Below are 42,547 nucleotides of genomic sequence, written 5' to 3'. Positions count from 1 at the left end.
GATACGCCATACCTGCGGCGGTCTAGCGGCCCTATCCGTCTCCCCGAAGGGCATTCGCAGACCTGGGCTGTCGTCTGGGCCGCAGCGAACCCTCGACAATCGTTGCGCGACGTCGCACATCCACGCGGACCGCAGCATTGCGCTAACGGGGCTGCCGTGGTGATCGGTCGTCAAAAGCACGAACCGGAATGCTCATACGCGGAATGCTACTTGAAAAAGGTCCGGCTACACGCCGTGAGTTCGTGCTTTTGACGACCGTTCGTGCCTGACCAGCGTTGCGCAGAAAGCTGCATCACGCATCCAGGACGAGCGCGTACGTCGGCGTTCCTCTGTCTTTTACTCGGACGATCTTGGCTTGTTGAGCGAGCAGGTGCGCGACACGGCCGACTCGTTGACCGGGATTGATGCGATGGCCAGACGGCACCAAATGGCGGTCGCAGCGGAGTTGGTTAGGGGTTAGCGTTCCGTAGCCGTAAGTTCGTAGCCGTTTGAAGAACCCGAGAAGATTTTGATTCAGGCCGACCTCATTATTGCCGCAGATAACGCATGAACTCAGCGGCGACCGTCTTGTAGGTAAAGCTGAAGTATAAGCGTTGGCATCAATCTTGGTGGAACGCCCTCGTCAAGCATCATTGCAAACATCTCATCGTCATTTGCCGTCGGTCCAAGCCCCTCGATGACCAGATTAGCGCGCGCTTCCGCCAGATCGTCACGCCAAAGTGCAATTTGATCCGGTGTGCCACGTTCAAACGTCATCGAGCGGATCTTCGTTTGCATCTTAATCAGATCGACATCCCCCATTATGGGTCGCCTCCGCACGCTTGAGGGTGTCTTTGAACCTATACGACCGATGCAGATCGAAAAAGGAAAGTGTCAGCGTTTGCGGCGAACCGTGTCGCAAAGCTCATTCTCCGGGTCACACTCCGCACGTCATATGCCCCGCATCATAATTAGCGATAACGCTGATTCCCGCTAATTACATGCTGGCGCAGATTCCGGTGATCGGTTAGCCCGTTTCATGGATTCCGGACGGTCTCGCTCACCGGCCGGTTGGATGAACGTGCGGCGCAGGAGGTCGGCTTGCCCGATGATGACATCGATGATGCGGCTCGCGTCGACCGCGCGGACTTGAACGCGATCGTGGCTGATGCGCTGGTCGTCGTTGATCAGGTCCAGTCGCTCGAACCCTATCTCCCGCAGCTTGCGCCCCACGATCGCGAGCGCGTCGACGACTATGTCCGCCGGGCGTCCGCTGACGCGACCTTGCGCGCCTACAAGTCGGACTGGCGGCTGTTCTGCGCGTGGTGCCAAGAGAGCGGCTATCGCCCGCTTCCCGCGACGCCGGCGACGGTCGCCGCGTTCCTGACGCTGCTTGCCGAGAGCGGGTTCACTCCGAAGGAACTCCGCCGGACGAAGCGGGGGACGGTGCTGCCGCGCAAGGAGCCAGTGGCGCTTGGCCGTGCGACGATCGGCCGGCGACTTGCTGCCATCGTATTCGCGCACCGAGCCGCCGACGTCGAGCCGCCGACCTCGCAGCCAGACGCGGCTCGCCTCGAGCGCGCGATGCGCGGCATCCGCAAGGACAAGCGCGGCGAGATGCCTGGCAAGAAGCGGCCCGCAGACGGCGACGTGCTGCGCGACATGGTACGCGCGATCACGGGTGAGGATTTGCGCAGCTACCGCGACCGCGCACTACTTGCGATCGGGATGGCCGGAGCGTTCCGCCGTTCCGAGCTCGTGGCAATCACCGTTGCGCGTGTGAGCGAGGATAACCGCGGGCTGCTAGTGCGCATCGCGGCATCGAAGACTGACCAGGAGGGCAAGGGTCACACCGTCGCGATCCCCGACGGCCGCAGGCTTGAACCAGTGAGGCATTACCGCGCCTGGCTCGAGCAGGCAGGCATCACCAGCGGGCCGGTATTCCGCAAGCTGACGCCACAGGGCCGGCTAACCGACAAGCCAATGAGCGCCCAAGGCGTGGCGTTGGTAGTCAAAGCGGCTGCGATCGCCGCGGGCTACTCGCCGGAGTTGTTCTCAGGCCACTCTCTCCGCGCCGGGTTCCTTACCGAGGCCGGTCGTCAGAACGCCAATTTGTTCAAAATGAAGGAGCATAGTCGGCATTCATCTTTGGAGATGGTAGCGGAATATGTGCGGGACCATGAGCGGTTCCGCGAGCATGCCGGCGAGGGATTCCTGTAGCTCCGACCTAAATCCAAACATCCAACCCTTCCCGGTAACCCGTCCATATGCCAGTTAAGCTTTATTCGGCAGTCCCCGGCCTGTCGGTTTCAAGAACCGCGACATGGGAAAGCAAACTTGGATAGCCTTGGATACGCGCTGCCGTCGCCGAACGTAGAGTTGGCATTGCGAGAACTGTTATTACCAATATCCGAAATCTGGCAGCGCGATTATCGCGCGCAAGACCCTCCCCTTCCCGCCATGCTACCGTACTAACTTCCAAAAGGCTGGGTGCCTATGATGGCGGATCAACCAATGCGCAGACGGACGTGAAAGAGACATATGTCGAAAGATAGCGAAGTTCGCGAGGGCGAAAAGGTCCCTATCGACATCTTGGTCGCAGTCATCGCCGCGCTGTTTCCTGAACGTGCCAAGACCGGCCGCGTCCGCAAGATCATTCGCCTTGAGGACGACATTCACCCGATGATCGAGGACCTGACATTCGCCGTCGAGGCCTTGGCTCACGGAAGCGCAGACCAGCACGTTGATGGCGCAGTGATACTTAAATTGATGGATGAAGTCGATCGCGTCGACGATGACGAGACCCAAAGCCGCCTTCTTGCTGGCCTCCTTACGTACGCCGAGCGGCGCTGGTCCAGTTTCGTCAACGACTTCTCTAAACTGGCGCTTCAACCTTACAAAGGGCCAGTTTTGTTCTTCCGTTTTCCTCGCCTGCGCACCGATCCCGAATTGCTGAGCATGCTCGTGCGATCGATTGCGCAGGAGCACGACTATGTCAGTTGGCTCCAGGAGCCGTTGTCTGAAATCGCTCCCTCGTCGCTACAGCAGGCCCGACAATTCATTGCGGCATTACAGGAGCGCGCTGACCGAGACAAATCTGACGGGAAAGCTCTCGCAGCCTCGGTGTTTGCCGCGCTCGGCCGTGGTCTGGGCTGGAGCCCGTGGATCGTTCTCCAAACCATTATTCATGCGCGCCCCGATTTTGCTGATCCGCACGCCGCTTTCGGCGTCGACGATAACCAGTCGCGTCATTCGCGCGAGACGATCGATGCCAATACGGATCTAGCCGGCCACATTGAAGGCGAAAGCCGACTGCGTGAGATTGCGGGCATTCTGTTGGAGCTTCTTGTTTCGGATAGTAGCTACAGCATTGACAACCTTTTAGCCCGTCCAGCTGAAACGCAAGCGGCCTATGTGCAGACACTTAGGGATGCGATTGGCGATGACGCACCAATCCGACAAGCGGTTATCGAAACACTCCTTTGGTCGGCCAATAGAAGGGCCGCTGACGTCGCCCAATTTGCGGCCACATCGCTCGCGCAGGCAGAAGACCGAGAGAGCCTCGTTGCTTTAGGAGGCCATCCGGTTCGTCTCGTGCGATTTGCTGCCCGCGCCGTGCGCGCGGCGAAGTTCGGAGACCGTCTCGAGGGTGTATCGCTGCCAACTGCCGGCAGCCTCCTGCGGGGCCTCGCGGCGTTCGAGGGCGGAACCGATTCGAGTGACGAGCATGCTCGGACATGGCTTGGAGACCGCGCCATTGAACGTCTGATCGAAAAGACAATCGCCAACGTCGAAGCGCGTGTCGCGCGAGATTACGAAGATCATGGTGATGAAGGCGAGGATCGGCTTCTATCATCGCTCTTCACTGAACTGGCTCTGCGTTTTGGCGATCTGGATCAGACCCTCGAGGGCTTAGCGCGCGCGGCGTCAGCCCCCCAGCGCGCCTCCGTTACGTTGAGGTATCGCAACATCGATCGCGCCGAGGAGGGTGCCAAGGGGATCAGGGGGGTCGAAAGCTTTTCTGCGGATCTCTGCCTGATCATTGATCCCCTTATTGAAGGGAAGTCCCTCGGTCGGCGCGTCACACTCGTTCAAGCGAAACGGCTCTACCGAAATAAGAAGGCGTTGGTGCAACCAACTTGGGATAATTCCTTCAAACTCAACCGCGACCAACTCATCGCCCTTAAGGAACAGACGCCTTCAAGCGTTTACTTTTTTCATGGCCCTCCGCTTGGCGGTCGGGGGATACCGATCATACCAACCCAGCTAGTTAGCGATCTCGCTGGCGCTCAAGGAGCAGGGAACCAGATCGCGACAACTGTGGTGTCCGTCGCTTCGCGATCGCTTGCCGACTGGCTGACCTATGATGCACTGGCGTTGCGCGTGGGCGATCCGTATCAAGATCTCGTAGAGAAGGTCGAGGGTCGGCCAGGATCGTTGCCGAGACGCCTGCTTCAGTTGCCAACCGTCGAAGTGGACATCGCCTTGACAACCCGAAGCGAGGCACGCTGACTCTCGCCTGGACCTAAAATACAAACGACCGCCGGTGATCGCATGTGAAATGCTGTAGAGCTCGCTTGCTGGACTCTTACACCTTGAGCAAGGAGGCGAGCGGGATGCTGCATTTGGTCGAGCAGGTAGCGCTACTTGCAGTGGACGCAGAAGGCTCGACCTTGACCTCGGGTCAGAGGCCGCACTGCGTGTTTCGTCGCATCTAGCTAGCGGCCCGCCCCAGAGCGAGCGGCTGAAGCGAAAGTACCGCACTAATCACGATGGCGATTTGCAACTACTAGTTTCGCTTGTGAACGGAATTCAGATCATTCCTGACTTCCGGACCGGCGGCGATCGGCGCTATCACGCTCCATGGCTAGACGCACATGGTCGCTTATCACCCGGCCACGGATAGGTTGAGTCGCGTAGAGAGGCGTGAACATATGAGTAAAATGGTCGTCCTCAAGCCGGTCGTATGGAACGACAATGGGTACACTTGGCCCTCGGGTATCCCCGCAGGGAGCGGATACTCGCAGGACCATGGGTACGGACACGAAGAGTGGAATGGTCGATCCGACTGGGTCTGGGACGGTTGGAAAGTTTTCCATACGCAGGCGAAAGGCCGGATGAACGACTATGCTGCCATGGGTCAGCTTGGCATCATCATGACGACTATGAAGAGCGGCAGGTTTTTCGCGGTCGGGGTAGGCTGCAACGTCTACGAGAACAGTGAAGAGGACAACATGGAGATCGCGGCCGCGCTCGACCTACCGGGGTATGCAACTGACCTATGGGCGGTACCCGCGATCGCCGAACGAAAGAACGGCCGCCAAGCGTTCAACCGACACTGGCGCGATCATATGCACGTCAACTGGAGATGCCCGCAGACGCATTTCGCCTGGTTCGGCAGGCCTATTCCAATCATACCGAACGATCTCATTCCTGCCGATCCGCCACGTCAGGCAATCGCGAAGATGCATGGTTCTTACCAAGCGATCCGGCCAGATCAGGCCCTCTCCGTCGTTCGCCGTGCGCTTGCTGCCGACCATTCCGTAGTCGGCTGGCTGTCGACGGACGACTTCGATCCTGTTCGCAACCGAGCAGTACAGGGCGCGCCGCCTCCGATGGGCGGTCGAAGGTCGGCTGGTACGGCAATCGATCCGGTCAGGCGCTATATCGAAGAGTATGAGTTGGTCGTCTCTCCCCGTCACCACGTCCTCCAGAGCGATTTCGAGATGTTCTTGCGTGGCCGACGCGTCAAGTCTGTCCAGCCGAACGTCGATCGGGTCGACCTGCGCTTTAAATCGGCAGAACGAGGCAATGTCCTTGTCGAGATCAAGCCAACTGATCCTTCAACCGTTCGCTTCGCGATCCGTACAGCGATGGGCCAGCTTTTGGATTATCGCCAGCGTGCCTCCGGCAATTACAATGCTCTAATTGTCCTAGACGACGAACCTGGCGAGGAAGATGCAGACTTGGCGCTTTTCAACGGGTTCGCGATCGCTTGGCGCAGCGGAACAGGGTTCGCCTGGAAGTGGCCAAAGTAGATTTGCGTTCTCAAAAGTAACGATGCTCGGTGGGGACGCTGGTGCGCCCATCGCGTCGCTTCGGATCGCAGGGGAGGCAGATCAAGCAAATTTTTGCGGGTCTTGGACTCTGCACCGGGTAACGACAGTTGTCCGTTTCAGATCCTTTCCTGTATCACCAAAATCAGTATTTCCACCGTACCAAAGGGTGCTTGGCACCATCCCCTGACCGGCTTGGATGCCTCGGCGTCCGATTGCCCGTCGTTAAATCGCCAAAACGATGCAGTTCTACGCCGGCATCGAGCGCCGCCGCGAGCGCCCAGCCTTGCTTGTGCCTACCGGCCTCTCCCCAGCCGGCAACGACGGGCCAGCCATCGCGCGCTGCCTCGTTTAGTACTCTGACGCAGTGTTCCTCGTTCACCTCTCGGATTGCAACCGTCTCGTGAAGCGCTGGTCCGACGTCGCTGCACCTCAACGAGTAAAGATTGATTATCCTAAAGCCGTCGAGTTCGAGCCTATTGGCTTCCACCATGATCCGCCTCACCGTCGGGTCGAGGACAATCTCGGTCGCAGTCGACGGGTTGAGTAGCCAGCCCACCAACAACCGTCCGCCACCCCATCTCCACTGTAGGTCAAAGCGATGTTGCTCATCATCGCTGTACCAAGCCTCAGTGCGGTGAAGCGCGCTCCTACGATTCATCTTCGTTATTCGATGTTGAGCGCCTACTCATATCGGATTAAGTTACGTCGATCGGGAGCGGAAACTGGCCATCCGCGTCAGCGTGCAGGCTCGCACGAACACTTGTAGGCCCTAGGCTCTTGAGCGCCTGCAGCGTCTCCGGGCGAGCTATTCGCGTTATAAGCCACCGCCGACGCCATGCCGCGGCAATGTCTACGCTGGCGGCCGCTGCTACCGGCGCGCTGCCAAGGCCGACGAGTGCAGGGCGAGCGCCAGGCGTCAACTCGCAGCCGTAGAATATCCTTGGGGTCGCGTGATGCAAGATCGCATCGCTTTTTAAGCCGAGTGCATCGAGGCCCTCGCGGATCTGACGCAGCCGGGGGCTAGTGCCCTCCCCGAACCGATTATTGACGCGGCGAGAGTCATGCCTAGCAAATGCCATGTTCCGTAGCGCATGCGCCGTTTCGTTGCCGAGATGGAGGGTGCCAAACCCACCCGTCAGGCTCTTGCCAATTGCCCCCCAACGAAGGTCGCACGGCAGGCCTGGATGATCTGCGGCGCGCAGAACCAGCCGATTATACTGACTAGACCCGATCCCATAGAGGCTGGTCGTGGTGACGAGCCGAAGATTTGCTGAGCGGCTGACCGGACGGCCGGCCATCTGCGACGTAATTACGCTGATCTGCCCGCCATAACGTCGCGCATATGCGTCGCGGACATCCTGTGAAGCCAGCAAAAGGGCGACGAGCTTGCCGCCCAGCAATTCGTTGTAAGGATGAACAGCGCCACAAATACTCACGTCGGCCACTTCGCTCGATAGGCCCGCCTTGCGGAACTCGGCCATCACGATGTCGATCGCACGGCAGCCGTCCCGCGACCGAAAAAGACGCTCAAGCGCCTGAACCGGCCAGCGCTTTAAGCGTGCAGCGCGGAAAGTCTGCCTGGCAAACAGCAGTTTTGCCAGGCTCTCGGCACGCTTACGAACGAAGAGAAGATCTTCGGACGCGGCCACCCAATCCGAATCCGGCATCGCTGTCTTCAGCGTTCCGCGATGCGGGCGAATGATTTTGCCATCGCCCAGTTGCGCTTCGTAATGCGCGCGCAATTCGACCTCGCGCGAGAACGCGGCACCGGCGGCGATCTGCTCCATGCGCATCGCGACCGTTTCAGTGGGCGTCTTAATCTCGGTGGCAGATACAAGATCGTCCCAACGCACTTCGCCGATCGAAGCGTCAACACGGGCCAACATCGCCTCGGCGAATTCGGTCGAATCCCACTCGCCGCTGGCAACCCGGTCTTGAGCGGACTCCCGCAACCACCCGATCCAAGTGTCGCGAGCGGTCAAACGCATAACCGGGCTGGCCAGCATAGCGATACCCATAACCGGACGGTTAGGGCGCGCAGCGTTGCGTATGAGGACGAGCATCTGCCGTCCCGGGATCGAGCGGTACTCGTGTGCCCACGTATGCCGGAAATACCGCCAAATATCGATTAGCGGCAAGCCTGTATCGGTGCATCGGACCCCGGCCTCGCAAACCTCGACGACGGGATCGACAACCTTCGCCAATGCAGCTTCGCGCTCGTCGGCGGGCAGGTCGTTGATCTTAGCGAGCACTCTGGCGAGATCGGCACCATCATCGATCAGATCGATAATCGAGGTATTGCCGCTATTCTTACGGAAACGTCGACGTTCAGAGCGCTCAAGGAAAGCCCTCACGGATGGTTCGGCGAGTTGGCGGCGGCGCGCGACCTGCAGGGCCTGGCGTACACGCGCCTTGATGTCGTCAATCGACTGCTCGCCCTTGGCAGCCAAGCCCGGCGGCTGGAATGTTATCGCTCCGGCCTTCGAGGTGACCTGCCATCCTTGCTCCGCAAGATCAGCGACCAATAGAAGGATCGCGCGCAGCTTCAGACTGTCACCATCGTCGATGTAGCTCCGGGCTAGGGCCCTCATCGCGTCGGCAAAGCCAGGCAACGGCGCGCTGCCGAAATCGATCGCTTCGTTCAGTTCCTGGCGCTCTGCAGGCGCAAGAAATGGCGAAAATGCGCGCGTTTGGCCGGGACCATAGAGTTTGTCGTTTGCGGTCACCCAGCCTCCAGAATCAGTTGGGCCGCTCGCGCGGCCCCCGACTCCTATCGCATCATGACGGCAATTTAGCCACCTCGATTAGTCATGCCATTGAGTAGCCCCTAGTTTTCTAGACGCCTTGAGCCATCAAAGCCTGCTGCCGTTCAAACTCGACGGGCGACAGCATCCCGTTCCTGACGTGCTTGCGGATCGGGTTGTAGAACATCTCGATGTAATCGAACACGTCCTGCCGGGCTTCGCCGCGGGTTTTATAGGTCCGACGCCGGATGCGCTCACGCTTGAGCGAGGAGAAGAAGCTCTCGGCCACGGCATTGTCGTGGCAGTTGCCGCGTCGGCTCATCGAGTGCTCAAGATTGTGAGCGCGGATGAAGGCAGCCCAGTCCATGCTCGTGAACTGCGATCCCTGGTCCGAATGGATCAGCACCCGACACTTCGGCTTACGCCGCCAGACCGCCATGTGCAGCGCCTGCAAAACCACATCGGTTGTCTGACGGCTTTGCAACGACCATCCCACCACGCGACGGGAGTAGAGGTCGAGCACGACCGCCAGATAGGCGAAACCTTCCATCGTGCGGATATACGTGATGTCCGTCACCCAGGCGCGATCAGCCTGCGGCACGTCGAACTGCCGATCCAACGTGTTGGCAGCAACGGCCGAAGGCCTTCCTCCTGAACTGCCTGGACGCCGCTTGTAGCCGATCTGCGCCTTGATGCCTGCCAGGTTGGTCAGGCGGGCAACGCGATTAGGACAACAGGTCTCGCCCTGATCGAGCAGATCGTCGTGCAACTTTCGATACCCATAGACCTTGCCGCTGTCGCTCCAGGCCTGCCGGATCAATGCAATCTGCCGAGCATCTTCTTGTGCTCGCCGGCTCAGCGGCGCTTTGCGCCAGGCGTAAAAACCGCTGGGCTGGATCGCCAGGCACCGGCACATCGCGCGGACGCCAAACTGGTTCTGATGCTCGGCAACAAACGCGTATCTCACTTGGCATCCCTGGCGAAATACGCGGTGGCTTTTTTTAAGATGTCGCGCTCCTCGGTCACCCGAGCCAACTCGCGCTTCAACTGGCGGATCTCGGCGTCCTTATTGGCATCGCCCGACACCACCTTCGCGAACTGCTTCTTCCACGCATACAGCGAATGTGGGCTGACGCCGAGGCGCTGCGAAACCTCCGCTACCGGGTAACCCCGCTCCGTGATCTGCACCACCGCGTCACGCTTGAACTCATCGCTGAAATTGGGTTTCCCCATCGTCGCCTCCTGTCCTCAAAATTAGGACCCGAGGCGTCCAGAAATCTAGGGGCTACTCACATTGAGTTGCGCCGACATCTTCATCGTCGCTTGCGACGAGGTGAGAAGCCATCATGCCGAGCGCCTGTTCGAGGCGTCTGGACCAGAGATTCACTTGACTAAATAGATCGCCCCGCGCCCCTTCAACCGCGTCCAGCAACACGTCGCCGTAGCAGAACAGGAGAATTTCTAACGCCGATCGAAACTCCGCAGTCGTGGACGGGGATTGATAGAGATCCTCATAAAAGCGATGCGCGGTGTTTATGTGGAGCGACCGTGCACCGGCATGACGATCCACGCGAAAGAACGGTTGGCCGGGCCTGGTTTCGAATTGAAGGCGATACGGCGACACCCGTAGGCCAAGATCATACTGCTGCTCGCGCTCTTGCATTCCACCTAGCCCGATGACGCCGCCCATGGCGCGTTCGGATAGCAGTCGCTCGCCCGGCCTGGGGCTGAACGCAGTTAGCCGCCTCGCGAGTTTGGCATCCTTGACCTTGCCCCGCAGTTGCTCGACGGCCTTCGGGACACCCGCCTCGCGCAACAAATCCCAAATGAAGGTCGAAACGGTTACCTGTTGCTTCGATGTCGTGACGCCAAAAGCCTCGTCGAGCGTCGCCGAGAACTCGATCTCAACCTTGATATAGCGGTCGTTGTTGATGAAGCTGGTCCAAGGGGTTCGGGTCTGGACGTCGATCAGGCGGCCATTACGGCTGAAGATGATCCCGTGGTAATCTTTGAGGATAGCGAAGCGCTGATTTGCGTTGAGGCCGACCGCGTCGCGTTCCTTGTCAACCGACCCGAAGCTGGGGGGAAGCCAAGCATAACGCAGCGTCATTGCGCCTCGATAGACCTTCGTATCCGGATCACGGACCTCAACGCGGATCGGTTCGAGGGCATTGGCCCGGTCCCTGTCGAGGTCGTGAAGATGAAAGTCCGGCGTGAGAAACAGGGGGTCGATCGGATCGACATATTCATTGTCGACGTACAACGCCGCTTCGCCGCGCAGTTTGTGATAAGTCACGCCGAATTGCCGACGCAGATTCTCACGTAGGCCTTGAGTCGTGGCCCATTCCAGCCGATCAAGCTTGTCAATCAAGATCACGGTGCCCCCCCGCCATCCACGCGGATAGGCAACGGCGATATGGTCGGCGACGAAGGCTGGTAACTCGGCGATGCCAGGCTCTGGCACAACAATCTCGCCGCTCGGATCGGTATACTCGCCTGCCGCAAGATGATCGAGGTCCAGGGTCACGACATGAAGATCGCCTTGGGTGACTGCCGAGTAGACAGTGAAGCGTCGGCCGAGGCTGACGGATGCGCAAGGCAACCCATAACCATAACGACCTAGGCCCGTGCGATCATCCTCCCGGTGCGTTCCGCCCCACATGACCGCCATGCGGATCATGTCTGGCTCCATGCCATGCCCATTGTCAATCACGGCAAGCTGAACAGGCTTCTTGCTCGACGTAGTCCCGTCATAGCCGAAGACGATGTCGACCCGATCAGCGAAGGCTTGGAGCGAATTATCGATCAGTTCGGCGATGGCGTCGCCGTTGCTGCGATAACCTAGATCGCGAATGCCTCTGACAAAAGCCTCGGGCACCATCAGGCCGTACTTCGAACGCTCACGCCGAACCTGGGCATAAGCACGTTGGGCAGCAAGAACGGAACTGATACCGGCACCGCGCATCGATTGCGAATTGGTCATGGATCAGGCTGCCGATCGCCATAGCGCGTTGAAGATGGTCATCTGTCTGTGCAGCGCGAACCGCGACAGGCCGACGGTGTCGGCGGCAATTGAAACGGGGGCATCATCCAAGTAAATGAGGCGGAGCGCCCTGGCGACGGAGGGCGGCGCCCGGCGCAATGCCCATTCCACGTCCACACGGTCCTCGCATTGTTTGATCCCATCAGCTGCGGCGTGACTCTCAAGCAGGTCGAGATCCAGATGCCGATCGCCCTGCTCGCCAACGGTGCAGCGCTCGACAACCTGACGGTCGACGATACGGCCAATGTCCTCGGCTGCGACTTTTGGTACCGGCGGATCAGCCGGCATCTGCCGCGTCCGACGACCCGGAAGTGCATAATCGGCTCGAACGATGCGGATCGCGGCAAAGACCGCGCGCCGAAAGATGGACAAACCGGACCGGACCGCCAGCGCATCTGGCCCGCACGACATCAATTCGGCAAAGGCCTGACCCAGCACCTCTTCATGACGATCTTCGGGAAAGTCGGCGCAGAACCGGTTAGTGATCGCCCGGCAATAGCGCGCCGCTTGGAGTCCGAGACGCTGCTGATGATAGGGGCGCTGCAAAAGCGCGGATTCAATAAGAATATTGAGTGTAACGCCGCTCATGACGGAGTCCTCCTGTTCGCTGCTTGGGCCTTCAAAAAATTCAGCTTGAAGGCCGTTGCAGCGTCCGGGGGACATGACGGCTCATGGCCGCACCTACACTGGTTTCGAGCTGGTACGCTTTACTTGTTACGCCACCTTACCAAGACACCGTGTGCTTGGCCAGATGGTGACACAGGGGCTATCGCCCCTGTGTCGATCTATTCTGCTGCCTGCAGTTCGGCTTCCTCTGCAATGTCGCCGGTCGCATCAGTGGCCTCGGCCGATTCCTCATCGACCGGAGCCATTTTCTGCTGGAGCGAGGTATAGGCGTCGGTCAGGAAGTTGCTCCACGCTCGTTCACGCTGGGTTACATACCAGTTCGCGGTTTCCTCATTCTCCACAGCCAATTCCGCGCGTGCCAGGGCGATTAGCAAGATATCGAGCGCCTGCTTTGCCTGTCCGCCATGCGGCATGCTGAGTAGTGGGCTATACAGCGTCTGGAAGAAGGGATGCCGCCGGTTGATGAGCACGCCGACCTGAGATCCGTTTAGCCAGTTTGGCTTATAAAAGGGTCCGCGCGGCTCGTCATAGAAGTCGATCACATAGGGCCGACGCTTTGCTTCATCCTCCAGGGCCTTCCGGGCGGCATCGATGGAGCTTTTGTCGACCTTCGAACGCTGGGTGACGCTTTCCTCAAGGTCTTCGCGTACCATTGCCTTGAGCCGCTCGGCCACGCGCGGCTTCTGACCAGCCATGACGTCAGCAGCAGCTGCGGCAATTTCCGCTGCGGATGGCTGGACACTCTTTTCGGCCTTGGCGCTCTCCTGCTTGGCACGTTCCTCCTTGCGCATCTTGCGCTGGAAGGTCTGTTCTCGGCCTAATTGGTCATCGATGTTCTCAGAGGCGAACAGTCTCCAGAGGTCCTCCATCGGTCGGACGGTCTGCTTATCGTTGGTAATGCCGAAGACTTCGTCGAGATCGGGATCGAAGCGAACTTCGACGCCCCAGTGATAAGCGTAGGACTGGAGCAAAGGCCAATCCCCAAGTCCTTTGGACTGATCCTTCACCGACTTGGGAAAGACATCGACCGTCTCGATCTCGCGGCCGGCGCGAACAAAGGACATCCCGCGCCGCGTCTTGCGGATTTCAAAACGGCGGTTGGCGTCGCTCGTCGCCTTCTGTCCGTTTGCGGCTGCCTCGGCAAATCCGTAAGGAAAGCGTGCCACGCGGACATATATCGCGCCGGCAGCTTCAAGATCGGGATCGCTGCGATCGAGTTCCGATAGGTCGGCGACCTTCGACAAGCTAGGTATGCCGGTTTCGGGATCACGCGCATATTTGACCGCGATATTGTAGTCCGCGCTCATTTTAGATCCACCCTTCGCCTCGTCGAGATAATAACGGCCGTGGGGGGTCAGGAAGATCGGATCGACAGCAGCGATCTTCGTCTTATCGATGAACAGGTCGACCTTTTCGAGCAGGTAGCGATAGGTGACGCCGAAATCGTCGAGCAGATGCTCCTTCATTAACGCCGGCGTGCGGTAGCTAAGGCGATCGGGCTCGACCCAGACAACGACAGTGCCATGGTCGAACGCGAGCCCAGCCTTATCGAGGTAGCTCTGAACGAATGCTGGCAGCGTCGCATCGACGGGGGCTTCGATCGTATGCAGCCCATGCTGACGAACGCGGCGTACGTCGAGGGTAGCCTTGGTGATCGTCGGCGCTTCGGCGGTCTTGGTATAAACCTCGACAAGCTTGGTCTGATTGATCGATGCGTTAGGCAGACCGAACCCGAATTTGCCGATGAAGGCGGGATCGTCGAAATGCGTGCCGGATCCCCAGGAAAGGGCGTATCGCGCCATCTTGGGGAGCATTCCCGACCCGTTGTCAATGAATGCCATCGCGTGGATCGATTCCGAACGTTGGTGCGCCTTCAACTGCTTGGGCCGCTCGAAGCAAATGTCGATCCGGGTCGCCTTAGCCTCGATCGCGTTATCAACGATCTCGCGGGCGGCCGCGGCGGTGTTGCGGTAACCGCTGCGACGTTGGGACTCGAGCGCTTGTGCTGCGTTGAAAAGCGGAAATGGGAAATCGTCCGGCAGCTTGGCGAGGTACTTTTCCTGGCGTTCGACTTCGGTGAGCAGGCGATCGTCGGCGTTGATATCGATCTTCATAATGTCCTCCTTAAATTACGGCACATGGCCGCTGGTGGCATTCCTACTTAGACCAGCCTGAGCGCGCATTGTGCGGCGGCGGCTAAAAAAAGTCGTTACGGCGAGGTGACTACGGCTTTCGAAACGACGGGAAGATGGCGGCGATGCCAGCCAGGCTGCCAAGCGCGATCATTACGATTGCCGTGCCCGAAGTCAGCTTGCCCGATGCATTAGCGGCGATCATGCCGGGACCGGCTGCTGCTGCTCCAATGAAGAGAGCGCGGAGGGCAGCCATGACCAGTGAGCCGCCAAATACCATTTGCAGCGAAATGTCCTGACGCACCTGCCCATCGGCATCGTCTTCTGCAAACAGGAATAGCCGGAGACCGCTGACACGACGCAAGACCTCCGGCTCCGCGGCAAATACGTAACGCTTCACGTCGTAGCGAGAATCGATCACGCTGCTTTTCGCTGACGCAAATTGAAGCGAGTCATCGTTTGCCTCGGCGACAAGCGCGAGTTCCTTAGGCGGAGGCTTAGCGCCGTGAGGATCAGGCTGATTTTCAAACAACCTTAGGCAGTAGACCTGGCACTCGTATCTTTTACCGGTCCGGAGCACGAATGCGCCTTGGTCGATGCGGCTCGGGGCTGCCCACGTTCCGAACCAGCTTCGACCACTTATCTCGCTGACGTTACGAACTGAAAAGAAGGCGGTCTGCTCGGTAGCAAAGGAGGCGTGATCGCTCAACGTCCGTGCTGTCGTTTCGAATGCGTCGAAGGAACGGCGTTTGTGCGGCCTCGGGTCGAAATCTGCGCTGAACCCATAGAGTTCGTCCGCCGCTGGGGCAGAGTTGGGAAGCCGGATGCGATCGGTTGTGGTCATCGCGGCGCGCAAGGCGGCGTCGGACAGGTTCGCCGCAAACGCATCGGCTGCCAGCGTTAGAATGTAAGACGTTCCGACCTGTTCAGCGCGGATAATCCGAGCAAACCGTACCGGCACGAGTTCGTATGGATTTGCAGCCGTACCGTCGGCGACAAAGCAGATCAGCGCGGATTCATCGGCGAGTTGTGCACCAGGCACACGGCTGCGAACGTCGTCCGCAAGCCAGTTGGCGCTATAGCGGAACTGCATCTGGCCACCATGCGGCAAGGCCAGCATCCGGATGATATCATCCGCGTAGCGCGGTCGTGACGACGAAGAGAGAAAGATGATCACGGGCGCCCCCCTTGCTTGGTCAGGCGCGTCTGCGCTTAGCGGACGAAATTTGGCTCGCCAGGCTTTGGCTCCCACACAAGATGGATCCAGCCCTTAGGGACGTAATGCGAAAGACCCTGACCATCGAAAATTCGGTGTCCGCCGCTCTCACTGACGTTGAGCCTAGCGGGGTTTTCGATCCGCACGGTCGCGCCGGAGTCGAACTGGTACTCACGCCAGGCCTCGCTCGAGATGTCAGTGAATACGAGATCGCTCTCGTTCTTGAATTCCAGCGCCGGGGCAGTAGCCATCATGGTGTTCCGATCTCTTTCTGTTCCGATATCTATAACGTCAACAATGGTGCATTCCAGCCTCATTCTCCTTCTGCCAGGGATGATGTGACCAATTTGCCAAGTTCCCGATCATCAATCGAGAACCGTGATCGTTCGGCCGAGGTTGGGCAGCCGCTGGATGCGGTATCTGCATGGTTGGGGAATACTGGAACCTTCGCGTCGCCTATCGACGCGGCGGTGATAGGCCGCGCCCTGCAGGCGCGGCCTTTCGTATTAGTCAGCGTTACGCCGGTTAGAGCGCGACCAGATCAGCGAGTGGGTTTTCCCATCTGCGTCCTCGAACAGATTGGCGTAGATCGGAGCGATGAAGCTCGGATCGTCGAACTCCAAGCTGAGATAGCGACGGCCCTCATTCGACGTTTCGACCCAGCCGGCGCCGATTTCGGCGCGCCCCACCGTGACCACATGAGTGGCTGCGTTTTCGCCGGTCTGGTTTTCGTCGGGCGTGATTCGGACGTTCTTGGCTTGGACCGAGAGCGTGACGATCTCGCCGATGTAAGAGCCGTCAGCGTTCTTGATGAATGTGCCGATGCTTGCCATTTTGCGTCTCCAGATAATCGAACCCGCGACCATCGCGGCCTCGATGGCGTCGATCAGGCCGGGACGAACGCGCGCGCAGGCGAAGCCCCGCAGCGCCAGCGAAGGACGGCGGAGACGGGATTTTCTTGTTGCGCGAGGAATGGCGCTTTGCGCCAGGGGAAGAAAACCCCAACATAGCCGTTGCGCGTACAAGCGTTCGAGGCGAAGCCGATCTCGGCCAGAACGCCAATCGAAAGAGGCCGTGTGCCGCGGGATCAACCTGGAGATTATGGCCAATAAGTCGGGCTGCAGTGACCAAAAAAAGCGGCGATAGGGAGGCATTTGAACCACCCTAGCGAGTTGCTCGCCCCCCAGTCAGCGCGGCATCAAAGCACAGGATCGACCTTTGCGCTCCTGGCCTAGCCGCCGGTATCGCGAGACCCAGGCCAGTCCCATCTGAACGCACTGCCAGACAAATTTTCGAAAGTTTTAGTTTTCATCGGCAAATTGGCGGGGCAACATGCGTTGGGGCAACATGTTCAATCGGATGAGAAATGGGGGGGGCAATCGATAGCGACGTTGTAATCGAGCGGCTGCACGCATCGCTGACCGTGCATTTCCGTGAATTACGCGCTGCGCGCTCTGACACACCTTACTATCTTCTCGAACATGAGCTCGGTTACCCGGAGCTTTCATCGCTCATGGAATCTGTGCGGGCGTCGCTCGCACGCCACCGCATCGAGGCGGGGTGGTGGGATACGCGTCCGCTGCCCCTCCTCGTCGCCGCAACCGAAATTGGCTATGTCTATCGCGGCACAGGTACTGACTTCTGGCCGATCTTTGCCCAACAACTGCAAGTGGTCTCGCATGGGGATCGCGCGGCCCTATCGACCTTGTTCCGGCGATGGGTAAGCAAGTTGGGCTTGGCTCAGCCGCCTGACAGCCCGTGGAACCTTGCCTTCTGCCATATTGCCTGGCCGGTACTTCATGCGATCCTCCCGATCGAACTGCATCGGCCGCTGGCGCGGGCCTTGCGCGACGTCCGCGGACATCTCGATCTCAGCGCGAGCGATGCCGCCCTACTCGCGCCGATCCGCAACCGCGCGCAATTGGCGGGGGGTGTGCGACTGATCGGATGGCTTGAAGACCACTATACAGCCGCGGCGGTCATTCGGCAATTTCTCCAGCCTAGCGGTGAGCATGGCATCGCCAGTTCCGCGCTTCAGCGCATCGCGGCCGATCTCGCGCGCGACGAAACCGCCAAGGCGGCGCTGCGCGAGGCGCGTAAACGACAGAAGGCACTTGAAGCCCAGCCCAAGCAGCGCGCGCGCCGGCGCGCCGAGATCGAACCACGCTTCGCGCCATTGATCCTGCGCCTGGTCGAACAGCGGCTCGGGCTTGCGCTCAAGATCCCGCAAATGGAGCAGGCCGCGCGCGACTCCGCGCGAAGCGCGCTCGACGCCCTGCGTTGGCGCGCCTCTCTCTGGGGCGACAGCCGCCCGGTTCCGGGACGCAACCTCTTCAGCGATTATCCACTGCCGCTGCAGGTCGATGCCCTACCGGCGCCGGATGTGCCGCTGCTGCACGACATCGCAGCACTGCCGATCGCCCAGGACGCCAAGGTTTTCCTTGGCAGCCTGCGGGTCGCGACGCACGCGCCCTTGCTATTTTCCGACTTTGCCGACGACGGTGACGCGCTGCAACGCAGTTCGGGTGGGATTGCCGACAGCGGACACTGCATCGTGCTGGTCGGCGCCGGACCGGCTGCGCCCGGCAATGCCGACCACCTTGGCAGCGTCGCAGGGCTCAGGGCCTATCGGCTCGACGCAGCTGATCCGGCGAACCAGACGTGGCTAACCGCTCTCGGCTTCGCGGTGCGGCAAACCAGCCGCTTTGCCTGGCTTGGCGATGCCGAGAGCGAGCAGCACCGCCCGATCCGCCGCTTTTATGCCGGCAGCTTCATCGCGTTCGGATTGAGCAGACCGGATGGCACTTGCGACATCCGCCTGACCACCCCTGATGGCAAGCAATCAGCTTTGTCCGGGACAGGAAGCCTGCTCGCCGGCTTCACCGCGTCCGAGCTTGGCGTCTACCGCCTGCGCTACGGCGCCGGCGAGGAACAGGCGTTCGAGGTCATAGCCGCGCAAGATGACATTGCCCTCCTCACCGTCGATATCGATGCCGGTAGCGGTGCGACTGTTGATCTCGCCGATCGGCAAATCACTTTGCGCTTCGATAGCGCCGCAATCGTGCAGGAAGCCGAGCTTGAAATGACCCTCCACTGCGATGGGCGCGAGGTCGGGCGGGTGCGCGACATCCTACCTGATACGCCATGCCGGCTCGCGGGCGACCATGCCATCTGGGACCATCTGATCGACAGCGACACCGTGGAACGCCTGCTTAGCGCGCGGCGGGCCGAACTCCGGGTCGCGGTCACCGGGCTGCTCGAAGCCTCGTTCGCGTTCGAACAGGTTACCGCACCCTTTGCCTGGATCAGGCAGGCTGACGGACATCTTACTGCCAGTGACGAGACTGGAAACCTTGCGGTCTATGCCGCTAGCCCGGACCGCCCACTCGCGCTGGCCGCCACCGACGGCACGACAACGGGCGAAGATATCCGCCTGCTGCGTGCCGGCCATGATCGGCCGCTGCAGACCGGCGGATTTTGCGTCGGACCGCGGATATGGCGCGGAGGCGAGGCACCGGTCGCACGCAAACCCGAGCGTCTACTGCGCCAGTTCGAGGGTGCCTGTGACAAGGCAGCCGATGGACGTAGTGTCGTTGATGCTCTGATCGGCTGGGCCGCCGCGGGCGTCGACCATCCGGTGACGCAGTTTCGCCGCGGCCAAATCGTGCGCCAGCTCGAAGGCTGGATGGTCGAGCAATTGTGCGGCGACCCATGGGCGGAGCAGGAAGCGGCTCTGGCCGAGCGGCGTGGGCGGACCTTCGTCAGCGCATTCCTGAGCGCCTGCGCGCGCCTTTCGATCGGCTATTGCGATGTGGGCCTGTCGCGCGCGCAGCGGGCCTTGCTCGACCGAATCCTGGCGCGCCAGATCGAAGCGCGCGCCTTGCCGATCAGCCTGGAGACAAGCCGCGAGCCGATCGACGAGGATCTCGCGATCGCGCTCGATGAACTGTTCAACGACGGCTACGCCTTGCTGTGCGAGGACATCGAGTCTGTCGGCGACGACTGCCCGTTCAATCCTGATGACGACATCGATGTGGGCGAAGTCAGCGAGAATTGGGATCGTGCGCTGCGCGCGGCGGCGAGTGAGGCGGCGCTGATTGGGCTGGTCGATCTGCTGCGCCCGCTAGATGCGGGCGACATGCTCAGCCTCGCAGATTTTGAATCCATGCTCCCAGACGACGTGGTTGATCTGCTCCACGACTGGATCGTGAAGAATCGGCCAGCACATCACGCCCGCAACTGGAACCGCGACCTTGTCGAGTCGGCCTATTGGCTGTTCGCCAGGCCGGCAGTTGCGGCGCGGCTGTCATGGAAGGCTGCAACCGAGCGATTGCTCGCCGATGGTTTCTCAGCCCGAGCCATCCGCTACGCGGCCCTTCGCGCCGGCGCGACGTGGGGGAGCGGATGAGCGATCCCTATCTCGACACTTGTCTGGGAGTGCAGGCGGTTCGCCGCCGGACCGAGCGCGAGGTGGCGGGGCTTGGCGGCGCCACCGGCGTTGCCGCGGCCCCCTATCCCCACCAATTGGCCAATGTGCAGCGGATCCTCTCGGACAGCCGCATCCGACACCTGATCGCCGATGAAGTGGGTCTGGGCAAAACCGTCCAGACGCTGATGATCCTCAATGCGCTCCGGCTGCAGAATCCGCGGCACCGCGCGCTGATCCTCGTGCCCGACAATATCGCTCCGCAATGGCTGATCGAGTGTCAGACGCGCGGGCATTTCACCCCCCTCGGCCGCGCGCCCGAAGAAGAAGAGGAAGGCGCGCATGTCCGGCTCGCTTATTATGACCAGTTGGGCTCGGTCACCGAGATCGATTCCAGTATCTACGATCTGCTGGTGGTTGATGAGTTGCACCGGCTCCAGGCCAATGCCCGACAGCGCATCGCCGATGTCGCTGGCGACTTCCGCCAATTGCTGTTGCTGTCGGCGACGCCGAAGCTGGAGGATGTCGAGGCCTTCCGGCAATTGCTCACGATTCTCGAGCCTGAACGGATGGCGATGGCTGCGCGGACCTCGGGGACACCCGAGACGACACTTCGCGAGCGTGAGGCCGGAGCCGCTGAATTGCTTAGGGAGGGAGCGTCCGCTGACTGGGGCGCTGCTGGGCTGTTGCCGCCGCCCGAACGTGGGCAGGCGTCCGCCGCCGCGATGGCACACAGCATCTTGCGCCGCGTCACTCACGCCAATCGGCGCGACTATCCCGATCTACTGCCGCAGCGCGCGCTCCACCGCATTGCGATCGAGCCGACCGCCGACGAAGTCGCGCGGCAGGAGCAGGTGTGGCAGTTCATCGGCCATGCGGGTCGCAGCGCTGCGTCGACCGACCTTGCTCGCCTCGGCCAAGTGGCGTTGCGCTCGCCGCGTGCGCTGAGCGAGCGCATCAACATTCTGCGCGGACGCGATCAGCGCGACCCGCAAGGTTTCCTTGCGGCGGCGGTCAAGCATCTCGAAGCCGCCAATGGCGACAGCCGCGTCGAAGCGACGATCGATCTGCTGGTCGATATCTGGAACGATAATCCGGACGAGGCCGTGCTCATCGTCGCGGAAGATAATCCGACGGTCGACTATCTTGAGAGGATGATTCCGCAATTCCTGCCGGCCATCGGCCCGCAGGGCAAGCGCCGGCCGCTGTCGCTCGCGGTCAACCGCAATCGCGATGCCTCCGCCACCGCCGATCTGGTCGACCTGTTCGAAGAGTATGACGATGGTATCGGCGGATTTGTTGATGGCGACGACCAATTGCTCATCGCCGCCGATGTCGCGCAAGTTGGCCTTAACCTCCAGCATGCGCGCAAACTGATCTTCTTCAGCATGCCTTGGTCGCCAGTGGCTGTCGAACAGTGGATCGGCCGGTTAGATCGGCTCGGTAGCGCGGCGCTCACCGACCAGCCTGGCGAACGCACGATCGATATCTACGCAATCTATCAGCGCGGACAGGTCGACGAGCGGGTAGTGTCCGTGCTCGACGACTTCGCCATCTTCAAGCGTAGCATTCGGCTCGACGGCGACGAGATCAACGTCGTCGGCCAGCATATCGTCGATGCCGCGCTCACGCCGCACACCGTCAATTGGCAGGCGCTGTCTCAGGAAGCGCGCGATATCGCCAACGACAATGGCGATGCACTGGTCACGCCGCTGTCGGGCGCACTGCCTTGGACAACGGCGCGCGCGCGAACCCTCGCTGAACAATTCGACCGCACCGGTGCGCTCGGTCCGTTGCTGGAACAGTCGACGGCGCGCCGCGCGATCGTTCGGATCGAGACGGGCTTGCGCGGATGGATGCGCCTGATCGGCCGCGCGAACGGGCTGCGGATCTGGAAAGGCAAGGATTCCGACGAGCCCGCACGCACCTTCCGTATGCTGCATTATTATCGCTCGCCCTATGCGACGGGTCCGGCGGAGCCACGCTTCCCGCTGCCGGGCCTCGATCCGCGCGATGGCCAGCGCTACGCCTATCTTGATAGCCGGCGTTCGCTGGAGTCGCCGCCGATCCCGACAGTTTATCTCGACGAGAATTCGGCGACCCCGCTCAATTTCCTCGACCATGGCGATCCGCTCCACGACGCGCTGGTCAGCGAATGGACCAAGATCGGCAAGGCCGCGCCGTCATGCCTGAAGATCCGGCTCCCCGAAGGCCACGCGCTGGCTACCGAAGCGGGTCGCGGGAGCTACTTGGTAGCAATCCTAGGCTGGGTGCCGGGCGATCGTCATTTCGCGGAACTCGACCGGAGCCAGATCGTCGCGCTCCTCCAGGAGTCGCGAACACGGCAGGAGCAGAAACCCTTCTGGGACGCGATCCAAGTGATGGAAGAGGATCTGCGGGCCGATCGTCGCTGGCTGAACAGCCTTTTCACCTCGCGGTTGGATGTGCTGGCTGCGCGCCATGAGCGTGGCGTCTGGACGCTCGCTGACCAGGCGACTGCCGATGCCCTCTTCACGCCGTGGGACGTCGCGGCGCGGGGCGAAAAGATCGTCCTTTCGACCGGCCAGCGCATACCCTTGCCTGCAGACATCAAAGCCGCGCAGGGTGCCGGTGGGGCGATGCTGTTACAGGAATTCGCCAGACGCCATCAGCATTCGCTCGCCGAATGCCCGGACCTCAAGCAACGCATCGCGAGCCGGCGCTACCTCATCGCCAGCGAGGCCGAGGATGCGATCGCGGCACGACAGGCAGTGCTCGACGACGCCACCGCGCAGGGAATGGAAACGAGCGAACAGGGTTTCGCCCGTAGTCGATACCGCGCCATCCGCAATGCCCGAGACATGGCGATCCTTGCGCGCGATGTCCGCCTGTCGCGCCTCGATGGTGTGTCCGATGCGCTCGAGGAAGCGCGCTACGACGAGTATAAGTTCATGGTGATGACGCTCGAATAGGCGTCAGAGTGTTGTATCTCGCCACTGCGACAGGGCAGCGTTTGCGCTCTCGGTCACATCCCACGTCCACGCCCAGGCCCCCGGCGCGCCCAGCAGGCGAAGCGCCCGTTGGAATTGCGCCGGTATTGGATGTTCAAAAGACAGAGTCCCTGCCTCCCAAGTTGCGCGCTCGGGCGCGCCAATCGCACGGCCACGCGCCAGTAGCGCCCAGTTCCACTCGTCCCAATCGAACAGATCGAGCGACTGAACTTCCGTCCCTGTGACCAGAATAAGGATCGGATGCCATTCATTCGCGCTACGTCCCGGCCGCACCGCACACCATGTCCCATCGGGCGCCGCCGTCTTCCATCTGCCAGACACGGCAGGCTGGTTGTAACGTCCGAACCGCCCTTCATGTGTCCCCGGTGGATCGACCACTGCACGCAATTGGCCCGCATCGAGGGGTTGTCCGTCATGGCGCAGCGACGCGGTCAAGGTCGCCCAGAACTCGGCAAGCGCGCCATCGCCCGTGCCGCCGGTCCGCCGCACAAGATGGCGCCGATAGCCAGGCGGGCCGATAAAGGCGGCTAAGTCGATCGAGGCCGCATGCTCGGCGGGCGCCGCCCCGCGCCGTACATAGCCATGTGTCGAACGCAGCGTCGGCGTCGGCGTCTCCGCATCGTCATGCCCGAGAAAAGCATAGTCGTCTGGAGCGATGCTAACCCATTGCGGGCGCGACAGAACGAGACTTGCCTTGCCGCTCAGACGAACCGGGGTCAGGTCACCGACTTCAATTAACGCATCGAGGACGTCGCCAACACGGGCGCGAACCAGGTCTTCGGCAAAGCCGGCTGCGAGGAATTGACGATGCAGATAGGCTGTCACTCGGGCACGTGCCGGCGATTGCCACGCGCGCACGCAGCCTCGGCCTGCATCAGCTACCGAACCAATCGCCGGTCCGCCATCGGCATGGGCGGCAAACCCCAGCCGACTGCGCAGGCTTTCTGGCGTAAGCGCTTCAAGCATCGGTGCGACTCGCCACATCGGCCTGCTCGAGCACGCTGCGGATGCGCTCGTCATGGGTGATGAGGATCAGCACATGCCGTGCGCGGCTGCACGCGACATATAGATCGGCCGGCCTGAAACCTGGGCTCAACGCGGCGAGATCGTAGACAATGACGACATCGGCCTCGAGCCCTTTGAACGATCGGGCGGTCGAGCACAGCACGCCTTTGCCGGTGCGCCAGTCGGCGGCCGAGGTGACGATGCGAGTGCCTGCGACCTCGCTCAGGCCCTTGAGGCTCCCGCGATCCTTGGCGGCAGGGCCGATCAGTACGATCTGTTTGGGTAACAGCTTCTCCGTTTCGAGCAGGCGGCGCAGTTCGCTCGCGACAAGGCCGGCCTGTTGGGCCGGCACCGCCGCGCGCAGCATCCGCACGTCGACCCCGATCGGCGCACCGGCTGGCGACAGCGTTTCCAGCGCCACAAGTTGGGCGCTCATCCGGGCAATGCGCTTGGTGTTGCGGCAATTGATGTTGAGCGCGTAGCGCGCTGGAAAATCGAATGGTGGTGGGCTCGCTTGCTCGCGCAGGCTCTGCGCCAAGTCCATGAAGACGAAAATCAGGCCCTTGTCGCCGTTCTGGACCAGCGGGAACAGGGCGTACCACCACAGTTCCGCAAAATCCTGCGCCTCGTCCACGACGAGCGCGCCGTAGCATGGCTCTTCCATAGCGAAGAGGCTGGCGCTGGCCGCTTCTAATGTGGTTGCGGCTTCCTCGTCCCAGAATTGCCTTTGCTCGGCCGGCGACGACGGAATTTCGAACGGCAGCCCGGCCTCGCCTGCGAGTTCGGCCGCCAGTGCGTGGAAATGGTAGACATCGACCAGCTTGGCCACTTCCGCGCGATCAGGATCGGCGGCAAGCTGCTCGCGAATCCACTGCGCCAATTCCTTATTGTAGCAAACAAAAAGGCATCGAATGCCTTGGCGCGCGAAGGCCAACGCACGTTCGACCGCGAGCAGGGTCTTTCCCGAACCGGCAACGCCTTCAATGAGCAGTTGCGGGTTGGCGAACAGGCCGCGGAACGCGAGGGCCTGGTTGTCAGTCAGTTCGAGCAACTTTTCGCGACCGGCCGCGATCTGCGGCGAAAGCGGCCGCATGATCTGGAAGCGCGGCAGCAGCACATCGAGCATTTCAATGAATTCGCTGCGTTGGAGTTTACCGACCTTCTGTGGGAAGGCGTTGAACGCCTTTTCTACCATCCGCTCCAGTTCAGGCATGCGGTCGACATCGATCAGAATCTGGTCAGCGACATCGAGCGGTAGCCCGCCGCTCGCGCGCCCGTGCGGGAAGACGACAGCGTAGCCGTAGACATATTTATTCGACTTGAGCCTGCCGCCGGTGCGCTCCTCGATCGCGTCGGTCAGCGCGTGCATGTTGCGGCGCGCCTGTTCGAACGGATTGGTGATCGGCTTGTCGCGCTTGGGCAGCCTGCGGAACCATTGATGGCCGCGCGCGAACATCTCCTCGCCGCCCTTTACCTCCAGCACGAGCAGCCCATAGTCGGGATGGAAGATGACGAAATCTGCCTCCCCTTCGCGCAAGGGGGCGTCGGCATCATCGCGATTGGGGCGCAGCCAAGGTAGCGAATGCACCACCCGGTAGGCGTCGGGCAGTTGGTCGCGCAGCGCGATATAGACGTCGCGCTCGGAGCCGTGGATGATCTGGTCGGGTGCGACATCGGGGATCATGATGGCCATGGTTCAGGCTCCCAGCACTTTATGGAAGGTGCCGAGAAACTCGATGACATCGGCATTGACCTGTTCGGCCCGCGCGGTCGGGCGCAGCGAGCCATAGACGACGCGGTAGCGCTCCATGCCGCTGTCCTTCATGCTCGAACCGACAATCCCGAACGTGACCTCGCTCGACGACGCTTGGAATGATTTGTCGTCGGTGCGCCGGATCAGCATCGGCAGCTTGGTTGGCGCGTTTGCCCGGGAGAATACATGCCAGGTGCAGCGCGCAAAGGGGCGCGCGTCGCCTAATTTAGCATTCTCCATCGTCTCGACATCGAGCCTCACGATGAAGCTGCCCTCCGGCGCATCAGGGACATCGGCATGTTCCTGCGTTGCGGGCAGATCGTCGCCAGACCCGGCGAGGGCGGACAGCGAGCGGTAGACCGGAACGCCAGCATCGGCCCAGGCGAAAGGTGGCTCGTCGCTAACCGATCCTGACGAGGCATCGAGCGCCTGCAGGATCGCGGCGGGCAAGGCGCGGTCGACCAGCAGTTGATCAAGATAGCGGTCGGAAGCGTTGCGGCCGCGCGCGTGAGCACGTTGCGAACCCGGCTGCTCGCGGATGAGGGGATGGCTGATGACAAGAGTCCGTCCGCCGAAATCGGGCAGGCGCAGTTCCCCGGCCTGCAGGCGCTCGACTGTCTCGCCTTTGTCCTTAAGGTCGGTAGCGAGCAGGTCGAGGAGCCGGTCCTCGACGACGTCCGGTACCCACGGCCGCTCGCCATAAAGAATGTGCCTCAAGAAGGTCGCACCGAGATGACGGTCGAGATCGGCATGATCCCAGCGGTTCTTGTGCGACCTGAGGCAGGCATAGCAGGAGGAGGAGCATGTGCACCCCTCCAGCAATTCGAGCGCGAGCCTGAGCAGTTCGCCGGGATCGCGCGCAGCTGCACGAACAAACCCGGCACCGCCCGGCGCGGTGTCATAGAGAAAGACCTCGACCTCGCTGCCGCGCGCGCCGCCTTCATTGAGCGCGGCGCGATGGCCGCCGCCGATATCGGCGGCATCAACGTCGAGCAGGCCGGCGGCCGCAATGCTCAAGGCTTCGGCTATCGTTGTCAGCACAATGCGTCCGGCGGTCGATCCGGCGGGCACGTGGAGTTCGGGCGCGAGCTTGAACGAGAACAGGGCGATGTCGGTCAGGAACTCATGTCCGAGAACGATCGCGCGACCGCGACCGTCGCACAGTTCGGGCTGCTTGCCATGGTCGGGATAGGGCCGCTGATGCGGCTTGCTGCCGGCGAGCTTCCCCTCCGCCCATCCCGTCGGTTCGGTGCGGCCGCAGGCTGGGCAATAGAGGAAGCCGGTCTCAGTGGCGCCAGGTTTGCGCACCCCGAGATTGGTCACCATTAGCGTCTGCTTTGACGCCCATGCGGCGAATCCGCTGCCATCGAGGCGATCGAGTTTGCCCAGTTCATTCTGTTGCTCGAACTGCGGAGCGCTGAGCTTCGCTCGGGTCGGGCGTGTCGGGAGCGGCGTTTCATCGCCGGCCAGCTCGACGGCTTCGTCGTGCGGGTGCGCAAACCCGACGGGGACGATCCAGCGCTCGGCCGGCCCCATGCCCGCCTTCTTCTTGCACGCCGGGCAATCCTCAGTGTCGCCGCGATGGTGGGCGTCATCGATGTCTTCGAGCTTCGCATAGCCGCAGCGTCCGCACTCGTAGTAGAGGCGCTGCGCGCGATAGGCGTTGATGCGGTCTTTTTGAAAACCGGAGTATATGGCCATCGAGCGAAACTTGCGGCCATCGACCCAGACTTCGCGCCCCGGGGCATATTGGCTGAGCGCCTGGGTCAGGCCCGCCTGCGGCGAATAGGCAATCTCCGCACGATAGGCAGTGCTCGACGGATCGAAGACAGTGAAGGACACGACGTCGGTAGGGAAGGCATAGCGCGGTAGAACCGCCTTGCTGAACAGCCGGTCGAGAAGGTTCTGCGGTTTGAGCGGCGCCTCGGGATTGATTTCGCCGGTTTCATGCGCTTCCTCAGCCGGCGTGTCTTCTGCGGGCGTGTCGAACAGGTCGGCATCGCCACCATAGTCTTCGATACCGAAATCGAAGGCCGGGCCCTCCTCGGCGACAACCACCGGATCGGTCGGCGCCAACGCGACGTCGCCGGTGCCGGCACCGACAGATTCCAACGCGACGAGCAGCTTTTGCGGAACGCTGGTAAAGAAGGCGTCCGGATCGCCTTCGATCGCATCGGGCGGAATGACATCGCGCAAAGCGTCATCGATCAGGCTGGCGTTGGACGAGAGCCATGCCGTGAGGCCGGCAAAGGTGAAGCCTCTGGCATCGGGGTCGCGGAACTCGGCCAGCTTGCCGAGCGACTCGAAGATGTTCGACGCCTGGGCATCACCATCGGTGGGAGGCGTCTCGACCCGATCCTGCTGAAACAGCGAAAGGATCAGTGCGAACGCATGGCGCTGAACAATCTCGCGATTGTCGAGGTTAAGCACCGGATCGGGAACCGGCCCGCCCACCATAGCCTGCGGGTCGGCGAAAAAGCGCTGATCGTGGCTGTCCGAGCCGGCGAAGGTCAGAACGGTCGACAGCGAAGAGCCGCGCCGTCCCGCGCGGCCCGCGCGCTGCTGATAGTTGGCTCGGCCGGGCGGAACGTTCCGAAGAGCGACGGCGGTCAGACTGCCGATATCGATGCCGACTTCCATCGTCGTGGTGCAACTGAGCACATCGACCGCGCCGGCCCGCTCGCCGCGCGGTCCTGGTACGTCGAGATCTTGAAAGCGCAATTCATACCATTCGGCGCGCGAGAAGGCCTGATCCTGACCGGCGTCGTTGAGCTGGGCGGTGTGTTCTTCGGCTACGAAAGGATAAGGCACATAGCCCTGATGGCCTTCGGCCTCGAGCCGCTCGACCAGCTTGCGATAGAGATATTTGCGCGTGCGAAAGACCGTGTCCTGCCTCGGGTCCAGGGAATCTGTATCCTTACCACATTTGACGCAGGTTACGCCCATGATGGCGTTTGCTGGTTGTGCCAGCGTGCAATGGCCGCAGCGCCGCCAGTCGACCGCGCATTCCGGCTTGAGGCGGACCTTGGCGGCGTTGACGAAGAAGCCCTGCGCATTGTGATTCTGGGCGAAGGTCGTGGCGAGAAAGTCTATCCAACTCGCATCCGGCCTCGCGTTCGCACCGAACTGGGCACGGTGCCACTTCACGGTCAGCAGCTTTTCCAGCACCGTCGTATATCGTCCGTTGCTCCGCGTGAGCGCCGGCCCATCTTTGGAGTCGATCCATTCGCTGGGCGTGCCTTCGACAAGGACCGACCCAGCAGAAAAAGAGAGGCTGAGCCATAGGTCGAGCAAGGCGCGACGCTTTTCGTCGTCGGTACCCGAACCTGCCGGCGGCACCGGCAGCGCCTTCAGCCGCTTAAGTTGGTTGTCGGTCAGCACGGCCTCAGGGGCGGCGAGCGCCAACGGCAACAGGCCGGTGTGGCGGTTGGCAAGAACGCGGGCGAGAGGCGCCCGGACCGACTTCACATGGGTCTTGTTCAGCGTCGCCGCGAGATCGCGAAACTCCGTGTAGTCGCCGTCGTCGCGGATGAACCCATGGAGCTTGCGCAGGTCGCGCGCGAATTCCTCATGCTCTGCCCCCGGCAAGCGGAAGTTAACGTCGAACTTCGCGCACGCAAAAAGGATTGCTGGATAGGCGTAGCCGAGCGGCACCGGCTCTCCGAATCGCTCCTCCAGCATACGCAAGCCCGCCAGCAGCAGTGGCCGGATGCTGTCCTGAAGCGAGAAGTTCTTGAGCTTGCCAGATAGTCGCGATGCCGCCTGGCGACCATCGGAAAAGATCAGCGACTTGCGGCCCTTGAGCGGCGAAGTTGCTTCGACGCGGGCTGGCTGATCGAGCAACTGGACGCTGATCAGTTCCTGGAAGGGCTCGTCGCCCTTGGTCTGGTGATCCATGATCTGCGATCCATTGGCCTCGCAGTGCGGACATTTCTCGAAATGCCCAGGTTCGACATCTTTCGCCGGCCGCGGCAGCCAGATTTCGCGCGCGTCGGGTGACTTGGACCCGACACGACCGGTAAGCGGATCGAGAAAGCTGCTCGTACAATATTTGTCGGCGTCGAAGCCCGGGTCCTCCAGCAGGATTTGTACCGGGCGGACGACACCGTCCATATCGTCGATATCGCCGATATCCTCGGCCCAGAGGAAATCGGGCTGGCTGGGGTTGAGTGCGAAAGCGTTGAAGTAGGCAACGCCGCAATCGCGACAGGTGTGAACCTCGAAGACGCGGGCGCGGCAGCCGCACTCGCGTGTAGATTGGGAATAGAGCATTCCCGTCGGACCGGGATCGATTCCCTCGGGAATGTGGCTGCAGGTTTCGTCGGCGCAGCCCCACAGCCCCGGAAGTCCGCGAAACAGCGCGTGGACACGTGCCGCGAGCAGTGGCTGTCCATCGGGCTCAGCCTTGGCGTAGGATGCAAGCTCCAACAGCGCATCGGTCGCTTCTGCCCTGATCTTCGGCGCGAACTCGCCTTCGAAGAGCAAGGCTCCCATTGCATCGAGAGCGATCGGTGCTTTCGGCTCTGCGGTCATCGCGTCGCTTTCGGCGGTCGCGCCACCCGTCAGGTTGACCAGCCGACCGATTACGGAAAGGCCCTGAAGGGCGGCGTGGACCGCGCGCTGCAATCCGTCGCGATGCACGACTGCCTCGCCATTTGCGATGCTGATGTCGGGCCGATCGGCAGAGCGACCGATGCTAACCCCATCTGGAGCAGCGACCTCGGTCAGCGCCAGATATTCATAGGCAGTTTCGACTGAACCGTGCGGTTTGACCGAGACCGTCTCACTGATGGGCGCCAGCGAAGCATCGACGCCGCTGACCGTCACCGTGACCGTCTTGGGGGTCGCCGATGCAACGACCAAGCGCTGCGTGGAGAGGGTGTCCTGCCGAAACCTCAACAAGGGAGCGAGCGCGTCAATCCTTGCGGCGGGATTGACATCCTTCAATTGCTCGGTGCGGCAAGCCGCCAGCGCGGTAGCAAGCGGAAGGTCACCGCCGGCCGAAGGTAAGCGCGCGTGCTTCTTGCCGCGCAACACCTCGATCATATCGACATCGCGCCCGACCAGACTGCCGATGAACTGCTGTGCTGCTTCGCCATCCGAAAAAGACGCGCTGGTCGCGATGACCTGCATTCGATCTGGCGTGAGGCCCAGACGATTGCGCAGGCGCCGGATCAGCAACGCCACCTCGGTGCCGCTGGCGCCTCGGTAGAGATGGGCTTCGTCGAGGACGAACAGCAAACGCTCGTTGGGATTGTTCTCGAAGTAGGCTCGCGTCCGCTCGAAGATTGAGCGCTCGATCGGCCGCAAGAGCATATATTCGAGCATCGAATAATTGGTGATGAGCAGGTCGGGCGGCTGATCCTGCACCTCATGACGCAGCAGCAGTTCCGGATCCTCGGGTCGCTCGATAGCTCGCTGAAACTTCTGGTCCGGCCCGAGCCAGCGTTTGCCGCTGCCTAGCCACTTGGTCATGCCATTCTCGCCATCGGCGTCGCCCGGCTTGGCAGGCCATCGTCCCAGCGAGCGCAACTGAGCGATCTGAGCGGCAACGCCTTCGTCGGTCTGTGCATCCCGTTCCAGGTCGCGATAGAAATTGAGACTCTTCAGGCGTCGCTTGTTTCGGTCCTCGGTACGCTGGCCAGGATATAGCGACCGGCCTGTGTAGCGCGCGAACTTCGCAGGTCGGCCAGCCTGTTCGGTAAACCATTCCCGGACCGAAGGCGCGCCTAGGAGGCGGCGCAAACGGCCCAACTGATCGTTCACCAACGCGTTCATCGGATATAGGATGATCGACCGCACGGCACGCTGTGAGAATTGCCCGGACTTGGTCGCCGCTTCATCGGCGAGTTTCATGAGAATCGGAAGCAGGAACGTCTCGGTCTTGCCTGAGCCGGTTCCGGTGGTGGCCAGCAAACATCGACCTGTAGGATCGGCGATGATCTCGAGCGCCTCTGCCTGGTGCGGATAGGGCGGATCGAAGACAAGGCGCCCGCCGGTTTTTGTGCCGAGAAGCGTCAGGAAATCCTGCGCTTGCCGGGGTATGGCGAGGTCAGCGAACTTCTTGTCGCCTTGATAGATTGGCGTGCTTTCGATGTAGGCGCGCTGTGAGATCGTGCCCGGCTGATCGAGTATCGAGCGCCGCAAATCGACCAGGCTCGGGTGTGAGATATGGTATGTCGCCTCAATATAGGCGCTTAACGCCCGATGAAGGTTTCCAAGTTCGCTAAACATCCAGCCCCCAAGTCAGGCATGCGGCTACCTGTTGGGCCGTAAGGCCATAGCGCTGCGCGCGATGCAACAACCAGCTGCGTTTTTAAGGAAAGCAGCGCGCACGTCACCGTCGAAGCGCCCGTACGGCTTGCCAAGCTGCCAATCGGCGGTGTGAACAGGCGTATCATCGGATTTTTTCTGATGGCTGCAGTTCGGGACGTCGAGCGCTACTTCACGCAAGTGTTGCTCGGGCCGCAGCGCGCTCGCCGTGTTCGAAAGCATCGGCGAAGCTGTCGAGGTCGGCACTGGTCATGCCGAGCGCACGCCCCTCATCCTGCCAACTCGCAACGGCGTGGACGACCTGCGCCAGCATCTCCTTCGCGCGTTGCGGGGTGATGCGGAAGTACGGCAGCACTGACATCAGGGCTTCGATCGTCGCTTCAGGCCCGACTTCTTCAGAGACCCAAGTCTTTAGCTCGCGAAGTCGCTCGGGGAAGGGATTGATATCGAACGCTGGCGCCAGCCGCCATAGGCCACGGTCCACGTGCAGGAAACCGTGGTTCATCAGATGATCGTCGACGTTGGTGATGAGGATCGAAAAGGCGATCCTGCGCCATAGCTCCTCGATGTCGGCGGTCGGAGCGCTCCCGTTCACACGAAGCGCATCGACGATCTCGGTATAGGCATGCTCCTGCGCGTCGCCAGGCTCCGCCCCGATCATCGTCGCGGCCGAGACGTACATGAGCCGCCCGCCCCCCGCGGGGCGATCAAACCGACGGATCAGCGCGATCGCGTCGCCATCGCTGTCGATCAGCCGGGCGTCGGCGGCGTCGATCCCGGCGCGACGGGCTAGCCGCATCGCCAGCACCTCCCCTCGCGTAACCGAGCGCTCGTCGGCGACGCTTGGAAACTTGCCGATCGACAGGCGCCCTTCGTCATCGACAACAGTGCATTTGGGGCGGAGTCCGCCGAGCGACGTGCCGCGACCGCGTAGATAGGCAAGGTCCGCTGCGGTTTCGGTGTTCGTTTCAACCGCCCGACTGGCGGCCAGGAGGTGGCCCAATTCGATCAACGGCGGCGTAGTGCGGCGACCATCCTCGGTCGCCCGCTGGGCAACCCCCTGTTCGTCGACAAGACGTAGTGCGCCCACCCGGCTGACGTCATCGACCGCCAACAGATAATCGAGGCCATTCAGTGCCCGAGGATCGACCTCCTCGCCGCGGCGGCGGGCGTCCTGCCGCCGCTTGGCATGGTCGCGCTGGATGACGCGCTTTCCCCATCCGTCCGGTTCGGTATCGGCGATGGCGGCGTGGAAGACAGAGCCAGTGCCCACCTTGCGGTGAAACTGCGGGCCGGCGACTAGCGGTAGCGCGGGCTCAAGGGCGAAGCGGTCGGGCTCGGCCAGCCAGCCGGCATCATATTCGAAGCCTGCGCTCTCGCGGCTCCCCTGCTGATTGTAGTGCAGCAACCCGACGCCGCGGGCTTCGTCGCCGATCTGGATGCCGATCGTGCGCCTCACAGCGAAACCGGCGGCTTTGGTCTGCGGACCCGCTGGGGCATGCGCTCCACGTCGAGCAACAGACCCTGCTCGTCGTTCCTGGCGTCGAGGATCTCTCCGAGGCTTTCGCCGAAACCCAGAACGAAGAAGGTCATGGCGTACGTGCCCAGCGCGACGGTGGGATCGCCTTTCTCCAGTTTCAGATACGTGCTCTTGGCTACACCGATCCGTTCGGCCATCATAACCACCGTGAGGCTGCGCTTTTTGCGCGCCAGAGCGATATCGGCGCCGAGCTTCGTCAAGCTGCGCCGCACGCGGGGCGGAAGGGTATCAGCGATGGTGGATCGCATTTAGCGTCTCATATAAGCGCCCATCGGGCTAATACGGTGCGTTATAAACGACCTTAAGTTAACAGTCGAGATGGCGATTTCGAGATGCGATGCCCGGATCCTACAGGGCGGATGTGGGTGTCTGCTCGAGCGACATCGGCAGACACGGCAATCTCACACAGAGCGTTGGCCGTAGCGGCTTGCTCTTCGGGTGGCTGGCACCGCGGGGCGGGGCACGTGCAAGTCGCATGGCACGGGGCTATGTCGTTGGTCTACCGATCAGACCGAGCAACCTTCACGAGGCAGAATGAAAGCCCTAGACGCCCTGAAGGCTGCACCCCCTGAGGTGCGCGCAGCAGCGCTTGCCGTTCTCGATCAGGTGTCGGCGCCACTGACCGAGCGACAGCTCGCCAGCGCCTTTCGCGCACAAGGCATCGGGCTGCTCGATGCCAAACGCATGGCACGAGCCCTGCGAAAGCTCGATATCATCGCAGTCACCCCTCGCGGCCCTTGAAGCTCGAGCATTGTGGGCTTCGGACTGGCACGGACGCGCCCTGTCGGGCTACATTCGAAATTGCGCCAAGAACCAGGCGCGGGAAAGTAGACGATCATGACAGAAGCGACCTGGGGTGAAAGCGCAAAGACCCCCGAGATCAACTGGCGGATGAGCGCGTCGCTCGAAAACGTCCCGCGCGGCGATAGCGACGTCGCTGAAGTCACCAACCTCGCGCGAGCAGTTCGCGATTGGCGCGGATTGGACCCCGAGCATCAAGCCGCGGCCGTCCTGACGGTAGAGCATCCTGTCCAGATCGAGGGCGCCTCCAGCACGACCTTTACCGGTGAGGGTATCGCAGCACTGGCGGAGCACCTGCCGGCTTCCAGCCCAACCGAGGAGTAAGCCGGCATGGCCAATCCCAGCGTCCGTTTCGAGATGGGGGACTATTACTGGGTTGCCGAACGCGAGAGCGTCGGCTTCACGGGTACCACCAACTTAGGAGTCGTCGAATTCCTCATCACCAGCGAGGCTCTGACGCAGCTCCTCGATCCCGATCGCGATACGCTCGATTCCGAAACTGCCCTCGAGGTCTTCATCGAGTTCGAGAGCGACATTCACCGCATAGCACAGCGCGAATTCGTCAAGCGGCTCGGCGGGGAGCCCCCGATCCTGCTGACCGCAGCCGACGTAGAGGGCTGAAGCCGTGGCGGAAGGAAGCGCCAGCTGGATCGATCCATGGCATCCGACGGGCACCATCCCCGAGGTGCCTCAGCCAAGGATGCGGGCGGCACGCTTTCTCACTGATCCAGCACTTCCTCATATCGGCCTGCGCGGCGCAGCTGACGGACAATGCCGTTGAACGCGGCGGTCACACCCTGCGCCCTGCCAATCTCATTTTCCTGACGCGCCGCATCCCAGTAGAGCTCAAGCGGCCAACGCTCCGGGCAATGCGGTAGCAGGCACCGAAGCGCCAATCGAACCTCCACGCCGTCCACGCGCGTGTCCGAGCAGCGGGCGACGCCGCTCCGCAGGATATGGACCGATAGCGCAATGACGACGCGCTGGTGGCGAGCAAGCTTTGCCATCGCTCAACGAAAGTCATGCGATTTGAAGCGAACTGCGTCCTCGGGGTCCATGCCCTCGGCGTGCGGCGGCCAGTAGCAGTTGCGCGGCTCCGGCTTCCAACCCGCGTCACCCCGGTCAGGCGATCCGGCATGCTTGGCCCCATCGCCGCGGCCGGTTCGATGGGGGAACGACATCTCGCCCACGCGGTGCAGCAGGTCACCATGGTCGATGATCCGGTCGCAGATGACGTGGATCACCTCGCCCTCTTTCTGCACCCTGCCCTTCATGCCGATCATAGACGCGGACATGATCGTGCGGCGTTGCCGCTCGAACCGATCCGGCCACAGGATGCCGTTCGCGATCCCGGTTTCGTCCTCGATCGTGATGAACAACACGCCCTTGGCCGAGCCGGGCTTCTGGCGGACCAGGATGATCCCGGCGACCTCGACGTGCCGGCCATCCCGGATGTTCGCGAGTTCCGCGCATTTGGTCACGCCACGCCTGGCCAGCTCACCCCGAACGAACGTCAGCGGATGCGCCCGCAGCGACAGCTGCAGCGAGCGGTAATCCTCGATCACCTCGCGACCGTCCGTCAGCGGTCGGAGGTCTACTAACGGTTCGATCCCTTCGGCGCTGATCGTTTCCGCCGCGCGATCCGCAGCCGCGAACAGCGGCAGCGGCGCCTCGCCAAGGCCCCTCACCTTCCACAGGCCCTGCCGCCGATCCGCGCCGAAGGCGTGAAACGCATCGGCATCCGCCAGCTTTTCGATCGCGGCACGCTGGACGCCGGATCGACGCCACACGTCCTCGATGGAATCGAACAGCGTCGTGCTGCGTGCGCCTACGATCGCGGCACCGTCGGCGTTCGACAGCCCGCGCACTTGGCGAAGCCCGAGCCGCACCGCGAGGTAGCGGCCGCCTGTCGGCTCCAACGTGCAGTCCCAGCGGCTCGCGTTGATGCACGGGGGCCGGACCTGGACATCGTGCGCCTGGGCGTCGCGCACGATCTGCGCGGGCGCATAAAATCCCATCGGCTGGGCGTTCATGAGCGACGCGCAGAAGACGTCGGGATGGTGATGCTTCATCCAGCTCGAGGCGTAGGAAATCTTGGCGAAGCTCGCCGCGTGGCTCTCCGGAAAGCCATAGGAGCCGAAGCCTTCCAGCTGGCGGAAGGTGCGTTCTGCGAAGTCGCGCGGATAACCGCGCGCGACCATGCCCTCGACGAGCTTCTCCGAGAAGTGCGATACGCCGCCGGTGACCTTGAACGTCGCCATGGCGCGGCGCAGCTGATCAGCCTCGGCAGGCGTGAAGCCCGCACCCACGATCGCGACCTTCATCGCCTGTTCCTGGAATAGTGGAACGCCGAGCGTCTTCTCCAGCACCGCGCGGAGCTCCGGCCGGGGATATTCGGGCTTCTCCAGCCCCTCGCGCCGACGAAGATAGGGATGAACCATGTCGCCTTGGATCGGCCCGGGTCGGACGATCGCGACCTGGATCACGAGATCGTAGAACCGGCGTGGCTTCATCCGCGGCAGCATCGACATCTGCGCGCGGCTCTCGATCTGGAAGGTGCCGAGCGTGTCGGCCTTCTGGATCATCGCGTACACCGCCGGATCGTCGTCCTGGAGGTCGGCCAGGCCGACGCGGATGCCCTTGTCGTGCTCGAGCATGTTGAAGGCGCGATTCATGCACCCGAGCATGCCGAGGCCGAGCACGTCGACCTTCATGAACTTCAGCGCATCGATGTCGTCCTTGTCCCACTCGATGATCTGGCGATCTTCCATCGCTGCCGGCTCGATCGGCACGAGATCGTCGAGCCGGTCATGCGTCAGGACGAACCCGCCCGGGTGCTGGCTCATGTGGCGGGGCACGCCGATCAACTTGCGGGCCAGTTCCAGGGTCAAGCGGAGCCGCCGATCGCCGATATCGAGGTTGAGTTCCTCGACCTGCTTCTCACCCACGCCTTCGGCGGACCAGCCCCACACCAGCCCCGCCAGCGAGGACGTCAGGTCTTCGGGCAACCCCAACGCCTTGCCGACATCGCGCACCGCACCGCGCGCGCGGTAGCGCTGGACGACCGCGGTCAACGCGGATCGATCACGCCCGTAGGTTTCATAGATCCACTGGATGATCTCTTCGCGGCGCTCATGCTCGAAGTCGACGTCGATGTCGGGTGGTTCGCGCCGCTCGCCCGACACGAAGCGTTCGAAGAGAAGCTCGTGCTTGATCGGATCGATCGAGGTGACGCCTAGCACGAAGCACACGCACGAGTTCGCGGCCGAGCCACGCCCTTGGCACAGGATGCCGCGGCGGCGTGCTTCGCGCACGATCGCATAGACGGTGAGGAAATAGGGCGCGTAACCGAGCTCGCCGATCAACCGCATCTCGTGGCCGATCTGGTCGGTATAGGCAGCCGGCACGTTGCCATCGAACATCCGCTCGACCGCCTCGGTCGCCAGCTTCTGCAGCGCGTCCTGCGCACTCAGGCCATCGATCAGCCGCTCGTGGGGATATTGATAGGCCAGCTCACCAAGATCGAAGGTACAGGCCCGGGCAATATCGACGCTGGCGCGCAGCGCATCGGGATAATCACGAAAGCGCCGGACCATTTCCTCCGGTGATTTGAGCGCGCGATCGGCGTTGATCTCACGGCGGTAGCCGAGCTCATCAACGGTGCACTTCTCGCGCACGGCCGTAACCACGTCCTGCAGAAGGCGGGCTTCGGGCGCATGGTAGAGGACGTCGCCGGTTGCGACCGCGCGGACGCCGGCGCCGCCAGCCTGCCTAGCCAGCGCATCGATACGGACGGCGTCGTCCGGCCGCCGGCGCTGGAACAGCGCCATGTACCCGCGTCGGCCGTAAACCGTCTTCAGGTCGGCAAGTGCCGCAAGGTTCGCCTGATCCGCCTCGTCCGGTAGCAGGATAGCGATGATTCCCTCCGACCATGGCTCAAGGTCGTGCCAGTGCAGCAGGCAGCCCCCCTTCCCCGCCCGCTTCTTCCCGACGGTCAGGAGCCGCGTGATCCGTGACCAGGCGGGGCGATCGGTCGGATAAAGGATCAGGCGGCGCCCGCAGGAGAGATCGACACGCGTACCCGCGATCGAGCGGACGTCGGTCGCCTTTTGCGCCTCCCAGGCGCGCACGACGCCCGCCACCGTACCGATGTCGCTGATCCCAATCGCGGAATACCCGAGCACTGCCGCCGCCGCGAACAGCTCGTCGGGGCTCGACGCGCCGCGCAGCAGCGAGAAATGGGTGAGCACCTGAAGCTCGACATAGGGCGCGCTCATGCGAACACGCCGTGGATCCACCAGCTGAGATCGCCGGTATCATCATGTGTGCCGTCGCCGCGCCGGAATACCCAGAAACGGCCGCCTGCCTCATCCTCGACGCGGTAATAGTCCCGAACCGCCCAGGTCTCGGCGTCGCGGCGCCACCATTCGCCGTGGATCCGCTCGGGGCCATCGCCGGCGACGACCTTGTGCGCTTCGCCACGCCACTCGAAGCGCCGCGGCGGTTGGTCGGGCAGCAGCGCAATGACGCCCCATAAGGGCTCTGGCCTGGCGAAGAGCCGAACCGGCCGCCGCCATGTCGGCCACCCTGCCGGCATCTCGACCGGGTCGGCGCGCGCGACCGCTCGCTCGGGTACATGGCTCGGGATCGGCGCGATCCGATAGACCGCATTCGGGCCGATGCGGCCGGCGACGACATCGACGAGGCGCGCGGGATCGCGCACCAGAACCTCGCCAGCTAGCACTGCGCCGAGATCCACTGCATCGAGCGGCTCGGTATGCGGTGCCACCAGCAGGAACTGCTCAAGCCCCAGTCCGGGATCGATGCGCTCGATCCTGAGTTTCATGAGGCGCAAGAGATGGGAGACATCACGTGTCGGCCGCGATGTCCCGACCGCAACCACCTGTTCGGTTCCATCGACACACAGCCCCGTCAGGCGGATCGACCGCGCACCAAGCCCCCTCGCCTGCAGTACCTCGGCCAAATCGCCGAGCAGGTCCTCCATGACCTGCGCGATCGCCTCGGCCGTGCCGATCGGCTCGAGCAGGCGGCGCTCGACGGCTGGAACCGTGACATCTTCGCGCGGCGTTATCGGCTCCGCCACGCCGCCGAGCGCCTGATCGAGCCGGGTGATGGCGGGCAGGCCCAGCCGCCGCGCGAGCGGGCCGCGCGCGACCGGCAAAAGGTCTGCGATGGTTTCGAAGCCGAACCGCTTGGCCGCGCTGAGCGCCGTGCCGGTCAGCCGCAAGGCGGCGATCGGTAGCGGCGATATCGCTCGTATCGTCCCCCCCGCGGGCACGATCATCAGATCTTCCCGGCCGTACCTTGCAAGCGCGTGCGCAGCGCCCGGCGTGTCGGCGACCGCAACGCGCGCGGTAAACCCGGCGCGCTGGCAGAAGGCGCGCAGGCGTCGGCAAAAGCGCTCTTCTCCCCCGTAGAGGTGATCGCAGCCGGCGAGGTCAAGCCACAGGCCATCGGTCGGCGTCGCGGCCGCAATGGGCGACCAACGCCGAACGGCAAGCAGCGCGAGACGGTCGAGCAGGACCGCGTCCGCCTCTGGCTGGGCGGGCCGGAAGTCGAGATCGGACACCAGAGCGCGGGCATGGGTCGCGGCCATTCCGACATGGATACCGAGCGAGGCCGCCGCAGCGCACGCCGCCACGACTTCCTCACGCCGCCCGACCTTGCCGACAAGCGCCAGCGGAGAATGAGCGGTTGCGGGCCGTGTCACGATCATGGCCGGTCGGGTGACCGACTGGCTCTTGTACGGATGGCTCGCGGCTTCCGATCGCCGTCCGAGTTCGCGCATAGGCGGCTTCGCATGCGCCGGAAGCGCCGCTATCTTGCCGGCAATTTCGGCCTTGGTAGGCGACTGCGCCCGCGCCCAGCGCGCACCCGGCCGCCATCCGCCACCCCTGGGGACAGAACATTCACCCGGTTCGTCGTCGACCGGAAGCGGGAGCGCTAACCGCTCAGGCCGCGGCGTGGCGTGCCGGTCCAGCCGTCTCAGCCGCTCGATGGCCAAGTGCGGCAGGAACAGCGAGACAACCCGTCTCATCGCACCCCTCCACGATCAATGAGAAGGACCCGCCGGTGCGTTGGCGCGCCAGCTCGACCGACCAACGGGCGCGTCCCACCCCGGCAACCGCGAGCCGCTGCGACGGGGCGCTGGCGACCCGCCAGCGCGTCCAGGCAGCGGAGGGCTCGCCGAGCGGGTCTTGCGATCGGCCCCGCCAGCGGCGCAGGAGCAGTACGGGAATGTCGGCTTCCGCCGCGACAAGCTGCAGGCGGCGCGTGGCGACCATCGAAACCTTTGCCGCCTCGGCCACCACCGCTGCCGGCGTACCATCCCGGATCGCGTCCTCGACGACCGCCAGAAGTGCTGCGTCGTCCTTGGGCTGGGCGTAGATCACGTTCGCCGAGGACAAGCCGGCTTGCGCCAAGCCGGGGGCGTAGAGATCGTTCCGGCAGCTTGCCCAAAGCACCGGGGCACGAGTGTTCCGCGCTTCTCGCGCGGCGACACCGGCAAGGAACAGCGTGGCAGCCGCATCATCGACCAGGGAACAGGTGCGTGCGGCGACCTCGTGCAGCGCTCCAGCCCGAAGCCCTCCCCCGTTCAGACGATTGTCCAGGCCGCCAACCCCGAACGGCAGGACGCGGTAATCGGCGAGCGGCATCGCGATGCTTCGAAGATGGGCGATGCTCTGGGGAAGCGAATCGAGGACGGCTGACATGGTGGCTAGACTCTACGTGTTCGCTTTATGTTCCGTTACCGTCGACGCTTGGTCAACGGATTTATGTCGGCCGGATCGAGTCTTTGCACTTGACCGCAGCCGAGGGCCGGACGGTACGGAGTCGTAACGAACACGAGTTCTACAGCGCGATTTCGATTGAGTTGCCAGTATCGCCGCGCACGATCACTAGCCTCGGCACGAAAATTGACGGTACGCACCGCGTGGAACAGTTACACAACAGACCAAAAACAAACCGAGAAGATTTCGCTTTCGTTCTGCCATCGGCTGACTCATAGAATCGAGATGCCGATCCGCCCTGAAAACCGCTGGCTTTACCCGATCGACTGGCGCCAGCTGTCGGACGTGATCCGGTTCGATCGGGCCGGCGCGCGCTGCGAGCACTGCTCGAGACCGCATATGCGTCGGGTCGCACATCTTGGCGATGGTCGCTGGTGGGATGCCGATGCCGTGTGTTGGCGCTCCGGCCGTGGCAAGCGGATCGCGCTCAAGGGCGGCTTCAGTCTGGCGTCGGTACGAACGACTTATGTCGTGCTGGCTTGTGCGCATCTCGATCACGATCCAGGCAACAGCATGCCCGGCAATCTCGCGGCGCTCTGCCAGCGTTGCCATATGATCCACGATGCGGTCGAGCATCGATGGCAGCGCTGGTGGAACGTCTTTCGCCTGCGCGCGATCCGCGACCTGTATGAAGATCCGCGCGTCACGCGAGAGCGCAGCGCGCAGTAGAAACTCGGCCGAAGGCTTTGCGTTGGCTCGGGCGCCAGCTCGGCGATCGCCCCCTACCCGCACCCGGGCTGATACACCTCGACCATGTCGTGATTAGCCAGTTTGCGGACCATCGAACGGGCGCCCGCGACTTCGCATCGTCGAGCAGCATCATTGTATCGGCGCTCGGCACGGCTAAGGTCCGGCCAGATCCACAAGGGAGAGTAAGTAACATGAACATCGGTGAACTGGCGAAGGGCGTCGCTGGGACGACAGGCACGAGCGAGGCAGAGGCCAAGGCCGCAATCGCCGCCGTGTTCGACCAGATCGCAAGCGCGGCCGCAAAAGGCGAAGAAGTCTCGATCGCCGGCTTCGGCAAGTTCTCGGTCAAGGATCGTCCCGAGCGCCAGGGCCGCAATCCATCGACCGGCGAGGCCATGACGATCGCTGCATCGAAGAAGGTCTCGTTCACACCCGCCAAGGGTCTGAAGGACAAGCT

29 protein-coding genes are annotated in these 42,547 nt (G+C 62.5%); 10 read left to right on the top strand and 19 right to left on the bottom strand.

The window, feature by feature from the left end; genetic code table 11:
* Positions 1 to 552: 552 nt before the first annotated feature.
* Complete coding sequence (locus tag OXQ95_RS17285) at positions 553 to 801, bottom strand: hypothetical protein (protein WP_267382735.1); 249 nt, start codon at positions 799 to 801, stop codon at positions 553 to 555.
* A gap of 279 nt (positions 802 to 1,080) precedes the next feature.
* Here OXQ95_RS17285 and OXQ95_RS17280 point away from each other — a divergent pair, with 279 nt between their 5' ends.
* The 3 genes from OXQ95_RS17280 to OXQ95_RS17270 all read left to right on the top strand — a co-directional run bounded on the left by OXQ95_RS17280 (position 1,081) and on the right by OXQ95_RS17270 (position 6,017).
* Positions 1,081 to 2,199, top strand: coding sequence for a site-specific integrase (locus OXQ95_RS17280; RefSeq protein ID WP_267382734.1), 1,119 nt, complete (start codon positions 1,081 to 1,083; stop codon positions 2,197 to 2,199).
* A gap of 321 nt (positions 2,200 to 2,520) precedes the next feature.
* Entirely contained in the window at positions 2,521 to 4,491 is a 1,971-nt protein-coding gene (locus tag OXQ95_RS17275; protein WP_267382732.1) for a hypothetical protein, read from the top strand.
* A 605-nt stretch (positions 4,492 to 5,096) separates the two neighbouring features.
* A complete protein-coding gene (locus OXQ95_RS17270; protein ID WP_267382730.1) occupies positions 5,097 to 6,017 on the top strand; it encodes a hypothetical protein in 921 nt (306 codons plus the stop codon).
* 163 nt (positions 6,018 to 6,180) lie between these two features.
* Here OXQ95_RS17270 and OXQ95_RS17265 read toward each other — a convergent pair whose 3' ends face one another.
* The 9 genes from OXQ95_RS17265 to OXQ95_RS17225 all read right to left on the bottom strand — a co-directional run bounded on the left by OXQ95_RS17265 (position 6,181) and on the right by OXQ95_RS17225 (position 16,633).
* Complete coding sequence (locus OXQ95_RS17265) at positions 6,181 to 6,696, bottom strand: DUF1643 domain-containing protein (RefSeq protein WP_267382728.1); 516 nt, start codon at positions 6,694 to 6,696, stop codon at positions 6,181 to 6,183.
* 37 nt (positions 6,697 to 6,733) lie between these two features.
* A complete protein-coding gene (locus tag OXQ95_RS17260; RefSeq protein WP_267382725.1) occupies positions 6,734 to 8,764 on the bottom strand; it encodes a Druantia anti-phage system protein DruA in 2,031 nt (676 codons plus the stop codon).
* Positions 8,765 to 8,873: 109 nt separating this feature from the next.
* Positions 8,874 to 10,015, bottom strand: a protein-coding gene (locus tag OXQ95_RS17255) for an IS3 family transposase (RefSeq protein ID WP_267382723.1) whose coding sequence is annotated in 2 segments (ribosomal slippage) — positions 8,874 to 9,775 and positions 9,775 to 10,015 — 1,143 coding nt in all. Because the reading frame shifts where the segments join, the coding sequence is not laid out codon by codon here.
* A 52-nt stretch (positions 10,016 to 10,067) separates the two neighbouring features.
* On the bottom strand, positions 10,068 to 11,765 hold the full coding sequence (locus OXQ95_RS17250; RefSeq protein WP_267382721.1) for an ATP-binding protein: 1,698 nt from the start codon (positions 11,763 to 11,765) through the stop codon (positions 10,068 to 10,070).
* Positions 11,766 to 11,768: 3 nt separating this feature from the next.
* Positions 11,769 to 12,488, bottom strand: coding sequence for a hypothetical protein (locus OXQ95_RS17245; RefSeq protein WP_267382719.1), 720 nt, complete (start codon positions 12,486 to 12,488; stop codon positions 11,769 to 11,771).
* Positions 12,489 to 12,610: 122 nt separating this feature from the next.
* Complete coding sequence (locus OXQ95_RS17240) at positions 12,611 to 14,566, bottom strand: ATP-binding protein (protein WP_267382717.1); 1,956 nt, start codon at positions 14,564 to 14,566, stop codon at positions 12,611 to 12,613.
* Between the two features lie 109 nt (positions 14,567 to 14,675).
* Positions 14,676 to 15,761, bottom strand: a complete 1,086-nt coding sequence (locus OXQ95_RS17235) for a hypothetical protein (protein ID WP_267382715.1) — start codon at positions 15,759 to 15,761, stop codon at positions 14,676 to 14,678.
* Between the two features lie 35 nt (positions 15,762 to 15,796).
* Positions 15,797 to 16,051: a hypothetical protein gene (locus OXQ95_RS17230; RefSeq protein ID WP_267382713.1), complete on the bottom strand. Its 255-nt coding sequence runs from the start codon at positions 16,049 to 16,051 to the stop codon at positions 15,797 to 15,799.
* A gap of 255 nt (positions 16,052 to 16,306) precedes the next feature.
* Positions 16,307 to 16,633 carry a DUF736 domain-containing protein gene (locus OXQ95_RS17225; protein WP_267382737.1) on the bottom strand — a complete coding sequence of 109 codons (327 nt, stop codon included), beginning with the start codon at positions 16,631 to 16,633 and terminating at the stop codon, positions 16,307 to 16,309.
* 533 nt (positions 16,634 to 17,166) lie between these two features.
* Between OXQ95_RS17225 and OXQ95_RS17220 the strand changes: the two genes are divergently transcribed.
* Together OXQ95_RS17220 and OXQ95_RS17215 are read left to right on the top strand one after the other, a co-directional pair.
* A complete protein-coding gene (locus tag OXQ95_RS17220; RefSeq protein ID WP_267382711.1) occupies positions 17,167 to 20,208 on the top strand; it encodes a hypothetical protein in 3,042 nt (1,013 codons plus the stop codon).
* Positions 20,205 to 23,177: an SNF2-related protein gene (locus tag OXQ95_RS17215; RefSeq protein WP_267382709.1), complete on the top strand. Its 2,973-nt coding sequence runs from the start codon at positions 20,205 to 20,207 to the stop codon at positions 23,175 to 23,177. The genes OXQ95_RS17220 and OXQ95_RS17215 overlap by 4 nt, the downstream gene beginning before the upstream one ends.
* A gap of 3 nt (positions 23,178 to 23,180) precedes the next feature.
* On the opposite strand, the gene OXQ95_RS17210 is transcribed toward OXQ95_RS17215, so the two are convergent.
* From OXQ95_RS17210 to OXQ95_RS17190, 5 genes are all read right to left on the bottom strand, one after another.
* Positions 23,181 to 24,182 (bottom strand): hypothetical protein, encoded by a 1,002-nt coding sequence (locus OXQ95_RS17210; protein ID WP_267382706.1) that lies wholly within the window; start codon positions 24,180 to 24,182, stop codon positions 23,181 to 23,183.
* The gene (locus OXQ95_RS17205) at positions 24,175 to 25,914 is read right to left on the bottom strand and encodes an NERD domain-containing protein (protein WP_267382705.1); all 1,740 of its coding nucleotides are present in this window, start codon (positions 25,912 to 25,914) and stop codon (positions 24,175 to 24,177) included. The genes OXQ95_RS17210 and OXQ95_RS17205 overlap by 8 nt, the downstream gene beginning before the upstream one ends.
* A 3-nt stretch (positions 25,915 to 25,917) precedes the next feature.
* On the bottom strand, positions 25,918 to 32,208 hold the full coding sequence (locus OXQ95_RS17200; protein WP_267382704.1) for a DEAD/DEAH box helicase: 6,291 nt from the start codon (positions 32,206 to 32,208) through the stop codon (positions 25,918 to 25,920).
* Positions 32,209 to 32,419: 211 nt separating this feature from the next.
* Positions 32,420 to 33,706, bottom strand: a complete 1,287-nt coding sequence (locus OXQ95_RS17195) for a HipA domain-containing protein (RefSeq protein WP_267382703.1) — start codon at positions 33,704 to 33,706, stop codon at positions 32,420 to 32,422.
* A complete protein-coding gene (locus OXQ95_RS17190; protein WP_121905617.1) occupies positions 33,703 to 34,035 on the bottom strand; it encodes a helix-turn-helix domain-containing protein in 333 nt (110 codons plus the stop codon). The genes OXQ95_RS17195 and OXQ95_RS17190 overlap by 4 nt, the downstream gene beginning before the upstream one ends.
* A gap of 286 nt (positions 34,036 to 34,321) precedes the next feature.
* Between OXQ95_RS17190 and OXQ95_RS17185 the strand changes: the two genes are divergently transcribed.
* From OXQ95_RS17185 to OXQ95_RS17175, 3 genes are all read left to right on the top strand, one after another.
* Positions 34,322 to 34,528: a hypothetical protein gene (locus OXQ95_RS17185; protein WP_267382702.1), complete on the top strand. Its 207-nt coding sequence runs from the start codon at positions 34,322 to 34,324 to the stop codon at positions 34,526 to 34,528.
* A 96-nt stretch (positions 34,529 to 34,624) separates the two neighbouring features.
* Positions 34,625 to 34,912 carry a hypothetical protein gene (locus tag OXQ95_RS17180; RefSeq protein ID WP_121905615.1) on the top strand — a complete coding sequence of 96 codons (288 nt, stop codon included), beginning with the start codon at positions 34,625 to 34,627 and terminating at the stop codon, positions 34,910 to 34,912.
* A 6-nt stretch (positions 34,913 to 34,918) separates the two neighbouring features.
* Entirely contained in the window at positions 34,919 to 35,209 is a 291-nt protein-coding gene (locus tag OXQ95_RS17175) for a DUF1488 family protein (RefSeq protein WP_121905614.1), read from the top strand.
* A 98-nt stretch (positions 35,210 to 35,307) separates the two neighbouring features.
* On the opposite strand, the gene OXQ95_RS17170 is transcribed toward OXQ95_RS17175, so the two are convergent.
* The 4 genes from OXQ95_RS17170 to OXQ95_RS17155 all read right to left on the bottom strand — a co-directional run bounded on the left by OXQ95_RS17170 (position 35,308) and on the right by OXQ95_RS17155 (position 41,322).
* Entirely contained in the window at positions 35,308 to 35,595 is a 288-nt protein-coding gene (locus tag OXQ95_RS17170) for a hypothetical protein (RefSeq protein WP_037533385.1), read from the bottom strand.
* Positions 35,596 to 35,598: 3 nt separating this feature from the next.
* Positions 35,599 to 38,865, bottom strand: coding sequence for an error-prone DNA polymerase (locus OXQ95_RS17165; RefSeq protein ID WP_267382700.1), 3,267 nt, complete (start codon positions 38,863 to 38,865; stop codon positions 35,599 to 35,601).
* The gene (locus OXQ95_RS17160; RefSeq protein ID WP_267382699.1) at positions 38,862 to 40,397 is read right to left on the bottom strand and encodes a DNA polymerase Y family protein; all 1,536 of its coding nucleotides are present in this window, start codon (positions 40,395 to 40,397) and stop codon (positions 38,862 to 38,864) included. The genes OXQ95_RS17165 and OXQ95_RS17160 overlap by 4 nt, the downstream gene beginning before the upstream one ends.
* Before the next feature lie 163 nt (positions 40,398 to 40,560).
* A complete protein-coding gene (locus OXQ95_RS17155) occupies positions 40,561 to 41,322 on the bottom strand; it encodes a protein ImuA (protein ID WP_267382697.1) in 762 nt (253 codons plus the stop codon).
* A 204-nt stretch (positions 41,323 to 41,526) separates the two neighbouring features.
* On the opposite strand from OXQ95_RS17155, the gene OXQ95_RS17150 reads away from it, so the two are divergent.
* Together OXQ95_RS17150 and OXQ95_RS17145 are read left to right on the top strand one after the other, a co-directional pair.
* On the top strand, positions 41,527 to 42,069 hold the full coding sequence (locus OXQ95_RS17150) for a hypothetical protein (RefSeq protein WP_267382696.1): 543 nt from the start codon (positions 41,527 to 41,529) through the stop codon (positions 42,067 to 42,069).
* 212 nt (positions 42,070 to 42,281) lie between these two features.
* Positions 42,282 to 42,547: HU family DNA-binding protein (locus OXQ95_RS17145; RefSeq protein ID WP_037533376.1), on the top strand; the 266-nt coding region annotated here is incomplete at its 3' end.

Source organism: Sphingomonas sp. GC_Shp_6 (assembly GCF_026540835.1).
GTDB lineage: Bacteria > Pseudomonadota > Alphaproteobacteria > Sphingomonadales > Sphingomonadaceae > Sphingomonas.
Note: the sequence above shows the minus strand (reverse complement) of the source record. Positions and strands in the feature narration are given on the sequence as shown.

Excerpts from the sequence above, each read along its gene's own strand:
- OXQ95_RS17275 (WP_267382732.1), top strand. The coding sequence starts at position 2,521 with ATGTCGAAAGATAGCGAAGTTCGCGAGGGCGAAAAGGTCCCTATCGAC.
- OXQ95_RS17190 (WP_121905617.1), bottom strand. The coding sequence starts at position 34,035 with ATGCGATCCACCATCGCTGATACCCTTCCGCCCCGCGTGCGGCGCAGC.
- OXQ95_RS17265 (WP_267382728.1), bottom strand. The coding sequence starts at position 6,696 with ATGAATCGTAGGAGCGCGCTTCACCGCACTGAGGCTTGGTACAGCGAT.
- OXQ95_RS17250 (WP_267382721.1), bottom strand. The coding sequence starts at position 11,765 with ATGACCAATTCGCAATCGATGCGCGGTGCCGGTATCAGTTCCGTTCTT.
- OXQ95_RS17285 (WP_267382735.1), bottom strand. The coding sequence starts at position 801 with ATGGGGGATGTCGATCTGATTAAGATGCAAACGAAGATCCGCTCGATG.
- OXQ95_RS17210 (WP_267382706.1), bottom strand. The coding sequence starts at position 24,182 with ATGCTTGAAGCGCTTACGCCAGAAAGCCTGCGCAGTCGGCTGGGGTTT.
- OXQ95_RS17155 (WP_267382697.1), bottom strand. The coding sequence starts at position 41,322 with ATGTCAGCCGTCCTCGATTCGCTTCCCCAGAGCATCGCCCATCTTCGA.
- OXQ95_RS17185 (WP_267382702.1), top strand. The coding sequence starts at position 34,322 with ATGAAAGCCCTAGACGCCCTGAAGGCTGCACCCCCTGAGGTGCGCGCA.
- OXQ95_RS17175 (WP_121905614.1), top strand. The coding sequence starts at position 34,919 with ATGGCCAATCCCAGCGTCCGTTTCGAGATGGGGGACTATTACTGGGTT.
- OXQ95_RS17220 (WP_267382711.1), top strand. The coding sequence starts at position 17,167 with ATGGGGGGGGCAATCGATAGCGACGTTGTAATCGAGCGGCTGCACGCA.
- OXQ95_RS17170 (WP_037533385.1), bottom strand. The coding sequence starts at position 35,595 with ATGGCAAAGCTTGCTCGCCACCAGCGCGTCGTCATTGCGCTATCGGTC.
- OXQ95_RS17200 (WP_267382704.1), bottom strand. The coding sequence starts at position 32,208 with ATGTTTAGCGAACTTGGAAACCTTCATCGGGCGTTAAGCGCCTATATT.
- OXQ95_RS17205 (WP_267382705.1), bottom strand. The coding sequence starts at position 25,914 with ATGGCCATCATGATCCCCGATGTCGCACCCGACCAGATCATCCACGGC.
- OXQ95_RS17180 (WP_121905615.1), top strand. The coding sequence starts at position 34,625 with ATGACAGAAGCGACCTGGGGTGAAAGCGCAAAGACCCCCGAGATCAAC.
- OXQ95_RS17245 (WP_267382719.1), bottom strand. The coding sequence starts at position 12,488 with ATGTCCCCCGGACGCTGCAACGGCCTTCAAGCTGAATTTTTTGAAGGC.
- OXQ95_RS17160 (WP_267382699.1), bottom strand. The coding sequence starts at position 40,397 with ATGCGCGAACTCGGACGGCGATCGGAAGCCGCGAGCCATCCGTACAAG.
- OXQ95_RS17215 (WP_267382709.1), top strand. The coding sequence starts at position 20,205 with ATGAGCGATCCCTATCTCGACACTTGTCTGGGAGTGCAGGCGGTTCGC.
- OXQ95_RS17240 (WP_267382717.1), bottom strand. The coding sequence starts at position 14,566 with ATGAAGATCGATATCAACGCCGACGATCGCCTGCTCACCGAAGTCGAA.
- OXQ95_RS17165 (WP_267382700.1), bottom strand. The coding sequence starts at position 38,865 with ATGAGCGCGCCCTATGTCGAGCTTCAGGTGCTCACCCATTTCTCGCTG.
- OXQ95_RS17225 (WP_267382737.1), bottom strand. The coding sequence starts at position 16,633 with ATGGCAAGCATCGGCACATTCATCAAGAACGCTGACGGCTCTTACATC.
- OXQ95_RS17230 (WP_267382713.1), bottom strand. The coding sequence starts at position 16,051 with ATGGCTACTGCCCCGGCGCTGGAATTCAAGAACGAGAGCGATCTCGTA.
- OXQ95_RS17270 (WP_267382730.1), top strand. The coding sequence starts at position 5,097 with ATGAACGACTATGCTGCCATGGGTCAGCTTGGCATCATCATGACGACT.